Annotated in this window: 38 protein-coding genes, 1 tRNA gene and 1 pseudogene (1 of these 40 running past the window's edge); 20 read left to right on the plus strand and 20 right to left on the minus strand. The window is 47.5% G+C overall.

What is annotated here, in order from left to right; genetic code table 11:
- A protein-coding gene (locus AYK67_RS16585; protein WP_068089519.1) for an HpcH/HpaI aldolase/citrate lyase family protein crosses the window boundary here: on the plus strand, nt 1–83 show its final stretch. Its footprint begins 949 nt before the window's first position; the window shows 83 of its 1,032 coding nt (coding positions 950–1,032); the start codon falls outside the window, past its left edge; it ends in the stop codon at nt 81–83.
- Between the two features lie 321 nt (nt 84–404).
- Complete coding sequence (gene hspQ, locus AYK67_RS16590) at nt 405–728, plus strand: heat shock protein HspQ (protein ID WP_082735894.1); 324 nt, start codon at nt 405–407, stop codon at nt 726–728.
- A gap of 108 nt (nt 729–836) precedes the next feature.
- Here the strand turns inward: hspQ and AYK67_RS16595 are convergent, their stop codons facing one another.
- Complete coding sequence (locus AYK67_RS16595) at nt 837–1,454, minus strand: invasion associated locus B family protein (protein WP_068089525.1); 618 nt, start codon at nt 1,452–1,454, stop codon at nt 837–839.
- Between the two features lie 307 nt (nt 1,455–1,761).
- On the opposite strand from AYK67_RS16595, the gene AYK67_RS16600 reads away from it, so the two are divergent.
- The 6 genes from AYK67_RS16600 to AYK67_RS16625 all read left to right on the plus strand — a co-directional run bounded on the left by AYK67_RS16600 (nt 1,762) and on the right by AYK67_RS16625 (nt 7,943).
- Nucleotides 1,762–3,621 carry an extracellular solute-binding protein gene (locus AYK67_RS16600; RefSeq protein ID WP_068089530.1) on the plus strand — a complete coding sequence of 620 codons (1,860 nt, stop codon included), beginning with the start codon at nt 1,762–1,764 and terminating at the stop codon, nt 3,619–3,621.
- Between the two features lie 36 nt (nt 3,622–3,657).
- The gene (locus AYK67_RS16605) at nt 3,658–5,295 is read left to right on the plus strand and encodes a class I adenylate-forming enzyme family protein (protein WP_068089532.1); all 1,638 of its coding nucleotides are present in this window, start codon (nt 3,658–3,660) and stop codon (nt 5,293–5,295) included.
- Between the two features lie 30 nt (nt 5,296–5,325).
- Nucleotides 5,326–6,552: a hypothetical protein gene (locus AYK67_RS16610; protein WP_068089535.1), complete on the plus strand. Its 1,227-nt coding sequence runs from the start codon at nt 5,326–5,328 to the stop codon at nt 6,550–6,552.
- A gap of 47 nt (nt 6,553–6,599) precedes the next feature.
- On the plus strand, nt 6,600–7,256 hold the full coding sequence (locus AYK67_RS16615) for a DsbA family oxidoreductase (RefSeq protein WP_162265136.1): 657 nt from the start codon (nt 6,600–6,602) through the stop codon (nt 7,254–7,256).
- A gap of 16 nt (nt 7,257–7,272) precedes the next feature.
- Nucleotides 7,273–7,710 (plus strand): lactoylglutathione lyase, encoded by a 438-nt coding sequence (gene gloA / locus AYK67_RS16620; protein ID WP_068089542.1) that lies wholly within the window; start codon nt 7,273–7,275, stop codon nt 7,708–7,710.
- A gap of 158 nt (nt 7,711–7,868) precedes the next feature.
- Nucleotides 7,869–7,943, plus strand: a tRNA-Glu gene (locus AYK67_RS16625).
- Nucleotides 7,944–8,141: 198 nt separating this feature from the next.
- Here the strand turns inward: AYK67_RS16625 and AYK67_RS16630 are convergent.
- From AYK67_RS16630 to gyrA, 4 genes are all read right to left on the minus strand, one after another.
- On the minus strand, nt 8,142–8,603 hold the full coding sequence (locus tag AYK67_RS16630) for a peptidylprolyl isomerase (RefSeq protein ID WP_068089653.1): 462 nt from the start codon (nt 8,601–8,603) through the stop codon (nt 8,142–8,144).
- A 53-nt stretch (nt 8,604–8,656) separates the two neighbouring features.
- On the minus strand, nt 8,657–9,160 hold the full coding sequence (locus tag AYK67_RS16635) for a peptidylprolyl isomerase (RefSeq protein ID WP_068089656.1): 504 nt from the start codon (nt 9,158–9,160) through the stop codon (nt 8,657–8,659).
- 44 nt (nt 9,161–9,204) lie between these two features.
- Nucleotides 9,205–9,717, minus strand: coding sequence for a pantetheine-phosphate adenylyltransferase (gene coaD / locus AYK67_RS16640; RefSeq protein WP_068089545.1), 513 nt, complete (start codon nt 9,715–9,717; stop codon nt 9,205–9,207).
- 139 nt (nt 9,718–9,856) lie between these two features.
- On the minus strand, nt 9,857–12,553 hold the full coding sequence (gyrA, locus tag AYK67_RS16645; protein WP_156453208.1) for a DNA gyrase subunit A: 2,697 nt from the start codon (nt 12,551–12,553) through the stop codon (nt 9,857–9,859).
- A 338-nt stretch (nt 12,554–12,891) separates the two neighbouring features.
- Between gyrA and AYK67_RS16650 the strand changes: the two genes are divergently transcribed.
- Nucleotides 12,892–13,524, plus strand: a complete 633-nt coding sequence (locus tag AYK67_RS16650; protein ID WP_173645128.1) for a MarC family protein — start codon at nt 12,892–12,894, stop codon at nt 13,522–13,524.
- A 68-nt stretch (nt 13,525–13,592) separates the two neighbouring features.
- Nucleotides 13,593–14,498, plus strand: a complete 906-nt coding sequence (locus AYK67_RS16655) for a cation diffusion facilitator family transporter (RefSeq protein WP_068089549.1) — start codon at nt 13,593–13,595, stop codon at nt 14,496–14,498.
- On the opposite strand, the gene AYK67_RS16660 is transcribed toward AYK67_RS16655, so the two are convergent.
- Nucleotides 14,495–14,917 (minus strand): DUF192 domain-containing protein, encoded by a 423-nt coding sequence (locus AYK67_RS16660; protein WP_068089552.1) that lies wholly within the window; start codon nt 14,915–14,917, stop codon nt 14,495–14,497. The genes AYK67_RS16655 and AYK67_RS16660 overlap by 4 nt on opposite strands.
- A 148-nt stretch (nt 14,918–15,065) precedes the next feature.
- A complete protein-coding gene (locus tag AYK67_RS16665) occupies nt 15,066–15,647 on the minus strand; it encodes a cold-shock protein (protein ID WP_068089555.1) in 582 nt (193 codons plus the stop codon).
- An 846-nt stretch (nt 15,648–16,493) separates the two neighbouring features.
- Here AYK67_RS16665 and pflB point away from each other — a divergent pair.
- The 3 genes from pflB to AYK67_RS16680 all read left to right on the plus strand — a co-directional run bounded on the left by pflB (nt 16,494) and on the right by AYK67_RS16680 (nt 20,289).
- Nucleotides 16,494–18,779, plus strand: a complete 2,286-nt coding sequence (pflB, locus tag AYK67_RS16670; RefSeq protein WP_082735897.1) for a formate C-acetyltransferase — start codon at nt 16,494–16,496, stop codon at nt 18,777–18,779.
- A gap of 239 nt (nt 18,780–19,018) precedes the next feature.
- Nucleotides 19,019–19,753: a pyruvate formate-lyase-activating protein gene (pflA, locus tag AYK67_RS16675; protein WP_068089558.1), complete on the plus strand. Its 735-nt coding sequence runs from the start codon at nt 19,019–19,021 to the stop codon at nt 19,751–19,753.
- 95 nt (nt 19,754–19,848) lie between these two features.
- On the plus strand, nt 19,849–20,289 hold the full coding sequence (locus AYK67_RS16680; RefSeq protein ID WP_068089561.1) for a hypothetical protein: 441 nt from the start codon (nt 19,849–19,851) through the stop codon (nt 20,287–20,289).
- 67 nt (nt 20,290–20,356) lie between these two features.
- Here the strand turns inward: AYK67_RS16680 and AYK67_RS16685 are convergent, their stop codons facing one another.
- Both AYK67_RS16685 and AYK67_RS16690 read right to left on the minus strand, forming a co-directional pair.
- On the minus strand, nt 20,357–21,190 hold the full coding sequence (locus tag AYK67_RS16685; RefSeq protein WP_068089564.1) for a beta-keto acid cleavage family enzyme: 834 nt from the start codon (nt 21,188–21,190) through the stop codon (nt 20,357–20,359).
- Entirely contained in the window at nt 21,183–22,529 is a 1,347-nt protein-coding gene (locus tag AYK67_RS16690) for an aspartate aminotransferase family protein (RefSeq protein ID WP_068089567.1), read from the minus strand. Before AYK67_RS16690 ends, AYK67_RS16685 begins: the two co-directional genes overlap by 8 nt.
- Nucleotides 22,530–22,884: 355 nt before the next feature.
- Here AYK67_RS16690 and aroQ point away from each other — a divergent pair, with 355 nt between their 5' ends.
- On the plus strand, nt 22,885–23,334 hold the full coding sequence (aroQ, locus tag AYK67_RS16695) for a type II 3-dehydroquinate dehydratase (RefSeq protein ID WP_068089570.1): 450 nt from the start codon (nt 22,885–22,887) through the stop codon (nt 23,332–23,334).
- 37 nt (nt 23,335–23,371) lie between these two features.
- Here aroQ and arfB read toward each other — a convergent pair whose 3' ends face one another.
- Nucleotides 23,372–23,806 (minus strand): alternative ribosome rescue aminoacyl-tRNA hydrolase ArfB, encoded by a 435-nt coding sequence (arfB, locus tag AYK67_RS16700; RefSeq protein WP_068089573.1) that lies wholly within the window; start codon nt 23,804–23,806, stop codon nt 23,372–23,374.
- A 106-nt stretch (nt 23,807–23,912) separates the two neighbouring features.
- On the opposite strand from arfB, the gene mazG reads away from it, so the two are divergent.
- Nucleotides 23,913–24,785 (plus strand): nucleoside triphosphate pyrophosphohydrolase, encoded by an 873-nt coding sequence (mazG, locus tag AYK67_RS16705; RefSeq protein ID WP_068089577.1) that lies wholly within the window; start codon nt 23,913–23,915, stop codon nt 24,783–24,785.
- 21 nt (nt 24,786–24,806) lie between these two features.
- Here the strand turns inward: mazG and ntrC are convergent, their stop codons facing one another.
- The 3 genes from ntrC to dusB are packed head-to-tail and all read right to left on the minus strand — an operon-like array spanning nt 24,807 to nt 28,419.
- A complete protein-coding gene (ntrC, locus tag AYK67_RS16710; protein WP_068089580.1) occupies nt 24,807–26,261 on the minus strand; it encodes a nitrogen regulation protein NR(I) in 1,455 nt (484 codons plus the stop codon).
- A 2-nt stretch (nt 26,262–26,263) separates the two neighbouring features.
- Complete coding sequence (locus tag AYK67_RS16715; protein WP_068089582.1) at nt 26,264–27,382, minus strand: two-component system sensor histidine kinase NtrB; 1,119 nt, start codon at nt 27,380–27,382, stop codon at nt 26,264–26,266.
- Between the two features lie 23 nt (nt 27,383–27,405).
- Nucleotides 27,406–28,419 (minus strand): tRNA dihydrouridine synthase DusB, encoded by a 1,014-nt coding sequence (gene dusB / locus AYK67_RS16720; RefSeq protein ID WP_068089585.1) that lies wholly within the window; start codon nt 28,417–28,419, stop codon nt 27,406–27,408.
- A 274-nt stretch (nt 28,420–28,693) separates the two neighbouring features.
- On the opposite strand from dusB, the gene AYK67_RS16725 reads away from it, so the two are divergent.
- From AYK67_RS16725 to AYK67_RS16745, 5 genes are all read left to right on the plus strand, one after another.
- Entirely contained in the window at nt 28,694–29,947 is a 1,254-nt protein-coding gene (locus AYK67_RS16725; RefSeq protein WP_082735898.1) for a bifunctional 2-C-methyl-D-erythritol 4-phosphate cytidylyltransferase/2-C-methyl-D-erythritol 2,4-cyclodiphosphate synthase, read from the plus strand.
- 12 nt (nt 29,948–29,959) lie between these two features.
- A complete protein-coding gene (locus AYK67_RS16730; RefSeq protein ID WP_068089588.1) occupies nt 29,960–30,475 on the plus strand; it encodes a CinA family protein in 516 nt (171 codons plus the stop codon).
- A 162-nt stretch (nt 30,476–30,637) separates the two neighbouring features.
- A complete protein-coding gene (locus AYK67_RS16735; protein WP_068089591.1) occupies nt 30,638–31,573 on the plus strand; it encodes a hypothetical protein in 936 nt (311 codons plus the stop codon).
- Between the two features lie 109 nt (nt 31,574–31,682).
- Nucleotides 31,683–32,615, plus strand: a complete 933-nt coding sequence (locus AYK67_RS16740; RefSeq protein ID WP_068089594.1) for a hypothetical protein — start codon at nt 31,683–31,685, stop codon at nt 32,613–32,615.
- Nucleotides 32,616–32,822: 207 nt separating this feature from the next.
- Nucleotides 32,823–33,311, plus strand: a complete 489-nt coding sequence (locus tag AYK67_RS16745; RefSeq protein ID WP_068089597.1) for a hypothetical protein — start codon at nt 32,823–32,825, stop codon at nt 33,309–33,311.
- Nucleotides 33,312–33,328: 17 nt separating this feature from the next.
- Here AYK67_RS16745 and AYK67_RS16750 read toward each other — a convergent pair whose 3' ends face one another.
- The 7 genes and pseudogenes from AYK67_RS16750 to AYK67_RS16780 form a co-directional block, all read right to left on the minus strand.
- Complete coding sequence (locus tag AYK67_RS16750) at nt 33,329–33,787, minus strand: type II toxin-antitoxin system RatA family toxin (protein WP_068089599.1); 459 nt, start codon at nt 33,785–33,787, stop codon at nt 33,329–33,331.
- Nucleotides 33,788–34,010: 223 nt separating this feature from the next.
- A complete protein-coding gene (gene lipA / locus AYK67_RS16755; RefSeq protein WP_068089669.1) occupies nt 34,011–35,018 on the minus strand; it encodes a lipoyl synthase in 1,008 nt (335 codons plus the stop codon).
- Between the two features lie 197 nt (nt 35,019–35,215).
- Complete coding sequence (gene lpdA / locus AYK67_RS16760; protein ID WP_068089671.1) at nt 35,216–36,658, minus strand: dihydrolipoyl dehydrogenase; 1,443 nt, start codon at nt 36,656–36,658, stop codon at nt 35,216–35,218.
- 129 nt (nt 36,659–36,787) lie between these two features.
- Nucleotides 36,788–38,116, minus strand: coding sequence for a pyruvate dehydrogenase complex dihydrolipoamide acetyltransferase (locus AYK67_RS16765; protein ID WP_068089603.1), 1,329 nt, complete (start codon nt 38,114–38,116; stop codon nt 36,788–36,790).
- Between the two features lie 18 nt (nt 38,117–38,134).
- Nucleotides 38,135–39,523 (minus strand): pyruvate dehydrogenase complex E1 component subunit beta, encoded by a 1,389-nt coding sequence (locus AYK67_RS16770; RefSeq protein ID WP_068089607.1) that lies wholly within the window; start codon nt 39,521–39,523, stop codon nt 38,135–38,137.
- A gap of 18 nt (nt 39,524–39,541) precedes the next feature.
- A complete protein-coding gene (pdhA, locus tag AYK67_RS16775; protein WP_068089610.1) occupies nt 39,542–40,591 on the minus strand; it encodes a pyruvate dehydrogenase (acetyl-transferring) E1 component subunit alpha in 1,050 nt (349 codons plus the stop codon).
- Nucleotides 40,592–40,938: 347 nt separating this feature from the next.
- Nucleotides 40,939–42,043 (minus strand): annotated as a pseudogene (locus tag AYK67_RS16780) (IS3 family transposase); the annotation flags it as partial.
- Between the last annotated feature and the right edge of the window lie 108 nt (nt 42,044–42,151).

The following is a 42,151-nucleotide window of genomic DNA, read 5'->3' on the forward strand; positions in this document are numbered from 1 at the left end:
GCAAAATGCAAGATGATGCCACATGGAAGCAAGCAAAAGTATTGGCTGATCTGGCGGATCTCATTGCAAAAAAAGAAATGTAACTTAGCGGATAATAGTTTCACTGTTATCAGCTAGTAAGGGTTAAAGACAATCAATAGAAGACTTGACTTTAATTCAAATCATGCCATTAGTTCCGCTCTTGCGATATAATAGTCTCGTGAGCTATATTTAACTGTGTTGATACAGCTGCCTCTATCATACGTGAACCATCTGATTTACTAGGGTAATGATGGTTTGACGTCTTTGATGGCAGCGCCGTTTATTTGCCTCGTGCATTAAACCGTATCAACACTTCAATGCGCCGAGCGCTTTAAAGTCCAGAAAGATAAATAGTTCTGGTGTAATGGTATGCTATGGAGAAAATGAGAGAAGCTAAGTTTGGTATTGGGCAGGTCGTACGTCATCGCATCTACCCGTTTCGTGGTGTAATTTATGACGTTGATCCGACCTTTGACAATTCCGAGGATTGGTGGGAATCAATACCTGAAGATGTGCGCCCCGATAAGGACCAGCCTTTCTACCACCTTTTGGCTGAAAACTCCGAGACAGATTATCTGGCTTATGTTTCCGAGCAAAATCTGGAATTGGATCAAAGCGGTACACCAGTATCACACCCACAAATAAACGAAATTTTCTTTGAAGATGAAAATGGCGCTTACAAACCGCGCGATGTTGAGTTGCATTAACAGGCTAACCACAGACCGACATACAACGTGCCGAGAAACAACCCTAATAATAAGGCCCCCGATTAGAAATCGGAGGCCCCAATAGAATAGCCAAATTACGACCAGTTATTAATTGGCATTTTCACTCGCTTTATGCTGCTGCTCGATTAAGCGCTGACGCGCTGCCTCAGCGCGTTTTTGCAATTCAGCTTGTAAACGCTCTTGTTTTGCCTGCAGCTCCTCGGGCTTCATAGCTGCGCCGTCATAAACCTTGGTAAACCCTGACAAGGTCAACTCAAAAGGACGCGGCTTGCCTTGCTGATTGAAAGTCGTAATAATCAGCTTGCTGCCCTTTTTCATCGCGCCAATAAAGTTGGCATCAATCACCATTTCAGTAATACAGGCATTAGGAAAGCATATTGTGTATTTTGCTTCACTTTGCTTATTGCCATCAATTTGAATGCGAACACCTGGTTGTATCAACATTCCAGGGGGAACAGCAACGTGAAACAGTTTACGGGCTTCCCCAGAAATTTCGCGAACAACAGCTTGAGCTAGTAGCTGTCCAGTCTTTGTCCGCAGCTCTTGCGTAATCATACAAAATTCTTTTTTGGACTTAGGGTCCGTATTACATACTTTTATCCAAGGGTCGTTAGCGCTCTGGGCTTGCGCCAGACCCGCTGTTCCTATCATTGTCACAGCAGCAAAGGCACCAGCTGTCAAAAAATTCCAAAATTTATTGGCCATCCCAAAATATCCTTAACTTTTCGAAGTTGCTCTAAACGATTTATTAGAACCTCTCCTTTGGTCATGACAGACTTAACGTGCATTTCTTCCTATCGCAAGCAAGCTAACGCTAAGAAACTACGTTAAACGGTAATTGACAGTTCGTAAGCCTGTCACTTATGCCAGTCACTCTTTCTTTAAACATGTCAGCAACAAATTTCCACCTGTAGAATGCCCAAAGTTTCAAGCTTTTCCAAAGCTGCTTATACTAGGGGTTGTTCGAAAGCGGAATACTGGTAGTCTCAACCAGTCTGATTAGGGGGATTTAATGGTGTTTTTAAGGTATTACAGAATCTTAATTCAAAAAATATGCATCTCAACGCTGCTTCTTATTGCCGCTTTTTTACCAGTTAATGTTAATGCAGCTGAGGATATTCCTTGGCAACACGCCATTTCGATGATCGGCACACCTGCACTTGAAGCCGATTATGATCACTTCGCCTACGCCAACCCCAATGCCCCCAAAGGAGGTAAAGTTGTATTTGGTGTCTTTGGAACATTTAACTCACTAAATTCATATGCTCTTAAAGGGGCGTGGACATCGGCGCGCGGCATGCGCGAACGCCCCATGGGTAATAATATCCTCGAAAGCTTACTCATTAGAAATAACAATGAACCATTCACACTATATACTCATTTAGCTGAAGCAGTTCGCATGCCAGAGGAGCGCAACTGGATCGAGTTTCGCCTAAATCCTAAAGCTCACTTTTCGAATGGAAAGCAGTTAACTGTAGAAGACGTTGTTTTTTCTTTCAAAACCCTTCGCGATCACGCACGCCCCCCCTACTCTTCCTGGTATAAAAAGGTTACCAACTTTGAAAAGACTGGGCCAAATTCACTTAAACTACATTTCAAAGATGGTTCTGACCGCGAATTGCCCCTATTGGTATCGCTAGCCCCTATTTTTAATAGTGAAACCACAGATCCAAATTCTTTCGAAAATACAACGTTAACCCCTCTAGTGGGTACTGGTCCCTACCAGTTCAAAGCCATAGAACCGGGTCGTCGTACGGTTTATGAGCGCACGAAAGATTATTGGGCAAAGGACCTGCCACAAAAACGTGGCTTTGATAATTTCGATGAAATCATCGTCGAGTACTATCGCGATTATAACACCATGCTTGAAGCATTGAAAAAAGGCGCAATCGACACAATGGTCTTCACCAGTCCTGCGCTTTGGACTGAAACAATGACATTTCCTGCCACCAAAGCAGGCGATCTTCAAAATCTAGCCTTCACAAGAAAAACGCCCCCTAATTTAGTGGGGTTGGCATTTAACACCAGAAAAGAAGTTTTTTCCGATGTAAGAGTGCGCCGTGCCCTATCTATGCTATTTGATTTTAAAACGATCAACCGCACACTATTCAGCAATCTATACGTGCGTACAAACGGTTACTGGGATCACTCTGAGCTTTCATCTATATCTCACCCAGCATCCCCAAAAGAGCGGGAATTACTAAGTCCTTACCCGGCCCTGGTTCCTGAAGATGTAATGAACGGTACTTGGCACGCGGCCGAACCTGATGGCCACGGTATTGATCGAAAAACCCTCAAATTAGCTTTAAACATGCTCGGCAAAGCTGGCTATAAGCTAAACTCGGGCCGCCTTTTAAACTCGCGTACCGGCAAACAAATGCAATTTGAAGTCATGATTAAGAATAATGATGAAGAAAAGGTCGCACTTGTTTTACAACGGACAATGAAGCTCATCGGCATTTCAATGAGTATCCGAATGGTAGATGCGGCTCAGTTTGAAGAGAGACGAACAAATTTTGATTTTGATGCCACCTTTAACATTTGGTTTGCCTCACTTTCTCCTGGTGGCGAACAGTACGCCCGATGGTCATCAAAAGCAGCTGATATAAAAGGCTCTCGTAATATAGTAGGTGCGAAAGAACCTGCTATTGATGCTTTGCTGGATAAGCTTGTGGCCTCACGTTCAAAGCAAGATTTTGTTGCAACGGTTAGAGCACTCGACCGAGTTCTAATATCAGGTGCCTACGCAATCCCGCTCTATCACCCTCCGGCAGAGTGGTGGGCAACTTGGAAAAAACTCTCGCACCCTAAAACAACCCCTTTATATGGGGTACAGTTTGACACATGGTGGCAAACTGTAAAAAACAATTAAAATAAGCGATTATGACTTTCAGGAGCAGCCTGCTATATGATTTTGTCCTCGGAAAAAACAATAACAAGTTATAACCAAAGCGGTGTATGGGGAAATGTTACCTTAGACGCCCTGTTTCGCAGGGCTGCACAAAATAACCCGAACCGCATCGCTCTGGTAGATGCTCCTGACCGTCAAGACTGGACCGGCGGTGCGCCAAGGTCTTTAACCTATGCACAGGCAGAAACAGAAATTCGCCGCATTGCCGGTTTCTTTAATACTGTTGGCTTGGAACCCGATGATATTATCGCCATCCAATCCCCCAATACTGTAGATACAGTATTGTGTATTCTAGCAGCACTTCGAGCGGGTTTGATTGTATCCAGCTTCCCACTGCACTGGCGTCATAGTGAAATTCTACCATGCTTGAGTGATATCGGTGCCAAAGCCTTGATCACCGCTGACCGGGTTGAAACACGAATGCTTGGAGAAGATGCGCTTAATACGGCAGCCGATTATTTTTCCCTAAAATTTGTCTTCGGGCTGGGCAAGCAATTACCGGATGGCCTCATTGATATGGCACCAATGATTGCAGAATCGCCCGAAGCGTTTCCCGAGCCACGCATTTCTCGCCAAGGGCATGCAGCCAACCACATTGCCACACTCACATGGGTTCATACCCCAGCAGGCCCCAAGCCGATACCGCGCAGTCATAACCATTGGGTTGCAGCTGGCTTAATGCCCTTTTTGGAAACGCGCTTGCCCTCCGCTGCAAAGCTTGTCATTCCTTACATCCTCTCCGGCCTCACCGGGCTTGGCGCGGGTTTAGTGCCATGGTTACTTTCCGAAGGAACTTTGCACCTGCACCATCCCCTTGCCCTTCACTCGCTCATTGATCATGCGCGCTGGATTGAAGCCGATTATATCGTTGTGCCTGGCTCTATTGCTCCCAACGTAGATAGCTCCTTGGCTTCTTGGGGGACAAAAGTTATCGCGGCATGGAATGTGGCGGCAATGACGCCACTTGAGTACAAGCCAGAAGGTGAATTCTATGATCTGCATATTGCAGAAGAATATGGCATGGTTGCAAAGCTACGCGGTCAAAGTACCCTTCCCAATTCCTTTAGAATGGGAAGCATCAGTGCACCATCAGCCAGCCCACATGCCCCGACGCTGCTTGAAATAAGTGCTGCAGAACAGGATTTACCCGAAAACATTCACGCCTCTTTTAAAGGCGCTATGGTTCCAGATGTTGCCTGGCCCGATAAAAAACCTGCATTTACATTTAGTGAAAGCGGCGAGCTGCAAACAAATATTCCTCTCGATATTTGCGAAGAGAATGATGCCATTATCTACGGCTTCAAGCGGCCTGAAAGCTATGCCCCGGGGATGACGGATTTACCTCGTCTTGACGATATTTTCACTGGCTTTCCCGGTGTAAAGGAAGCTGCAGCATTTTTAGTGGAGGATGAAATCGTAGGTCATCGCCTCATGGTAGCCGTTGTCGCTAAGGACAGCCGCATGGTGGAAGTAGATGACTTCTACGCTTATTTAGATGCCGCAAGAGTGAGCCTAGCCATTTTGCCGCATAAAATAATAGCCTTGAAGAGATTACCTAAAGACATACGAGGCCAAATAGATCGAGAACAACTCGCAATACGCGTACAACCAGCTTTAAAAGGAGCTGTGGCTTAAAATAGGTACCGGTAGGAGAAGAATAACAGCGTGAATAAAAACGGCGCAACGGACATACAACAAAGTACTGCCAATAAAATCTTGGTTATCGCGCCAGGAAACCACCATCTGCGCGACCGCTGGGGCTGGCGCACTTCAGCACAAACTATTTTTCACATAGCCCAATCCTCCGAAGCCGTTAAAGCCGCCTTTTCGGCTCATAATGTCCTGCCCAAAGCTGTTATTTTAACTTGGCGCACAGTCAATCCACCCGAAACAATTGAATATATACAATTAATCAAGCAGTTTCGTCGTATCAGCCAAATTGAAATCCCATTCATTATTTTCGCCAGCCAAAACGCAATCATTCCCCCAGACCTCAAGCCACATAGCGTTTTTTGCGAGCCTGTCCCAATACAAACATTACTTGACGAAGTTGAACATTTACAACGGTTTATCATTCGTGCCGAAGAGGCGAAGGTCAGACGGAAGCTCTTTGGTCCCTTACTAACAGAACGCACTACGCATGACCAATCAAGAGCGATCCTATTATATGGCCATCATCAAAAAGCTCAGCTAATACAAAATATAACTGGGCGCAAAATTATTGAATTTGGCAATAACGAGGACCTTTTTGCCATTCCCGCAGACGACAAACAGAAAATTGACGCCGTCGTCATCGATTGCCCGGAATGGTCAACCGTGAATATTATTCCGCAAATACCTAACATCTTTCGCACACAACGATTACCAATCATCGCAATTTGTCATGATATTGACGAGACAGAGCGTCTATATAGTTCTGGTGCCAGTGCCGTTCTCTTCAAAGGCACAACAACCTCGGCCTTTCGTTCCCACTTAAACGTCATTTTAAGGTCACAGCGCCGCTCAAGAATAAGCGATGCCATGCTGCAACGATCAAGCCAATGGTTATCACGTAGCGATAACAGTGGTGTCGTTTCGAAGCGGGTCTTTGATCTTTATATGAACGGCTTAAAACGTTCCACAAAACGACGCGGAGAAACCATAAATCAGCTGAACCTGTTAGAGCTAATTGAACGTTTTACCAACTGTAAGCTCAGCCAGTTGACCAATAACGGCGACCATCTTACCGGCACAGTTCTATCCATCGCGATGGCAGTGTGCAGAGATGAGGATTTTGTCGCAAACGTCGAAGGTTATGGCCCTGTAGCCGTGTTAAGAAGCAAGCAAGGGCTGGATGAGTTGTCATCACGCATTCTTTTGATGGTGCAAACCACAGGCCTTGGTAATGGTTAGGTGGGTAAAGCAGTACCTAACCATTGATATTTAAGGATTATATTGCTTTGCAAACAGCTCCTGCACTCAACATTGAAGTAGTTTTGGATTTCATTTGCCCATGGTCCTACATTTTTTTAAAAAAACTTGACAACGTTATTGAGCAAACAAAAAATATAGAAAAGCGAATAAACTACCTCCCTTACCTACTTGAGCCGGATTTACCAGCGACCGGAGTGGATAGAAACCATTTCCTTCAAAAGAAGTTCGGATCAAAAGAGAATTTACGCAAAATCTTACCCCCGCTCAAAAGTGAGAGTGAAGCGTATGGCATACAGTTCGATTTTTCTAAAATAACAAATATCCCCAACACGCTCGATTGTCATCGAGTGGTTCAATGGCTTGCCGACACGCCCTATCAGAAGCAGTGCATAGAAATCATTTTCCAAAACTACTTTTCGCATGGCATAGATATCTCGAATACTAATCAATTGATTTCACTCGTTAAAAAGCTTGATATCAACACTTTGGAAATTGAAAGATGGCTGCAAAGCCCAAAAGACATAGAGCGTGTGAAGTCAATTGATGCAAACCTTAAATCTCTTGGTATCGCTGCTACGCCTTTTATAATTATTAATAACCAATACACCCTATCGGGGGAAGAAAGTATTGAGACCATCAGCGCCGCAATAAAGTTCGCAAAATCAACCATGGCTGAGAGCTAAAAGACAAAGGAAAAAAATGAAGTACTTACATACGATGGTGCGTGTCAAAGATCTAGAAAGCGCCCTTGACTTCTACTGTAACAAGCTCGGTTTGAAGCAAGTAAAACGATCCGACTATGAAAACGGTCGTTTTACACTTATCTTTCTGGCTGCCCCTCAAGATATAAATGAAGACACAACAAACGCCCCGTTTTTGGAGCTAACATATAATTGGGACCCAGAAGAATACGAGGGCGGTAGAAACTTCGGTCACCTAGCTTACGAAGTCGGCAACATCTACCAAACATGCCAAGACTTACAGGATAAAGGCGTCACCATATTACGGCCCCCTCGCGACGGTCACATGGCCTTTATCAAATCGCCAGATGGCATTTCAATTGAGCTTTTACAAAAGGGCAGCGCCCTTCCCCCTCAAGAGCCTTGGAATTCCATGAAAAATACAGGTTCTTGGTAAAAAGAAACGCCGTGTCCCACAAAAAGCTGTTCTTTTGGGATACGGTTTTCCTCAGTATTGGAAAAACTATAAAAAAGCACATTTAGCTCTTGTCAGCATTAAAAATTCCCCCTATAAGCCCTCTCACCGAGCAACACTAAGGTGTTGCAAAGTGGTAAGCGCCCATCGTCTAGCGGTTAGGACGCCGCCCTTTCACGGCGGAAACAGGGGTTCGATTCCCCTTGGGCGTACCACCACCCTTTAATATCTTCCTTGAAATTTTACTGGTTTGCAATTTGCGCTATAAGATTGCATTTCATATTGTTCAACAGCCCCTATCAGGGCTGGCCAAGTATTATTTATAGGTTTTCATATCATCATCATTTTCTCCCACAAAAAAGCCGCGACAACTCAGGGTCATCGCGGCTTATTCAAACAAGTTTTCTGTAAGCTTAAGCGTCAGCAGCCACTTTGATGCTCACAATTTTGTCAGGGTTTTGTACAGGCTCACCACGTTTGATCTTGTCAACGTTTTCCATACCGGAAACAACCTGACCCCAAACAGTGTACTGACCATCAAGCCAAGAGCTATCAGCAAAGCAAATAAAGAACTGGCTGTCACCGGAATTCGGATCCATAGAACGCGCCATAGAACAAGTGCCACGTACGTGCTTGGCTTCGTTGAATTCTGCCTTCAGCTTCTTGCCAGAACCACCAGTACCTGTGCCCATAGGACAACCGGTCTGGGCCATAAAGCCGTCAATTACGCGGTGGAATACGATGCCATTGTAAAAGCCGTCGCGCACCAATTCTTTAATACGTGCCACATGGTTTGGTGCCAGCTCAGGACGCATTTCAATCACAACATCACCTTGAGTGGTTTCCATCAAGAGTGTGTTTTCGGGGTCTTTGATATCAGTCACAGGCCCATCCTTATTTTAAATAGTTACCGCACAAGCAATAACCTTTACTGCGCATCAACCGCAACCTGCATACGCACAATTTTATCAGGGTTTTGTACAGGTTCGCCGCGCTTAATGGCATCAACAAACTCCATACCCTTCGTTACCCGGCCAAAAACAGTGTATTGGCCATTAAGCCATGGACCGTCTGCAAACATAATAAAGAACTGAGAGTTTGCACTGTTCGGGTTAGACGAGCGCGCCATGCCTAATGTCCCACGTGTAAATGGAACATCGGAGAATTCCGCCTTCAAGTCGGGCAGCTCAGAACCGCCGCGGCCTGTGCCAGTGGGATCACCAGTTTGCGCCATAAAACCATCAATCACACGGTGAAAGACAATTCCATCATAAAAACCTTGGCGTGCCAGTGTCTTAATACGCTTCACATGCTCGGGAGCCACATCGGGCAACAACTCGATTTCCACACGGCCATCTTTCAAATCAAGATAGAGAGTGTTTTCTAAATCCGTTGCCTTAGCCTGTATAGAAATACTAAGTAAGGACAACATCCCAATTATTGCAGCAAGTATTTTATTCACTCTCATACCTCTTTTCATTCTACAGCACCGGAAAGAAAGCGCTGCTTCAATTCCTGAGCAACACATAATGGTACAAACGCCGAGTAGTCACCCCCCATTTTTGCGATTTGGCGCACCAATGTCGCAGTTATAGGGCGCATCGGTGGTGAGCTTGGCAAAAACACGGTCTTAACCTCAGGTGCCATCGCACCATTCATACCCGCCATTTGCATTTCGTAATTAAGATCTGTGCTATCGCGCAGGCCGCGCACAAGTATTTGCGACCCCTCTTCACGTGCTGCATCAATCACCAGCCCGCTAAAAGAAATCGTTCGGACCCGACGGGCTTCAGCTTGGGAAAACCGTTCCTCGCAAACGCGGCGGATCATTTCAGTTCTTTCCTCAAAGCTAAACACCGGCGCTTTGCCAGGGTGAATACCAATTGCAACAACCAACTCGTCACAGAGAGCTAAAGATTGCTCAATAATATCTAAATGTCCGAATGTAAGTGGATCAAATGATCCAGGATATAAAGCAATACGTTTCATTTGCCCCTCGAATTCGAAGCGTGTTCACTCAATCAAAAGAAAGCCACTTACAATAAAATGTAATTGGTCCAGCCGCAACGCATTCGAATAGTTTTAATTCCAAAGAAAAAAGGGAGCAAAGGCCCCCTTTTTTTATGATCTAATGGATTTCGTCGGAAGACGGTGGACTGCTCACATCTAAATCGAGACGCGGCTGATCTTCCCCGCTTGAACCAGGTTCATCCCCCTGCTCTTCTTCAACCTCATTAATGCGTTCCACTGAAACCACTTGTTCATCGACAGCCGTCTTGAATACGATCACACCTTGCGTTGAGCGACCTGCAACACGTATTCCCTCAACCGGACAACGAATAAGCTGACCGCCATTGGTCACCAGCATAATCTCATCACGAGGTTCCACTTGGAACGAGGCAATCAGTGGCCCATTACGCTCATTCACCGCCATTGCCGTAATGCCCTTACCACCACGACCGGTAGTGCGATATTCAAATGAAGAGCTACGCTTGCCATAACCGTTTTCTGAAACTGTCAATATGACTTCTTCAGAGGCTTTCATTTGCTCAAAACGCTCTTCACTCAAAGCCGATGTGTCATCACCACTGGAATCGCCCTCGTCATCCCCGTGTGCTGCACGGGAAAGCTTCATAATGGCTGTCCGCTCTTCTGAAGTACAATCAAAGTGGTTCAATACGGCCATGGAGATCACTTTATCCCCTTCAGCCAAATTAATACCGCGCACACCAACAGAATTTCGTGAGTTAAACACCCGCACATCATTCACGGCAAAGCGGATACATTGTCCCGCCGCACTCGTCAGCAACACATCATTGTCTTCCGTACAGGTCAACACATTGACAATGCCATCACCCTCATCAAGTTTCATGGCAATCTTGCCGTTCTTGTTGATCTGGGCAAAATCAGAAAGCTTGTTGCGCCGCACAGTACCGCGCGTTGTTGCGAACATGACATCCAGCTCGCTCCAGCTCTCTTCATTTTCCGGTAAGGGCAGAATGCTTGTAATCCGCTCCCCCGCTTCCAAAGGAAGCATATTCACCAGCGCATTACCTCGGGCCTGCGGTGTTGCCAGCGGCAAACGCCACACTTTCATTTTATAGGCAATCCCGCGTGAGGAGAAGAACAGGACCGGCGTGTGGGTATTGGCCACAAACAAGCGGCTGACGAAGTCCTCGTTTTTGGTCGCCATGCCAGAGCGCCCTTTACCCCCGCGCCGCTGAGCACGGTAGGTATCCAAAGGCACACGCTTGATGTAACCGCCATGAGAAACGGTCACCACCATTTCTTCACGGGCAATCAGGTCTTCATCATCTAAGTCACCACCACCATCGGTGATTTCTGTCCGCCTTGGGGTAGCAAATTCGCTTTTCACTTCCTCAAGTTCAGTGCGAACAATTTCCAGCACGCGCTCACGCGAATGTAGAATATCCAGATAGTCCTTAATCTCGACAGCCAGTTTATCCAACTCGTCGGAAATCTCTTCCTGGCCAATCGCTGTCAAACGTTGCAAGCGAAGTTCCAAAATAGCACGCGCCTGTTCCTCGGACAGCTTAAAAGTACCATCTTCGGCAATGGCATAGCGTGGATCATCAATCAGCTTAATGAGCGGCTCAATATCGCGGGCCGGCCAATTACGTTCCATAAGCTGACGCCGCGCTGTGGCTGGATCTGGTGCCGTACGGATGAGGTGAATAACATCATCAATATTGGCGGTTGCTACAGCAAGACCCACAAGAATGTGGGCACGATCGCGTGATTTTGCCAGCAAAAAGCGCGTACGGCGCCCAACAACCTCTTCACGGAAAGCAATAAACGCCTTCAACATGGCAGGCAAAGTCATCTGCTCAGGACGGCCGCCATTTAGGGCAACCATATTCGCGCCAAACGACTGCTGCAACTGCGAGTAACGGTAGAGCTGGTTCAGCACAACATCCGCCACCGCATCGCGTTTGAGCTCAATAACAACGCGCATACCGCGTCGGTCAGACTCATCACGAATATCGGCAATACCTTCAATACGCTTATCACGTACCAATTCGGCGATCTTTTCGATCATTGAGGCCTTGTTAACCTGGTAAGGTATCTCGCTCACAATCAGCGCTTCACGATTGGCGCGTATTTCTTCAACGCTGACCTTACCACGCATAATGACCGAACCGCGGCCGTTCTCATAGGCATTCTTGATACCTGCTCGGCCGAGAATGATACCACCGGTCGGGAAATCAGGTCCCGGAACAATTTCCATCAACTCTGGGAGTGTCATGTGAGGCCGTTCGATCAAGGCGATCGCCGCGTCAATCACTTCCCCAAGATTATGTGGGGGAATATTAGTGGCCATACCAACAGCAATACCACCAGCGCCATTCACCAGCAAATTGGGATAGCGGGCCGGTAGCACGACAGGTTCTTTTTCCGAACCATCGTAGTTCTCTTGGAAATCAACCGTATCCTTGTCGATATCCGAAAGTTGCGTGTGCGAGACTTTCTCTAAGCGACACTCGGTATAACGCATAGCAGCCGCCGGATCGCCATCTACAGAGCCAAAGTTGCCCTGCCCATCGACCAGCGGTAAGCGCATGGAGAAGTCTTGCGCCATACGTACCAGCGCATCATAAATTGCCGCATCACCATGAGGGTGATATTTACCCATCACATCACCGACCACACGGGCCGATTTGCGGTAGGGTTTGTTCCACTCGTAGCCATTCTCGTACATGGAATAGAGAATACGGCGGTGGACCGGTTTCAAGCCATCTCGTACATCAGGGAGCGCGCGCGACACAATCACGCTCATGGCGTAATCAAGGTAACTGCGCTTCATCTCTTCAGTGATCGAAATAGGTTTAATATCACTGGGAAGACCACCTTGAGGTGGTGTTTGATCCTGTTCAGCCAAGGACTATTCTCATCAATTGGTTATAATCGACATTATCTATATACGATTCAATTCACAGAACCAAACGTAACCACTCTCATTTACCTCTATGCACACAGCCAAAAGCGCATAAACCGTTATTTAATCAAAGAAAGTAATCACTAGGCGGCAAATTATCTACCGGCAGACGACATCCAACATTGCCCCTTGCAGCAGGTGAGATGATTTGCTAGCGATTTGACAGAGTAAATGCATTTCCAAAAACAGGGGCTTTGCAACCAATAATGATACTAACAGAATTTGTAAGCAATGCAGCCGCCATGCTTTTCGTAACCATCGATCCCATTGGGCTCGCCCCCGTTTTCCTGGCGCTGACTGCCGGTGCCAGCTCTACGCAGCGCCGCACCATTGCCATTAAAGCTCTGGCGATTTCGGCGACAACCCTCCTCGCATTCTTGTTTGCCGGCCATAGCCTCCTGAAAGTTATGGGAATTTCTCAACCTGCATTCCAAGTCGCCGGTGGATTGTTACTTTTCATTATCGCTGTTGAAATGGTGTTTGAGCATCGACAAAAACGTAAGGCTGAGTCAGCAGAAAAAGCTTCCGACGAGGCAGCCGACCTTTCAACCGTAGCCGTTTTTCCCTTAGCTATCCCTCTCATTGCCGGCCCTGCCACAATCAGTGCCGTTATACTGCTGGCAGGTGAGGCTCCGGGTATGACGGGATCAATGGCCTTACTTGCTGTTTTGGCCGCTGTTTTGGGCGGTGTGTTTCTGGTATTTTTGCTTTCCGATAAAATCTCTAGCTATCTCAATCCAACCATCCAAATGATCATCACCCGCTTGTTTGGGGTTCTATTAGCCGCGCTTTCTGTTCAGTTTGTTGCCGATGGCATCATGAGTTTGTTTAATATCTGAATTATAAAACTTAAAACTACTGCACTTAATCACTATCTAAGGCCCAATCATTAATAAGGGATATTTCAATGGCGGCCCATGGCTCTAAAAAAGTTATTTTTGCTGCACTAGCTGGTAACACACTCATTGCAATTACAAAATTCGCAGCAGCTGCTTACACAGGCTCTGCGGCTATGCTCTCGGAAGGAATTCACTCCCTAGTTGATACAGGCAATCAAGGCTTGTTGTTACATGGAATGAAAAAAGCAGCCAAACCGGCAGATGAAAAGCACCCTTTTGGTTACGGATCAGAGCTATACTTTTGGGCATTTGTTGTAGCCATACTCATTTTTGCCGTAGGTGCTGGCGTTTCACTTTATGAGGGTTTCCAAAAGGTTATACACCCCCACCCTATTGAGAGTGTTGGAATTGCTCTTGGCGTTTTGGCTCTTGCTATGATTTTTGAAGGCTGGGCGTGGCTGGTAGCTTACAAAGAATTCGCTAAGAGCAAGGGGAAGAAATCTTTAGTCGCCGCCATTCACGACTCAAAAGACCCGACAGTTTTCACAGTACTGTTTGAAGATACTGCCGCCATGCTTGGCCTAATTGTAGCCTTCTTTGGCATTTTGGGGGCAAAATTCCTGGGAGTGCCGTGGCTAGATGGTGCTGCATCTATGGTTATTGGCCTTATCCTCGCAGGCACAGCATTTACTCTTGCACTGGAAACCAAGGGCCTACTGATCGGCGAAGCCGCTAGCACCGAAACAGTTACCGACATAACAAAGATCTTGCGCGCTCCGAGTGAAATTGAAAACCTCAATGAATTACGTACCCTGCATTTAGGCCCAAATGACGTTCTGGTTGTCGCCTCGCTGGACTTCATAGACCAAATACAGGCACATGAAGTGGAGCAAATCGTAAGCACACTCGAAAATGAGATTAAATCGAAACATCCTATGGTCAGTAAAGTATTTATCGAAGCTCAAGCCACTTAATCAATAAGCGCTTTCCAGTCCACTTGCGATCCAACAATAATGCTGTGCTCTTTCGAAAGCCCAGCATTTATTTCCAGAACATACTTTATAGCACCGCGTGAAGAGATTACCTTTTTAGAGTATGGCACAGTGTTTTGTGCAATATGGTGCACTTTTTTATCTGCTCTAATAAAGATAATATCCAATGGAATGGCCGTGTTTTTCATCCAGAATAGCTGTTCATCAGCTTTATCAAAAACAAAGAGCATCCCATTGTTTTCAGGTAGTTTTTTGCGAAACATCAACCCACGAGCTAGCTGCTTTGGCGTTTGGGCAACTTCGCAATTAAAAGAAATAGAGTTTCCCTCGGCTGTCGTGACATGCAATTGCACGCGATCAAAGGCATGTGCTTGTAAGCTGCACACAAAGAAAAGGAGCACACTTAAGGTACTCCTTATAAAGCTCCTACACGTTAATAGCGCACAGCAAATACAGCGCATATCCACGTCCCCTCTAACAAGACCAACCAGACATGCACTTTAAGCGCTATCACATACACCTTCAACACTTCCTGTCTATTCATTCGGGCTAATGAGATTGCGGAATGTGCGTACCCTCCCCAATCGGCCGCACTTCCGCTGCCATACGCCCCTTTGGACCATGCCCAAAACGAACCATTACCTTCTGTCCCGGTCTTAATTCCGTAATCCCGAAACGGCGCAATGTTTCCATATGAATAAAAATATCCTCAGTTCCCTCACCAAGGCTTAAAAAGCCAAAACCTTTCACACGGTTAAACCATTTCACCTCGGCTTCTAGAAATTGTGTTTCAGCCACCACTTGCACATGTGTGCGCGAAGGTGGAAGCTGTGAGGGATGAACAGCTGTCGATTGATCCATAGAAAGTATGCGCAATGCTTGCAAACCACGTGGACGGTTTAACACCTCACAAACGACCCGGGCCCCTTCGTAGGCCGTTTGAAATCCGTCTCTTCGCAAACAAGTAACATGTAACAATACATCCGGCAGGTCATTTTCTGGCTCTATAAAACCGAAACCTTTCCCAACATCAAACCACTTAATGCGCCCAATAACTTGCATAACATCAAGTGAAGTATCGTCATTCAAACTCTCTACAGAGGCCAGCTCAGGCGCTGATTTTGTCACCATGATTGTTGCCCCAACTAATGTGCCGCATTCAAAATTTCACAAGTTACCGCAGAGTATAAAGCTGAATTCGCTTTAAAGCGCCAAATATCTTGTGATCGATTCACCTCACTAACCTTAGCAGTACGACAAATCACGCCTAGGAAAAAACACTAATATTCTGTAAACCATCCCCTATTGTTTTTGATTTCTGGCAAAGAAGTCACAATTCTATGTTAGTTTATTCATTGAATATTAGATCAACGTCATATCTGCTAAATACCGATGCCTTCACGATAATTGATTTCCCCCCTTTTGGGTGAATCTTTCGAAGTGTGCTCAGCCGTCAAAAACGGAAATTTGGAATCACTTTAAATCGGAAATTGATGTAACTTCCAAAATAAATCACCTCCAACTACTTGTTCAATTAATATTTCAGCACTCGCATAACTGACATTCCGCTGTTGCATATCTTCATTTTCATTGCTCTTTAGCTAAAGAGCAAGAAAAACCGTGCTTTTTGGCCTTGTAATTATCCACGCCATCAGCTAATATATTGCGACATAATATCACGATTTTATACTTTAATATCAATAAATTATACTTTTTTTATTATTCGCTTATATTCGTAATATTCCACCAGCACCTTGAAGAAAAACTACAGCATAACAATGTATTCAAATGTATATATTCGAGTTTCGCTTTACGCATAGCAGATGATCACTTGTGAATTGATCTAAATCAATCAAAACTGCGGTGTGAGGCGTAATGTTTGCTCATCAAGCGAAGGAAGCGATTAGGCACAAACCTACAAGACTTTGGGATTAACTTGTAGTTCAGGCCTGATTGCCAAATATGAAGGAAAGAACCATGGGCGTTCATCAAGACATCGACAAGGCCGGCGGCCTTCCGTTCCTAGACGACGACATGCCAAAATGCTACAAAGGTTTTGTCAAAGGCGACTGGAATAAGGAAATCGATGTTCGCAACTTCATCCAGCTGAACTACACACCTTACGAAGGTGACGCGAGTTTCCTAGCCGGTCCAACCGAAGCTACCAATAAGCTTTGGGAAGACTGTCTTGAGCTGATGAAAGAAGAAAACAAAAAAGGCGTTCTGGATGCAGACACAGCCGTTGTTTCTTCTATCACTTCCCATGCTCCAGGCTACATTAACAAAGATCTAGAAAAAGTTGTTGGCCTGCAAACTGATGCACCTTTGAAACGTGCTCTTATGCCTTATGGTGGCCTGAAAATGGCTGTTAATGCCCTTGAAAGCAATGGCTATAAGATTTCAGAGGAAACAGCTGAGATTTTCAAAAAACATCGTAAGACCCATAACGATGGCGTCTTCGATATGTATACCCCTGAAATTCGCCGCGCACGTTCTGCCGGTATCGTAACAGGCCTGCCAGATGCTTATGGCCGTGGCCGCATCATCGGTGACTATCGCCGTGTTGCTCTTTACGGTATCGACAAGCTAATGGAAGACAAAAAAGCTCAGCATGCTTCTTTAGACGGCAACGTACTGAGCGAAGATACTCTGCGCCTGCGTGAAGAAATTTCTGAACAATATCGTTCTTTGAACGAATTGAAGGAAATGGGCACACAACACGGCTTTGATCTCTCCCGTCCGGCTGAAAACGCACAAGAGGCTGTTCAGTGGCTATACCTTGGCTACCTGGCTGCTATTAAGGAACAAAACGGCGCTGCCATGTCTTTGGGCCGTACCTCAACATTCCTTGATATCTACATCCAGCGTGACATTGACAACGGTACACTGACTGAATCTGAAGCTCAGGAGCTGATGGACCACTTCGTCATGAAGTTGCGCCTCGTTCGCTTCATGCGTACACCGGATTACAATGCTCTCTTCTCTGGCGATCCTGTATGGGTAACAGAATCCATCGCTGGTATGGGTGTTGATGGCCGCACATTGGTCACCAAAAACTCTTTCCGTGTACTTCACACTCTTGTGAACCTCGGCCCTGCACCAGAGCCAAACCTCACAGTATTGTGGTCTGAAAAAATGCCGAAGGGCTTTAAGGACTTCTGTTCTAAAGTTTCCATCGACACTTCTTCTATCCAGTATGAAAACGATGACTTGATGCGTTCTTACTGGGGTGACGATTACGGTATTGCTTGCTGCGTATCTGCAATGCGTATCGGTAAGCAAATGCAGTTCTTCGGCGCTCGTGCCAACTTGGCTAAAGCACTGCTTTACGCCATCAACGGTGGTATCGACGAAAAATCCGGCAAGCAGGTTGGCCCTAAAACACTGCCATTTACAGGTGATGTTTTGGATTGGAATGCACTTGAGCCTCTTTACGACCAAATGCTCGACTGGATTGCCAAGGTCTATGTACAAGCTCTGAACTGTATCCATTACAGCCACGACAAGTACAACTACGAGCGCATTGAAATGGCGCTGCATGATCGTGACATCCTGCGCACCATGGCTTGTGGTATTGCTGGTCTGTCTGTTGTTGCCGACAGTATCTCTGCAATCAAAAACGCTGAAGTTAAAGTAATCCGCAACGAAGACGGTCTTGCTGTTGACTATGAAATCAACGGCGATTTCCCTTGCTTCGGTAACAATGACGACAGCGTGGATGTAATTGCAGAAAACCTCGTGAAGAAATTCATGGGTAAAGTTCGCAACCAGCCAATGTACCGTGATGCAATGCCAACCCAGTCAATTCTGACCATCACCTCTAACGTGGTTTATGGTAAGAAGACAGGCTCTACTCCGGACGGACGTAAAGCTGGCGAGCCATTTGCTCCTGGTGCTAACCCAATGCATGGCCGCGACCAAAAAGGCGCTGTGGCTTCCATGAAGTCCTTGTGCAAACTGCCATATGAAGACAGCCAGGACGGTATCTCTTACACCTTCTCCATCATCCCAAGTGCTCTTGGTAAAGATGAAGCAGAACGCGTAGAGAACCTCTCCAACCTGCTCGATGGCTACATGCACGACATGGGCCACCACATCAACGTCAACGTCTTCAACCGTGAAACTCTTGAAGATGCGATGGAACACCCAGAACTGTACCCACAGTTGACAGTTCGTGTTTCCGGTTACGCAGTGAACTTCATCAAGCTCACCCGCGAACAACAGCTAGATGTGATTAACCGTACTTTCCACGGTCAACGCTAAGAGCCGATAAATAAACCATCAAGGGCGCGGTTGATCCGCGCCCTTTTTGCATCTAAGTTGCCCAATGCGAACAAAATAATACCAGAACTCATGTGGTGCGACACCAGCGCACATCAGCCAAAAACGAATGGCTGCCCTGCAGTAAAAATACTGTCAAAACAATAATAAACGCCTTATATTATAACTATTCCATTATGAGCGCGCAGCGCTAATGGCAGGCACAAAAAAGGGAAAAAATCATGGAAGATGTCATGGGCTATGTCCATTCCGTAGAAACTGGCGGTACTGTTGATGGTCCGGGTTTGCGCTACATCATCTTCCTGTCAGGCTGCCCTTTACGTTGCCAGTATTGTCACAATCCCGATACCATGAAAATGAAACGCGGAAAGATGACCTCCGCCTACGAACTGTTGAAGGATATAGCCACATACCGCAGCTACTTTGAGCAAGGCGGTGGCGGCATCACGGTAAGTGGCGGCGAGCCTTTAGCTCAGATCGAATTTTTACGTGTGTTGTTGTGGGGTGCAAAACAAATGGGCATTCACACAACCATTGACACCTCTGGCTACCTTGGCAAGAAAGCCGATGACGAGCTGATTGATTTAATTGACCTCTTTTTACTGGATGTTAAATCCTGGGTGCCCGAAACTTACAAGAACGTCACAGGCGTTGAAATTGCACCCACATTAGAATTTGCCAAACGCCTACAAAAAATGGGTAAGGAAGTCTGGGGCCGCTTTGTTCTCGTACCCGGCCTGACCGATGCCCCAGAAAATGTCGAGGGTGTGGCAAAATTCGTTGGTTCACTCGACAATGTCAGCCGTATGGATGTTCTCCCCTTCCACAAAATGGGTGAACACAAGTGGCAGCAGATGGGTATGTCTTACCAGCTCAATAATACCGAACCACCAACACCTGAGTCTTTGGCCCATGTGCAACAGGTCTTCAAAGACCAAGGTTTAAACGTTCACTAATATATGGAAAAACGCATACAAATTTTAAAGAGCGTTTGACTTATCAACTCCCTCTACGCATTAGGGTAAATACTAATAACTAGAGGGCATTTTAAATGAAAAACTTAATTACATTTTTAATAACCATTGCAGCTATCTGGTGCATTGGCGTTTTCATTTCTTACGTGGGCTACGCAGGCAAGATGAAGATAGAGCCCTTCATTGCTAGAACTCCAATATATGCTGCATTCCCTGCCGCAATTTATGCTGCAATTGTTTTCTATTCAAAAAACAAAAGAATGATGAAACTAAAAGAATTCCTAGTTTTTTCTATAGTATCAATTCCATTTATTGTTGTTTTACAGCCCATAGCAGATAACATCATTGTCAAGTTCGGCTTAACGACATTAATGCCCAGATTAGGCAATCGAATAGATATTTTCTACTTCAGACCCGGTTCTTTTGAAGATTCTATCTTCACAGCTTTAGTTGCCGTTATACTCGTATTTCCAATGATCATGTATACTCGGCATGCAACGAATTCACGCAACCAATAAGCTCGTCTAAACAAATCGTATCTACCCTGATGATAGCTCTTCAGTCAGGGTAGATAACATAAGGTTCTTAGCCACCAAGTACGCAGAGCACTTGCTCCTGGCAATCTGGCCCACCAAAACCAAGCGTTTTGCGTTGCATACTAACCTCAGCCACACGCTCCGCATTATCAAGAGCCAATAGACCTTGCCCATTCCAAAGGCTGTTTTCAAAGCCAACACGGGCATGACCACCCAATGCCATCGCCGTTGTCAAAGCCGCTGTTTCGCTTTGCCCAAATGCGCAACACATAAAGGGGACATGAGTGTTTTCCAGCTTTTCACGTGCCGATAAAAATCCGAGTAAATCACGCGGATCACTCAACTGGTTCTTGGCATAGCGCCCTAAAACATACAAATGACTACCGAAGCTTTGAGGAAGTTTGCCACTATCTTGCAGAGCAACCAGCCGCTCTAAATCGGCAGCGTCATAGAGTATATGTTGAACCGCTATGCCTGCCTCTTGGGCAAAACAATAAAAATCATGCCCAACGGTACAGTTTTCACCTTCAGGCATCATCTCTCGTAGAGCAACCGAAACTGCTTTTGGCATCACCTCCCGTACCACTTGTGCCTGTTGCTGTGCACTGTAAATCCCGATAGCTTCTGTGGTTATTTGCACAAGCATTTCAGGAAGTTGCTGCTCCATTTCAGCTAGCAACTCTTTATAGAGACCGCTATCAAGCACATGCGCCCCACTGTTATCACGCACATGAGCATGTAACGCATTGGCACCCTTTGCCCAAACCTGTTTGGCACAAGCAACTGTCTCGTCAATTTGAACTGGCAATGCACTGTGGTCAGCCTTGCCACGGCGCGCCCCGTTTGGGGCGCACATAATAACCCGCTGTTGGGTGTTATGCATGGCTCGGTACTCCGGCAATTTTCAAAGCAGCTTCAATGGACAATGATAAACGGTCCACAATCAGCTCAACATCATCCGCTTCAATAATAAACGGTGGCGCTAACAATACATGGTCACCCTGCTTGCCATCTATTGTGCCCCCCATAGGATAACACATCAAACCATGCGCCATACCTTGCTTCTTTACCAGAGCGTTGAGCTTGAGTTTCGGGTCAAACGGCTGTTTGCTTGCCCGATCAGAAACCAATTCGATACCACGGAAAAGCCCGCGCCCACGCAAATCACCCACATATGGGTGCTCGCCAAAGCGTTCTTCGAGTGCTTTGGCCAGTAGCTCACCCATTGTTTGCACATGTGCCATCATGCCAGGAGCTGAAATTTGCGAAAACACTGCCGAAGCCGCTGCAGCTGCTGTTGGATGCCCAATATAAGTGTGACCGTGCTGGAAGAAGCCAGAGCCCTGTGCGATGCAATCATAGATTTTTTGTGTAGCAATCATAGCACCGATTGGCTGATAGCCGGCGCCAAGCCCTTTAGCAATACAAAGTATATCTGGGCTCACACCATCTGCTTCACAGGCGTAAATATGGCCGGTCCGTCCCATACCGCACATTACCTCATCCAGAATAAGCAGCACACCATATTGGTCGCATATTTCTCGAATACGCTTAAAGTAACCCGCCGCTGCTGGTACAGCGCCCATAGTCGCACCCACTACAGGCTCAGCAATAAATGCTGCCACATTTTCAGCACCAAGACGCAGAATTTCATCTTCTAACGTTTGTGCTGCCCGCAAACCATATTCCAAATCACTTTCATCAGTATTCTGGTGCCGGTATGCATAACATGGTTCAATATGCGACATCTCGATCAATAGAGGTTCGAACGGTTCGCGTCGCCACATGTTGCCGCCAGCAGAAAGAGCCCCCAGGGTATTGCCGTGGTAACTTTGCAAACGGGCAATAACTTTCGTGCGCGATCCTTCTCCCCGCTCTAAATGATACTGACGTGCAAGCTTTAAAGCCGCTTCAGTTGCTTCCGAACCACCTGAAACCAAATATACGCGGTCAAGTCCTGCCGGTGCTTTCTCAATTAACTGATTACACAACGTTTCCGCAGGAGCACTATTGAAAAAGCCTGTATGAGCAAAAGCTATTTGGTCTACCTGAGACTTAATGGCCTCAATAACTTGGGTATTTGAATGACCAAGGCATGATACAGCAGCGCCGCCACATGCATCAAAATAGCGTTTGCCTTCTTGGTCTATAATGTAACAACCATCACCTTTAACAGCTGTTGGAAGCGCACTGGCGCAATGACGGGGAAATAAATGGCTCATGGTGCCAACCTTATATTTCTCGATGGGTCGTGACGTCTTGTTTAACAAACATGAACTAAATCTGTTTACGACCATCATCACAAGAGAAAAATTGAAACAAATACCTGTATACCAAAGGAAAAATGCAACAATATTAAACTGCAACTCAAGAGTTAATACTTAAGTTGTATATTTTACTTATAGCCAAATTATCTAGACATATTCATAGGTAAAATTTAATCTAAAAATGTTCCCGCTAAGAATGCTAGTTTATAAACACTAGCAAACACTGAAACCCGAAAAAGCATTAATAGTTTTGCGGGTTGTAAAAAATTTCGATAAGAAATCGTCATTGGGCAGAAGAGAGGCAGCTGCTATGAATGCGAAAAAAATTCTCGTTATCAATGGACCTAATTTAAACCTCTTGGGATTAAGACAGCCAGAAGTGTACGGTTCAACCACCTTGGCAGAATTAGAAGAACATTGTCGTGTCCACGGAGCAACAATGGGCTTTGAGGTTGATTGCCGTCAATCTAACCATGAAGGCACGATAATAGATTGGCTGCACGAAACCCGCGGTACCAGTCACGGCATAATACTCAACGCCGGAGCATATTCACATACCTCCGTTGCCATTATGGATGCCATTGCTAGCGTTGAACGTCCAGTTATTGAGGTACATTTATCCAACATTCATGCCCGTGAGGAATTTCGCCATACCTCCTTCGTATCCAAGGTGGCAAAAGGTATGATTTGTGGGTTGGGGACCACCGGTTATATGCTAGCTATTGACGCCCTTGTGGATATGCTTGAGCATGAGAAATAACAGCCCCGCCGCCGAAGTACCAATGAACAGCTAAGGCTTAATCGTAGCTGCGTGAGGCACGCAGCTTTTTTGTTTGGCTATGCTTCTTTTTTGAATCCAACCGCCGCTTTTGCGATGCTTTGGTCGGTTTGGTGGGCCGCCGCTTTTTAGGCACATACAAAGCTTTGGTGATTAGCTCCAGTAAGCGCTCCATGGCATCTTCCCGGTTACGCTCTTGGGTGCGAAACCTATCAGCTGTGAGAACAATTTCGCCGCCATTGGTCAAGCGCTGCCCCGCGAGTTGCCCCAATCGGGTTTTAACCCCCTCATTCAATGTCGTATTTTCTCGCAGGTTAAAGCGCAGTTGCACAGCTGTCGAAACCTTGTTGACGTTTTGACCGCCAGGACCGGAAGCGCGAATAAAATCAAAACGTAAATCCTCTAGCCGGATCACCACGCCATCTTTTACCGCTATTGTTTTCTCAAACTGCATTAAAACCTCTAAAAATCTTTGGGCCGGGAGTTTTGCCCCTTACCCCCGCTTTCACACCCTGTTAGGTTGCCGTCAATAACCCTGCTCAATAATTTAGGTCGCCATAATGTCCAAAACTACTCCAGAAAACCTCGAAGCGTCCAGCCAAATTCAACGTTTGCTAGAGGTTATGGAAATCTTACGCACCCCTGAAATTGGTTGCCCATGGGATATCGAGCAGGATTTTGCCTCCATCTCTCCCTACACGATAGAAGAAGCCTACGAGGTGGCACAGGCTATTGCCAACGACGATATGCTAGAGCTGAAAGAAGAGCTTGGCGATCTCTTGCTACAAGTGGTTTATCACGCACAAATAGCGAAAGAACAACAGGCCTTCGACTTTGAAGATGTCGTATATGCCATCTGCAAAAAGATGATTGGCCGCCACCCTCATGTTTTCGGCACTCAAGAACAGCGTAAGGCCGGCATGCAAAAAGGCATGTGGCAAGCCATTAAAGCCAAGGAAAAGCAAGCAAAACTGCAGGAATTAGAACGACGAGGTATCACCCCGCGCAAACAGGGACTTTTGGATGAAGTTCCTAGCACCTTTCCTGCACTATTAGAGGCCGAAAAGCTACAGCGTCATGCCTCAACAGTCGGCTTTGACTGGGGCGAGGCCGCACCGGTCCTTGCCAAAATCCGTGAAGAGATCACAGAGCTAGAGGAAGAAGTTGTCGCCAACTCACCAGACCGTGATTGTATTGAAGCAGAACTCGGCGATGTACTTTTCGCCGTAGCAAACTTGGCGCGTCACCTCGACATTCTGCCAGAAGCCGCACTCAAACGCACCAACGAAAAATTCCGCAAACGCTTTGCCCATATTGAAGCCGGGGCCAAACAGCAAAAGCGTCCATTGAACGATCTAAGCCTTGAGGAAATGGAAGAGCTATGGCAAGCCGCCAAAGCCTTCGATCTCCGCAAAACTGCCCACCGTCGATAATCGGATAGCTAGATGTTATGGTTACCTTGCACTCCTGAAAACCGGAACATCCAGGTCTCTTATTTTTTTACGCAAAGTATTTCTATTCAGCCCAAGTAGTTCTGCGGCTTTGATCTGATTGCCACGTGTTGCCGCTAAAACTGCCGTGATTAACGGCAGTTCCACCTCACGCAAAACACGGTGATATAGCCCTGGAGGCGGCAAATCTTCGCCAAACTCGGAAAAATACTTGGTAAAGTACCTCTCCATTGAAGTATTGATCGCAACCGGTTCCAAACTACCTTCGTCACTCCCCCCTTCGGCATTGCTATGGCTCGGCTGATTGAGTTCCAAATCAATTAGACTGGCCGTAATAACATCTTGCGGATAAAGCGCTGCCAAGCGGCGCACCATATTTTCCAGCTCACGTACATTGCCCGGCCAGCGATAACGGCGCAGCTTATCCAAGGCCGCCGGTTCGATTTGCTTGGCTGGCAGGCCCTCCTTTTCAGCCAAAGAGAAGAAGTGACGGATCAGGTCAGGAATATCTTCGGTGCGCTCGCGTAAAGGTGGCAAGCGAATGGGCACCACATTCAAGCGGAAATACAAATCTTCGCGGAACAAACCCTGTGCAATAGCCTGACGCAAATCTTTATGTGTGGCCGCAACAATGCGTACATCTGTTTTAATGGGGGTGCGCCCGCCCACAGTGGTATATTCACCTTGTTGCAATACACGCAATAGGCGCGTTTGCGCTTCCATCGGCATATCGCCAATTTCATCCAGAAACAGCGTGCCGCCATCGGCTTGTTCAAAGCGACCAGAGGCACGGTTTTGCGCTCCGGTAAACGCCCCTTTTTCATGGCCAAATAACTCGGATTCAATCAAATCGCGCGGAATAGCTGCCATATTAACCGCCACAAACGGGCCGTTACGGCGTTTGCCATAATCATGTAGCGCCCGTGCTACCAGCTCTTTCCCCGTTCCACTTTCCCCGTTGATCATCACGGTCAGGTCCGTTTGCATCAAGCGGGCCAGAACGCGATAAATCTCCTGCATGGCTGGTGAGCGTCCGACCAGCGGGATATTCTCACTGCCCTCGGCGTCATCGGAGTTGAAGCTATGCACTTTAGGTTCTGATAGTGCACGCCCCGCTATGCCAATCAGCTCTTTTAAGTCGAAGGGTTTGGGGAGATACTCGTAGGCGCCCAACTCGGATGCCTTAATGGCTGTCATGAATGTGTTTTGCGCACTCATGACCACCACGGGTAACTCAGGGCGAATATTGCGAATGCGTGGCAGGACATCAAAGGCATTTTCATCAGGCATAACCACATCGGTAATGACCAAATCACCTTCGCCAGAGCTCACCCAGCGCCAAAGTGTGGTGGCATTGGATGTCAAGCGAACGGTGTAGCCTGCCCGAGATAGAGCCTGGTTAAGCACGGTGCGAATGGCGGCATCATCATCTGCAACTAAAATAGTTCCGCGTGGCATAATCAATCCCCATCAATATCTTCAATTATTTGGCTATCTTGTGGTGCACAGGCAGGCATCAACACTCGAAAAACTGTCGAGTTTGTACTGCTATCGCATTCAATAACACCGCCATGATCGCCAACAATTTTGGCAACCAGAGCCAGCCCTAAACCCGAACCATTGGTTTTGGTGGTAATGAATGGTTCAAATAAATGCGGCAGTAAATCATCGGGCACACCCTGTCCGTTATCGCTGACACAAAACTCCAGCGGCAAGCTCACCCGCTCTTGAGCCCCTGGAACAGAAAGGCGAATACCGGGACGAAATGCGGTTGAAATGGTCACTTGTCCGTCAACAACCCCATCAAGCGCTTCGCAGGCATTTTTAACCAGATTCAAAAACACCTGCACCAATTGGTCGCGATTGGCAAAAACCGGCGGCAAAGACGGATCATATTTTTCATTAAAGTGAACATTGCGGCCAAAACCCGTTTGTGCCAATCGCTTGACATGATCTAAAACCCCATGGATGTTAACCGGCTCGCGCTGTATGGGGCGCTCGTCAGAGAACACTTCCATGCGGTCTACCAGCTTCACAATCCGATCGGTTTCATCCATTATCAGGCGCGTTAATGCACGATCTTCCGGCTCGGCTGATTGCTCTAAAAGCTGCGCTGCGCCGCGTATGCCGGAGAGCGGGTTTTTAATTTCGTGTGCAAGCATGGCTGCCAGCCCAATGACCGTACGCGCCGCACCGCGCGAGGTTAGTTGTTTATCCAATTTTTCGGCGATGGAACGCTCTTGAAACAGTAATACAACCGCACCGCGCCGCTCGCTCATGGGGGAAGCGTGAACATCTATGAGCTTTTCGTTGCCGATACGGGGCGAGCTGATATCCACCTTATATTCATTCACAGCACCGCCACGGCTGCGCACCTGCTCTATTAAACTGAGCAACGGGCTGCCAAAAGGAACAAACCATGAGATATCGTGGCGTTGCATGACCGGGAGCGAGGCTTGAAAAAACACCTCAGCCGCACTGTTTGCCGCTATAATCCGGTCATCCTCACCCACAACCATTACCGGGTGGGGAAGCGAGTCTAGTACATGTTGACCATCACCATTTAAAAGCTTGAGCATTACGCCCCCTAAAATGCAAAGAGTTATGCAGCAGCCTGAGCTTTTGCGTAGTCTTCAAACCAGTCCATTATTAATGAAATAACCGTTTGCGGCTGCTCGCACGTTTGCACTTGCCGCAAGAATGCCCGACCAGTTTCACTCATCTGACCATTGCTCCCCAAGGTGCCACTGGCCTCCAGATACCAGCCCAAATGCTTTCGAGCCGCCCGCAAACCAACTTCATGGCCATAATGGCTCAGCATCATTTGATAGTGTTCGCAAATGAGCCGGGCTAACGCAGCGCCTGTTGGTGCCTTGAGTTTTTCACCCGTCATCAAGTAATGCGCAATATGCCCCGGCAACCATGGTCGCCCATATGCACCGCGCCCTACCATCACCAAGTCAGCGCCAGAGGCCACCAGCATGGCGTCGGCATCTTCAAAGCTGCAGCAATCTCCGTTTGCCACCAATGGCACACTGGTTACATCACGCACGCGCTTAATCGCTTGCCAGTCTGCTTTTCCCTTGTAAAACTGATTGCGTGTGCGGCCATGCACTGTCAGCATTTGCACTCCTGCGGCCTCGGCCCGCATGGCAAGTTCTGGCGCATTCATGGAGGTCTCATCCCAGCCAAGACGCATTTTCAAACTTACCGGCACTTTTACTGCACCAATTACCGCCTCAACCAAGCGCATCGCATGGTCTAAATCTTTCATTAAGGCGGAGCCAGAATAGCCACTGGTCACCTTTTTTGCAGGGCAGCCCATATTGATATCAATCATGTGTGCGCCCGCAGCTTCGGCAATGCGGGCCCCTTCCGCCATCCAGCGCACATCTTTGCCTGCGAGCTGAATAACATGCGGATTAATGCCCTCACCTTCCGCACGCATCAAGCTTTCCGGATGGGCAGTGACGAGCGCATCACTTGCCACCATCTCGCTGACCACCATGCCCACACCATAGCGCAGTGCCAAGCGGCGGAACGGCAAATCGGTCACACCGGACATGGGGGCCAGAACCACCTTGTTTTTCAACTGGATATTAGCAATTTGCACCATGGTATCTTATCGGAACCTTATGAGGTGCCCTTTTCATAGGCACTAAACATCAATGCTTATATAATAAGCAATAGTAAAATAATGGCAAGTGGGAAATGGTTTAAAAAAGCTTGCGGCACCTTGAGCTTATGAAGAAAATAGCCCACAACAAAAATGAATAGCAGTACAACCGCCTTGATAAACATAGTCTAACTTGCAGCAGTTTGAGCTTAGCTGTGCCGATATGCTTGTTTACAACGCGACATGAGCCGTTTTTAACCTGAACAGGGCCCGCATGACAGCATTAAACCAACAAAACCTAGAAAAGCATTACAACAAACTTGCCGTCTTAGTTGTTGCCGCAGGACGTGGTTCGCGAATGCAAACAGCCCATGAAAATGGCCCCAAGCAGTATTTCGACCTTGGGGGCATGCCTGTTTTACAACAAACAATCTCCAAGCTTTTGGCCTTTGATAAAACAGATTATCTGCAAGTTGTTATTCATGCTGATGACCGACAAGCGTATGATTCTATTGCCAATAAAATCAATGACCCGCGCCTACTCCCCCCTGTAACGGGTGGCACCGAACGGCAAAACTCCGTTTATAACGGCCTACTGGCTATAGCGCCGTTTAACCCTGATTTTGTATTTATTCATGATGGTGTCAGGCCGTTTATCGACCCGCAAACACTGAGTAATACTCATGCCGCCTTGTTGGCAGGTGCGCAAGCTGCCCTACCCGCCATTGCAGTGAGTGATAGTCTCAAGCGGCGAGCGCATAAGAGCGATGTTCTTGAGACGGTTGACCGCACAAACCTTTATCAAGCGCAGACACCGCAGGGTTTTTGCTTTCAAACCATATGGCAAGCGCATCAACAAGCTGCCCTCAAAGAAATCAATAGTTTTACCGATGATACCGCTCTTATTGAATGGCTGGGGCATAAGGTGGAACTGGTCACCGGCAACAGCGCCAATGTTAAACTCACAAGCCCCGATGATTTGGCTCTAGCAAGACAGAAAGTAACTATGGAGCAATTTGCAGCACTGGCAGATATTCGTGTTGGTACCGGCTACGATGTCCACGCTTTTGAAGCAGGTGACCACGCCATGCTATGCGGCATTAAAGTGCCACACAACAAAAAGCTCAAAGGGCACTCAGATGCCGATGTCGCCATGCATGCCCTGACAGATGCAATTTTCGCAGCTTTAGCTGACGGCGATATTGGCTCTCACTTCCCCCCTTCCGATCCGCAATGGAAAGGGGCTGCCTCCGACCAATTCCTTGCCTACGCCATTGATAAAGTAAAACAAAGACAAGGTATTGTGGCACACTTGGACGTCACCATCATTTGCGAAGCGCCAAAAGTCGGCCCGCACCGGGAAGCCATGCGCACAAGCCTTGCAAAAATATGCAATGTCCCAATCTCCCGCGTTGCCGTGAAGGCCACAACCTCGGAAAAACTGGGCTTTACCGGCCGGGAAGAAGGTATTGCCGCCATGGCCAGCGCCACCATTCGCTTGCCGCTTGATCTTGATGAAACCTGCTAAAGCGAGGCTCCCATGCTCTTTGATCGTCAGTTAACCAAGCTCGCGGAAGAAGTTATTATCGCTTACAAAGAAAAGGGCTGGCGGTTGGCCACAGCCGAAAGCTGTACGGGAGGTTTACTTGCCGGTCTCTTGACCGATATTTCCGGTTCATCCGCTGTTGTCGAACGCGGCTTTGTCACTTATTCCAACGAGGCTAAAGTAGAAATGATATCTGTACCCATGCCGCTCATTATCGAGCATGGTGCAGTAAGTGCCCAAGTAGCCAAAGCCATGGCAACAGGTGCGCTCAACGCGGCTCATGTCGATGTTGCCGTGTCAATTACCGGCATCGCTGGCCCCTCTGGTGGCTCTGAAGAAAAACCCGTTGGAACCGTGCATCTGGCTTGCGCCAGTAAACATGGCACCCTCACCCATGCCCCTTGCCTGTTTGAGAACAAGGGCCGCGATCATATTCGCATGTGCGCGCTGCAAAAAGCCCTTGAATTGCTAAAGGAAGCGACTGTTACCCCCAAACCCTACCTCGAATAAGTATTTCAGTCATATTGCCCCAGATTTAATTAAACTTAATATAACAACCTTTCTTTTTGGATGTAGAATAATTCCTTTGAAGAAAGTTTAAAACGATAGTCACTACCAAGATTTCAAGTTATAAAGAAGTTGATATGCATTTACTTTAGTAAGGCTTTATTCATGTACCTTAAAAAAGACCCAGCTCTACTTTGTTTCAATACAGTGAGTGCTATAAGCTACAAAGAAATGTTGTTGCTGGCGCAATCGATTTTCGCTGAATTCGGGCGTGAAATATCCTCAATGGATATTATCGATTTCTATGATACGCCTAGCGTTCACGGCATCAATAATATTTGTGAATTTATTCATAGTCAAAAAACCGCTGCACCGCGTTTTGATTGCGAAAAAACGTTTTCGTTTACAACCAACCTTATCGAAGGTTTGGAGAGAGATATTGGAGCCGACAGTGAATTGTCTGTAGATTTTACGTTTAATTCCATAACTGAACAGCATATTTCAATAGAAATACGCTCACATTTATTTGCAAAATCCGCTGAGCGCACTTTGCAACAGTTTTCTGCTTGCGGTGCACATATTTTCAAAACTGTTCCAAAAGCAGCGGGCTTCACAATTTTGGGTGTTCCATGGCAATTCTTAGGTAAATACAGTGCAGCTTTGATGATTTTTGAAGCGGATTTTCCTAATATCTCGCAGGATGTCTATGATAAGTTTGAAAAAGAACTTTTCTGGTATTTCCGTCTAGGTCGGCCTGTTGCACTTATGACAGAGTATGGGCTGTTTCGTAATGTCTATCCATATAATTTTGTATGCGCAGCGCAGCTGGCTTCTTTGAAGATGCTATTCGAATATGACTCCTATCCGAGGCTAAGCCCAGGTGAAGAGGACAAGATAAACAAACACATATGCTCAAAGGGTGATACGCATCGACCGAAACTTCCCGGCCAGCTTATCGACCTGGGTTCACAGGCGGCGCTTTGGTGCGTACCAGAGCATGAAAGAGAAATGGCTTTTAACGTTCTTTTAGCTGCAGATTTAACGCTTTATCGTTTCTATATTGATCACAAGGATCTGTTTCCAAAAGAGCACGATTCGTAGTGATAGAAGAGATGTCACCGAGCCCAAACCATGGCAGTCACATTGAAAAACACATATTGCCTAATCTGAGTGAAAATAAAGACTTGAAAATAGAGGTAAAGAGATTGCCATGGGGTTAGTTAATGAGCCAATCCAAATTAACTTTAGTACACACAAAGCTGTTTCTTACAAGGACATGTATGAGATAGCGCGATCGATTTTTGATGATTTTGAACGCGAGGTAACATCGATGAAATTTAAAGGCTTCGTCGATACACCTGATATCAACTTTATAGATGACATTTATAAATTCATTAATACTAAGAAAAATGAAGCGCCTGCTTTTGATTGTGAAAAAGGGATTTTGTTTGAAGGCCATTCTATTGAATGGCTGGAAAATGATGGTGTAGCCGAATATAGACTAGCTATGGCGTTTATAATTGACCCTACGAAAGAAGCCAGTACGAGCATTTTTGTCAGCTCAGAAGTATTTGAAAAATCGCCTGAAGGCAGGATGAAACAATTAGCTGCTTGTGGTCGGCATATTTTAAATGCTGTTCCTCATAGCTCCGGTTTCGTAATTCCAGATGTCCCAACGCGATTTATTTCACGATACCCTGAGGCAGAAATGCTTGGCCAAGATGAGTTCCCCAATATAACGCAGGATGCCTATGATAGGTTTTCGAAAGAGCTTCTCTGGTTTGATCGTTTAGCCCGCCCTACAATTCGTATGATAGAACAAGGGCTGTTTCGTAATGTCTATCCATATAATTTTGTATGCGAGGCGCAGCTGTCTACCTTGAAGATGCTATTCGAATATGACAACTATCCGAAGCTAAGCCCAAACGAGGAAGACAGGTTAAACCGACGCATAAAGTCACTGCGCAGAGAGCATCGACCGAAACTTCCCGGCCAGCTTATTGACCTGGGTTGGCATGCGGCGCTTTGGTATGTGCCAGAACATGAAAGAGAAATGGCTTTTAACGTTCTTTCAGCTGCAAACTCAACGCTTTATCGTTTCTATATTGATCACAATGATCTGTTTCCAAAACAGTATTCTTAAAATTCAGCATTGAAACATTCCTTAGCCGCTTAAACTCAGGCCTCGAATGTGTAAGTGACGCTGGGGATAACAGGAGTATTGTTTTATAAAGCACAGGTATTTTAGTGAATTTATTTAGTTCATTAATAAATGCAGCCTACAGATTATTAGGCTGTAGAATCGGCATCTGTGCAATAATTCTCTAAGGTTTATGGGGAGGATAAGTCTATGTGGAATTATCTTGGACTCTGGCTTTCACTCCTTATCATGACCATTCCTTCTTTGTGTTTTGCGCAGGTTAAACAAGGTGATCGTTACATTATCGCAAGAGAAACTAGCGGTAAATTCTTCGAGGGCCACCGCGTTCTTACCCATTATCGAAGTGGTTACAAGTTTGTTCAGTTTTGTGGCCAGCCGTATTTTGTCAGGCCACAAACTGTCGTTTGGTCAAAGCAGGCAAATGTAAAAGGTTTTCGTGTTAACCTTGAGATCAACAGTCAAGACGGGTGGGTCGTGCTATGTAAGTCACCCGAGGAGCAGGTAACACTTAAACAAGTGGGCATTCACCAGTCACTTGCTGATGCTGCCAAAGGCCCCAGCCCCAAGCAAGGCATTGTAAACCGCTTTGAAACCATCCGTAATACATTCAATGATCGCAGCCCGCTACATGGACTTGGCGGTTTACTGGGAGATGAAAAAACAACAAAAAAACCATGATAAAACAATCTGATGCATTAAATAGAGGGGCCGTAAACCTCGTTGGCCCGCATTTCGAATGCCTGAGAGAACTTCTTGAATGCCTTATCAAACATCGCGCCCATCATCGCCCCTAGGGTGCGCGATTTGAATTCGTAATCGATGTAAAAATTAACGTGGCAAGCCTTGTCGTCTTCCACCACGAACTCCCAAATATTTTTCAGGTGCTTAAACGGCCCATCCAGATATTCAACGTTAATCTTAAGGCTTGCTTTATCCATTTCCACCCGACTGGTGAAAGTTTCTTTAAACACCTTATAAGCCACAGTCATATCGGCGATGAGTACTTCTTTCCCCTCGCCCAAATCGCGCCGCCCCCGCACCTCGAGCGCCTGACAAAGCGGCACAAAGCGTGGATAGTGTTCCACGTCAGCAACCAGCGCAAACATGTTTTCCGCTTTATGGGCAACAAGGCGAGAATTACGAAACGAAGGCATTAATCGGCTATTCCTGACTTTCAGTAAAGCTTACGTGAAACGCTCCAAGCCTTTTAGACTGGCATATATTTTCACAACAGTTAAGGCCCATGCTCTAGGGGAGAGACGGGCCTTTGCCAAGAAAAAAATCATAGCAAGGTGTAAATAGCTGCCTAAAAGCGGACAAACCATGTCAGGATGCTTTGCTTATGGGCAGAAATTCTACTCAAAAGTTGTGAATGGCTTAAGCCACCTGCCCCAACTTTGCCGCCCGCGCTTTTTTCAGATCATTAAAATCATCACCCGCATGATGAGAGGAACGAGTCAGCGGATTGGCAGATACCTTCAAAAACCCTTTGGTGTAAGCAATGCGCTCATACGCCTTGAACTCTTCCGGTGTCGGGAAGTTCATCACCGGATGGTGCTTTTTAGTGGGCTGCAAGTATTGGCCAACGGTTAGGAAGTCCACATCTGCGGTGCGCAAATCATCCATTAATTGCAATACTTCGTTACGCTCTTCACCAAGCCCAACCATAATGCCGGATTTGGTGAACATTTCGGGGTCGATTTCCTTCACCTGTTGCAACAAGCGGATAGAGTGGAAATAACGCGCACCCGGACGCACCTTCAAATAGTTGGAAGGTACAGTCTCGAGGTTATGGTTAAACACATCTGGCTTGGCCTTCACCACAATTTCCAGTGCGCCTTCTTTGCGCAAGAAGTCCGGTGTCAGCACTTCAATTGTTGTTGTGGGGGATTTTTCACGAATGGCTTTAATCACATTGGCAAAGTGGGTGGCGCCGCCATCCTCCAAGTCATCACGGTCTACCGATGTGATAACCACATGCTCCAGCCCCATAGAGGCGACAGCCTCGGCAATACCTTTGGGTTCGTTCTGATCCACAGGGCCTGGCATTCCGGTGCGCACATTACAAAATGCGCAGGCACGGGTACAGGTATCCCCAAGTATCATAAAGCTGGCGTGTTTTTTCGACCAGCATTCGCCAATATTCGGACAACCCGCTTCTTCGCACACAGTCACCAAGTTGTTTTTACGCACCACCTCATGGGTTTCTTTATAAACCGGCGATGTTGGCGCTTTAACGCGAATCCACTTGGGCTTTCGGGCCACTTGCTGGTCCGGTCGGTGCGCCTTTTCAGGGTGACGCGGACGTTCGGCTTGCGCAGCAACAGCCTCAGGAGCTGCATCGGTATCACTTGGACGATTAAGCGTGTTTACGATTGTAACCATTTGGTCCACTCGGTGTTTCGCTATTCGCAGTCGACACTATTATTCTTATCAGGTGTGCCATTTTTTGCGATAGCAATTGGAAAACTAACAGTGCTCTAGGGCAAAAGCCTCGCAATCGCAAGGGCTTTGCGCCAAAGCATACCATTGACTAAGCTTTTATCATTGGGGCAAAGCGCTTGCCTTGCCCCAAGATATAACTACATATTCAGTGCACGCCCGTAAGCATCGAGCACGCTTTCCTTCATCATTTCAGAAAGTGTCGGATGCGGGAAGACGGTATGCATCAGCTCTTCCTCGGTGGTCTCAAGACCCATAGCAACCACAAAGCCCTGAATAAGCTCGGTTACTTCAGCGCCAACCATATGGGCACCCAAAAGCTGACCGGTTTTCTTGTCGAAAATAGTTTTCACAAGACCTTCCGGCTCACCAAGCGCAATCGCCTTACCGTTACCCATGAACGGGAAGCGGCCAACACGGATCTCATAGCCCGCATCTTTCGCTTTTTGTTCGGTCAAGCCAACAGAAGCCACCTGCGGGTTACAGTAGGTACAACCCGGTATCTGTTCTTTTTTCATTGGATGGGCGTCAAGACCAGCGATTTTCTCAACGCAAATCACACCTTCATGCTCGGCTTTGTGTGCCAGCATTGGCGGACCGGCCACATCACCAATCGCATAGATGCCCGGTACATTGGTACGGCCAAAGCCATCAATCACCACACAACCACGATCGGTTTTCACGCCAACATTCTCAAGGCCGATGTTTTCGATGTTGCCCACAACACCCACAGCCGAAATCAGCTTTTCCGCATCCAGCTGCTGGGTTTTGCCGTCTTTGGTCTCAACAGAAGCGGTGACCTTACCGCCGCCCTTTGTAACCTTGTTGACCTTGGCTTCGGTGATAAACTTGATACCCTGTTTTTCCATCTGCTTTTTCGCAATCGCAGAGATTTCAGGGTCTTCCACCGGCATAATGTTCGCCATCATCTCAATAACGGTCACATCAACGCCCATGGTGTTGTAGAACGAGGCAAATTCGATACCGATTGCGCCTGAACCCATAACAATCAAGGATTTAGGCATTTTTTCCGGCACCATAGCTTCAAAGTAGGTCCAGATGTTTTCTTTATCCGGCTCGATACCCGGAATAACGCGCGGCTTGGCACCGGTAGCGATAATAATGTGCTTGGCGTTGTAGGTGCCATGCCCTTTGGTGCCTTTTGGTGCCGGATGTTGTGGCTGGTAGGCAGCGCGAGATGGCGCGCCAACAGAAATTTCGCCCGGCTTGGTGATTTTCGCTTCACCCCAAATGATGTCGACCTTGTTCTTCTTCATCAAGAAGCCAATACCGCCATTGAGCTGGCCGGAAACACCGCGAGAGCGCTTAACAACAGCAGCTGCATCGAAGCTGATATTTTCCGCAGACAGACCGTAGTTTTTGGCGTGTCCCATGTACTGGTAAACTTCAGCGGAACGCAGCAGTGCCTTGGTAGGGATACAACCCCAGTTCAGGCAGATACCGCCCATGTGCTCGCGCTCGACAATCGCGGTTTTCAATCCCAGTTGGGAAGCGCGGATCGCAGTTACATAACCGCCTGGGCCAGAGCCGATAATGATGACGTCGTAATTGGTGCCACTCATCATGCTATCCTTCATACGGTGGGGTGCTTTTTTAGCGGCCACCGGTGTTGTCTCACTGTGCCGGGAGAAGATGGGGGCTCAACCGGCTCTTTGAAAAACAGGGGGCAAAGCCCCCTGCCTTGATCTGGATTAAACCAGCATAGACATCGGGTTTTCGATGTAGCCCTTGAAGGCTTGCAACAGCTCTGCGCCTAACGCACCGTCCACCGCGCGGTGGTCGGTTGATACGGTCACAGACATCACGGTGGCAGGTACAATCTCGCCTTCTGCATTGACAACCGGCTGCTTTACGCCCGCACCAACAGCCAGAATGGTTGCATGTGGTGGGTTCACAATGGCAGAGAAGTTTTTCACACCGAACATGCCAAGGTTGGAAACCGCAGTGGTGCCGCCCTGGAACTCTTGTGGTGCCAGTTTGCGCTCACGCGCCCGCTTGGCCAAGTCTTTCATCTCGATAGAAATGGTCGAAAGAGTTTTCTCTTCCGCGCGGCGCACGATTGGCGTAATCAAGCCACCATCGATGGAAACTGCGACCCCCACATCAGCGTGTTTGTGCAACAACATACCGCTATCGGTCCAAGAGGCATTAGCAGCTGGTACCGCTTTCAGTGCCAAGGCATGGGCCTTGATGACCATGTCATTAACCGAGAGCTTGTAGGCTGGCTTACCGTCTTTATCAACCGGCGCTGATTTGTTGAGCTGTGAACGCAGAGCTAACAAGGCATCCAGCTGACACTCTACTGTGAGGTAGAAGTGCGGCACTGTTTGCTTGGACTCGGTCAAACGCTTGGCGATAACCTTGCGCATGCCATCATGCGGTACAAGCTCATAGGAGCCTTCGTCAAACAGCTTGAGGATCGCCTCATCAGACTGGCCAGCAGGTGCTGCTGCCTTAGGTGCTTCCGCAGCTTTTGGCGCTTCAGCTGCTGCTGCAGCTGGTTTGCCAGTGCCATTAGCCAATGCAGCTTCTACGTCGCGCTTCACAACACGGCCCTTAGGACCAGTGCCGGAAATCAGCGCCACATCAAGACCGTTCTGCTTGGCAATACGGCGCGCCAATGGCGAGGAGAAAACCCGCTCGCCAGATGTTGCCGGAGTTGCCGCAGCAGGTGCTGCCGCTGGCGCTGCAGCAGGAGCATCCGCAGCAGGTGCCGGGGTCGCAGCAGCTGCAGGTGCCGGGGCACTGCCCACATTATCGGCAGCCGATGCGTCTTCACCATCTTCCAAAAGCACCGCGATCAGTTCATTCACTTTCACGCCTTGTGCACCTTCGGCAACGAGGATCTTGCCAACAACACCCTCGTCGATGCTTTCAACTTCCATGGTTGCTTTATCGGTTTCGATTTCGGCAATAACATCACCGGCAGAAACCGTATCGCCCTCTTTCACCAGCCATTTGGCAAGGTTGCCCTCTTCCATGGTTGGGGAAAGCGCTGGCATCAAAATTTGAATAGCCATTGATTTCTAATCCTTGCCCTAAGCGGTGTAAGTAACGGCTTTAACCGCGTCGATAACTTCGCCAACGTTCGGCAGTGCCAGCTTTTCAAGGTTGGCAGCGTATGGCATTGGCACATCTTTACCAGTTACATGCAGAATTGGTGCATCGAGGTAATCGAAGGCATCGCGCTGAACTTGGAAGGCAATCTCAGAAGACACCGAACAGATCGGGAAGGCTTCTTCAACACAAACCAGACGGCCGGTTTTGCGTACGGATTGCAAGATTGTCGCCATATCCAAAGGACGGATGGTGCGCAAGTCAATCAACTCGACCGAGATACCTTGTGCTGCCAACTCGTCAGCCGCTTTCGTTGCATAGGTCATACCCATGCTCCAAGAAACGATGGTAACGTCCGACCCTTCACGCACAACCTTCGCCTTACCAATCGGTACGATGTAATCGTCCATTACTGGCACATCGAAGCTCTGACCGTACAGAATTTCGTTTTCCAGGAAAATGACCGGGTTCGGATCGCGGATCGCCGCTTTCAACAAGCCCTTCGCATCAGCTGCGGAGTAAGGTTGAACAACCTTCAGGCCCGGAATGGAGGCATACCATGCAGCGTAGTCTTGCGAGTGCTGCGCACCCACACGCGCGGCCGCACCGTTGGCTCCACGGAACACCATTGGCGCACCCATCTGACCACCAGACATATAAAGTGTCTTGGCTGCAGAGTTGATGATGTGGTCAATTGCCTGCATGGCGAAGTTGAATGTCATGTATTCAACAATCGGGCGCAGACCTGCCATAGCCGCACCAACTGCCAGACCGGTAAAGCCGTGCTCGGTGATTGGCGTATCAATTACGCGCTTTTCGCCGAACTCATCCAGCAGACCCTGGGAGATTTTGTAGGCACCTTGGTACTGTGCCACTTCTTCACCCATCAAGAACACGCGCTCATCAGCACGCATCTCTTCCGCCATTGCGTCACGCAGGGCTTCACGCACTGTTGTCTGGCGCATTTCTGTACCCGCAGGCACTTCAGGGTCAGCCAGTTCAACCACGTCAACCGGTGCCTTTGGCGCTGCCGGTGTGGTTGGCGCAGCTTCAGCAACCGGTGCTGGCGCTTCAGCCGCAGCTGGTGCTGGTGCACTGCCCACATTGTCAGCGGCAGAAGCGTCTTCGCCTTCTTCTAAAAGTACTGCGATAGGTGTGTTCACCTTCACATCTTCAGTGCCTTCGGCAATAAGGATTTTGCCTAAAACACCTTCATCAACCGCTTCCACTTCCATGGTGGCTTTATCGGTTTCGATTTCTGCAATCACGTCACCTGCAGTAACCGCGTCGCCTTCCTGTTTAACCCACTTGGAAAGCTTGCCCTCTTCCATTGTTGGCGAAAGAGCCGGCATCAAAATCTGGATAGCCATGTTAATTCTATCTCCGCCTTAAAGAGTGATATCGGTGTAAAGCTCAGAAGCATCCGGCTCCGGATCGTTCTGGGCAAATTCAGCGGAGGCTGCAACAATGGCACGGACTTCCTTGTCGATAGCCTTCAAGCTATCTTCGTCGGCCCATTTTTTCTCTAGAAGACGGGCGCGAACCTGTTCAATCGGATCGTGCTCGGAGCGCATTTTCTGCACTTCGTCTTTGGAGCGGTATTTTGCAGGGTCAGACATGGAGTGACCGCGGTAGCGGTATGTAATCATCTCAAGGATGTAAGGACCATTGCCTTCACGGCACCACTGCATGGCGTAATCGGTCGCAGCTTTTACAGCGCGTACGTCCATACCGTCCACCTGAACGCCCGGAATACCGAAGGAGGCACCGCGCTGGGACAAATCAGTGGTAGATGAAGCACGCTCAATTGAGGTACCCATACCGTATTTGTTGTTCTCGATCACATAGATCACCGGCAGATCCCAGAGCTTGGCCATGTTGAAGCTCTCGTAAACCTGACCCTGGTTCGCCGCGCCATCACCGAAGAACGCCATGGAAACCTTGCCGTTTTCCTTATAGCGGTTGGCAAAGGCCAGACCGGTACCCAGTGCGACCTGTGCGCCCACAATACCATGACCGCCGTAGAACTCTGCTTCTTTGGAGAACATGTGCATGGAACCGCCCTTACCCTTGGACAGCCCGCCCTTACGACCGGTCAACTCGGCCATAACACCGTTCGGGTCCATACCACAGGCCAGCATATGGCCGTGGTCACGGTAAGAGGTAATCATCTGGTCGCCTTGTTCCTTGGCCATTTCCATGCCAACAACAACTGCTTCCTGACCGATGTAAAGGTGGCAAAAGCCGCCAATCAGGCCCATACCATAAAGCTGACCAGCTTTTTCTTCGAAACGTCGAATCATCAGCATTTCGCGGTAAGCTTTGAGCTCTTCGTCTTGATTGAACTCGACGGTCTTAGGTACGTTTTTCAACGCACCGGCTGCCTTGGAAGGTCCCTTGGAGCGACCACCAGAAGACTTGGTTTCAGTTCCAGCCATATGCTCTCGTCTCTTTTGACGTGTTAATCTCAGGCCCGACACTACTCTGTGCAACAAAATAAGCCAAGCCGCGTTAAAACTAGAGTTAATACCATTAAGTAACTGATAAATAACATTTATTCATGTTAACTTGAATTTGGTTAATTGGTTATATTTAACTTCTTTGCTGTTAATTTATTTACAGGCGCACTTTTACCACTTACTCGATAATTTATATGCTCGATTCTTTAAAAATACAAATATGTATATGAGTAATGACCTGAGCCCCAAGTTCCCTCCAAGTTTTGAGAGGATCCTTGTTTTCTATTTAAGCCTCATGCGGCCATTTTTTCCAGTCGGTTTTGCCGCGCAAATTCGGCTGGGGTTAGGTTGTCCAAAGACGAATGCGGTCTTTGGGTGTTATAGTCGTGCTGCCAATACCTGATTTCATTCCTTGCTTCATGCAATGAGGAGAACAGGGTTTCGTTCAAACACTCATCGCGAAAGCTGCCGTTAAAGCTCTCAATAAAGGCATTTTGCATAGGCTTTCCCGGAGCAATGTAATGCCAGTTGATTTTTGTCTCCTGGCAGAACTGTAACACCGCAGAACTGGTCATTTCGGTACCATTGTCCGAGACAATTGTGGTTGGCATTCCCCGCTGTGCAATAACGGCTTTGACCTCGCGCACAAGCCGGGCGCCTGATATGGACGTATCGGGAACAAGGGCCAGACATTCGCGGCTATAATCATCAACCACAGCTAAAATTCTAAAGCGCCTGCCATCGGTGAATGCATCACTCACAAAGTCCAGGCTCCAGCGTTCATTGGCCTTGAAAGGCACGATCATTGGCCTGCGGGTTCCAAGCGCACGTTTGCGACCACCACGCTTGCGCACTTGCAATCCTTCCTCACGATACAAGCGCCGCAGCTTTTTCAGGTTCATGGTAATCCCTTGCCGCTTCAAAAGAACATGGATCCGACGATAACCAAAACGCCGCCGCTCATGGGCGATTTGCTTCATGGCTTCGCGCAAAGGTTTATCGTCTGGACGCACGCTTTTGTAACGCACGCTGGACCGGTCAACCTGCAGAACAGAACAGGCCCGCCGCTCACTCACACCAAAGTTTTGACAAAGAAAAGCAACTACTTGGCGTGCGGCAGCGGGCCCTACCACTTTTTTGCGTTCACATCGCGGAGCATGGCATTGTCCAGCATCGCTTCGGCGAGCAGCTTTTTCAGTTTGGCATTCTCATCTCCCATAGCTTTCAGCTTGCGCGCGTCGGACACATCCATGCCGCCATACTTCGCATTCGCTGCTGACCTTGAACCAATGGCGGTCTAGCAGCTCATTAATTGTAGAATGATGCTTTACTGACCTCGTGTAGGCGGCAAACATCTGCCGCCGGCACACCACTTTCTTGTTCCTTGATCATCCCGATAATCTGTTCTTCCGTAAAACGCGAACGCTTCATATCCCACCTCAATCTTATGATGTGCTCCCTGAAAAGTCCCTCGATTTGAGTTAGAATTTTCTGTGACGAATTTCCTGGCTGGGAAGGAGCAGAATATGAAAGCATCGA

The sequence above is a fragment of the Polycladidibacter stylochi genome, assembly GCF_001562055.1.
Taxonomy (GTDB): Bacteria; Pseudomonadota; Alphaproteobacteria; order Rhizobiales; family Stappiaceae; genus Pseudovibrio; species Pseudovibrio stylochi.

What these genes read in the sequence shown, in the direction of transcription:
- coaD (WP_068089545.1), bottom strand. Translation starts at nt 9,717, where the DNA reads ATGAAACGTATTGCTTTATATCCTGGATCATTTGATCCACTTACATTC.
- AYK67_RS16715 (WP_068089582.1), bottom strand. Translation starts at nt 27,382, where the DNA reads ATGCTCAAGCTTTTAAATGGTGATGGTCAACATGTACTAGACTCGCTT.
- gyrA (WP_156453208.1), bottom strand. Translation starts at nt 12,553, where the DNA reads ATGAAGCGCAGTTACCTTGATTACGCCATGAGCGTGATTGTGTCGCGC.
- aroQ (WP_068089570.1), top strand. Translation starts at nt 22,885, where the DNA reads ATGAATGCGAAAAAAATTCTCGTTATCAATGGACCTAATTTAAACCTC.
- AYK67_RS16650 (WP_173645128.1), top strand. Translation starts at nt 12,892, where the DNA reads ATGATACTAACAGAATTTGTAAGCAATGCAGCCGCCATGCTTTTCGTA.
- pdhA (WP_068089610.1), bottom strand. Translation starts at nt 40,591, where the DNA reads ATGGCTGGAACTGAAACCAAGTCTTCTGGTGGTCGCTCCAAGGGACCT.
- ntrC (WP_068089580.1), bottom strand. Translation starts at nt 26,261, where the DNA reads ATGCCACGCGGAACTATTTTAGTTGCAGATGATGATGCCGCCATTCGC.
- AYK67_RS16680 (WP_068089561.1), top strand. Translation starts at nt 19,849, where the DNA reads ATGAAAAACTTAATTACATTTTTAATAACCATTGCAGCTATCTGGTGC.
- dusB (WP_068089585.1), bottom strand. Translation starts at nt 28,419, where the DNA reads ATGGTGCAAATTGCTAATATCCAGTTGAAAAACAAGGTGGTTCTGGCC.
- AYK67_RS16605 (WP_068089532.1), top strand. Translation starts at nt 3,658, where the DNA reads ATGATTTTGTCCTCGGAAAAAACAATAACAAGTTATAACCAAAGCGGT.
- AYK67_RS16635 (WP_068089656.1), bottom strand. Translation starts at nt 9,160, where the DNA reads ATGTTGTCCTTACTTAGTATTTCTATACAGGCTAAGGCAACGGATTTA.
- hspQ (WP_082735894.1), top strand. Translation starts at nt 405, where the DNA reads ATGAGAGAAGCTAAGTTTGGTATTGGGCAGGTCGTACGTCATCGCATC.
- AYK67_RS16730 (WP_068089588.1), top strand. Translation starts at nt 29,960, where the DNA reads ATGCTCTTTGATCGTCAGTTAACCAAGCTCGCGGAAGAAGTTATTATC.
- gloA (WP_068089542.1), top strand. Translation starts at nt 7,273, where the DNA reads ATGAAGTACTTACATACGATGGTGCGTGTCAAAGATCTAGAAAGCGCC.
- AYK67_RS16595 (WP_068089525.1), bottom strand. Translation starts at nt 1,454, where the DNA reads ATGGCCAATAAATTTTGGAATTTTTTGACAGCTGGTGCCTTTGCTGCT.
- AYK67_RS16740 (WP_068089594.1), top strand. Translation starts at nt 31,683, where the DNA reads ATGGGGTTAGTTAATGAGCCAATCCAAATTAACTTTAGTACACACAAA.
- AYK67_RS16735 (WP_068089591.1), top strand. Translation starts at nt 30,638, where the DNA reads ATGTACCTTAAAAAAGACCCAGCTCTACTTTGTTTCAATACAGTGAGT.
- pflA (WP_068089558.1), top strand. Translation starts at nt 19,019, where the DNA reads ATGGAAGATGTCATGGGCTATGTCCATTCCGTAGAAACTGGCGGTACT.
- arfB (WP_068089573.1), bottom strand. Translation starts at nt 23,806, where the DNA reads ATGCAGTTTGAGAAAACAATAGCGGTAAAAGATGGCGTGGTGATCCGG.
- AYK67_RS16655 (WP_068089549.1), top strand. Translation starts at nt 13,593, where the DNA reads ATGGCGGCCCATGGCTCTAAAAAAGTTATTTTTGCTGCACTAGCTGGT.
- AYK67_RS16725 (WP_082735898.1), top strand. Translation starts at nt 28,694, where the DNA reads ATGACAGCATTAAACCAACAAAACCTAGAAAAGCATTACAACAAACTT.
- AYK67_RS16770 (WP_068089607.1), bottom strand. Translation starts at nt 39,523, where the DNA reads ATGGCTATCCAGATTTTGATGCCGGCTCTTTCGCCAACAATGGAAGAG.
- AYK67_RS16600 (WP_068089530.1), top strand. Translation starts at nt 1,762, where the DNA reads ATGGTGTTTTTAAGGTATTACAGAATCTTAATTCAAAAAATATGCATC.
- lpdA (WP_068089671.1), bottom strand. Translation starts at nt 36,658, where the DNA reads ATGAGTGGCACCAATTACGACGTCATCATTATCGGCTCTGGCCCAGGC.
- mazG (WP_068089577.1), top strand. Translation starts at nt 23,913, where the DNA reads ATGTCCAAAACTACTCCAGAAAACCTCGAAGCGTCCAGCCAAATTCAA.
- pflB (WP_082735897.1), top strand. Translation starts at nt 16,494, where the DNA reads ATGGGCGTTCATCAAGACATCGACAAGGCCGGCGGCCTTCCGTTCCTA.
- lipA (WP_068089669.1), bottom strand. Translation starts at nt 35,018, where the DNA reads ATGGTTACAATCGTAAACACGCTTAATCGTCCAAGTGATACCGATGCA.
- AYK67_RS16690 (WP_068089567.1), bottom strand. Translation starts at nt 22,529, where the DNA reads ATGAGCCATTTATTTCCCCGTCATTGCGCCAGTGCGCTTCCAACAGCT.
- AYK67_RS16745 (WP_068089597.1), top strand. Translation starts at nt 32,823, where the DNA reads ATGTGGAATTATCTTGGACTCTGGCTTTCACTCCTTATCATGACCATT.
- AYK67_RS16665 (WP_068089555.1), bottom strand. Translation starts at nt 15,647, where the DNA reads ATGGTGACAAAATCAGCGCCTGAGCTGGCCTCTGTAGAGAGTTTGAAT.
- AYK67_RS16685 (WP_068089564.1), bottom strand. Translation starts at nt 21,190, where the DNA reads ATGCATAACACCCAACAGCGGGTTATTATGTGCGCCCCAAACGGGGCG.
- AYK67_RS16750 (WP_068089599.1), bottom strand. Translation starts at nt 33,787, where the DNA reads ATGCCTTCGTTTCGTAATTCTCGCCTTGTTGCCCATAAAGCGGAAAAC.
- AYK67_RS16765 (WP_068089603.1), bottom strand. Translation starts at nt 38,116, where the DNA reads ATGGCTATTCAAATTTTGATGCCAGCGCTTTCCCCAACCATGGAAGAG.